General features: G+C 32.7%; 56 protein-coding genes (2 of these 56 cut by a window edge). 10 read left to right on the top strand and 46 right to left on the bottom strand.

The features are described 5' to 3' along the window. The 22 genes from BUC23_RS11225 to BUC23_RS11120 form a co-directional block, all read right to left on the bottom strand. Positions 1-945, bottom strand: partial view of a tetratricopeptide repeat protein gene (locus BUC23_RS11225; protein ID WP_073209450.1) — the 5' portion only. The gene continues 408 nt to the left of window position 1, outside the view; only the first 945 of its 1,353 coding nucleotides appear in the window; its start codon is at positions 943-945; the stop codon falls past the left edge of the window. Positions 946-987: 42 nt separating this feature from the next. Then, the gene (locus BUC23_RS11220) at positions 988-1,998 is read right to left on the bottom strand and encodes a sugar phosphate nucleotidyltransferase (protein WP_073209448.1); all 1,011 of its coding nucleotides are present in this window, start codon (positions 1,996-1,998) and stop codon (positions 988-990) included. Positions 1,999-2,082: 84 nt separating this feature from the next. Beyond that, the gene (gene dut, locus BUC23_RS11215; RefSeq protein ID WP_073209446.1) at positions 2,083-2,517 is read right to left on the bottom strand and encodes a dUTP diphosphatase; all 435 of its coding nucleotides are present in this window, start codon (positions 2,515-2,517) and stop codon (positions 2,083-2,085) included. A gap of 177 nt (positions 2,518-2,694) precedes the next feature. Further along, positions 2,695-4,161: a lipopolysaccharide biosynthesis protein gene (locus BUC23_RS11210; RefSeq protein WP_073209444.1), complete on the bottom strand. Its 1,467-nt coding sequence runs from the start codon at positions 4,159-4,161 to the stop codon at positions 2,695-2,697. Between the two features lie 37 nt (positions 4,162-4,198). After that, positions 4,199-4,696, bottom strand: a complete 498-nt coding sequence (locus BUC23_RS11205) for a hypothetical protein (protein ID WP_073209442.1) — start codon at positions 4,694-4,696, stop codon at positions 4,199-4,201. 11 nt (positions 4,697-4,707) lie between these two features. Next, a complete protein-coding gene (locus BUC23_RS11200) occupies positions 4,708-5,151 on the bottom strand; it encodes a GNAT family N-acetyltransferase (protein ID WP_073209441.1) in 444 nt (147 codons plus the stop codon). Positions 5,152-5,238: 87 nt separating this feature from the next. Next, a complete protein-coding gene (gene atpG, locus BUC23_RS11195; RefSeq protein ID WP_073209439.1) occupies positions 5,239-6,099 on the bottom strand; it encodes an ATP synthase F1 subunit gamma in 861 nt (286 codons plus the stop codon). A gap of 94 nt (positions 6,100-6,193) precedes the next feature. After that, positions 6,194-7,771: a F0F1 ATP synthase subunit alpha gene (gene atpA / locus BUC23_RS11190; RefSeq protein ID WP_073209437.1), complete on the bottom strand. Its 1,578-nt coding sequence runs from the start codon at positions 7,769-7,771 to the stop codon at positions 6,194-6,196. A 38-nt stretch (positions 7,772-7,809) separates the two neighbouring features. Next, positions 7,810-8,343, bottom strand: coding sequence for an ATP synthase F1 subunit delta (gene atpH / locus BUC23_RS11185; RefSeq protein ID WP_073209435.1), 534 nt, complete (start codon positions 8,341-8,343; stop codon positions 7,810-7,812). A 2-nt stretch (positions 8,344-8,345) separates the two neighbouring features. After that, entirely contained in the window at positions 8,346-8,846 is a 501-nt protein-coding gene (locus BUC23_RS11180) for a F0F1 ATP synthase subunit B (protein ID WP_073209433.1), read from the bottom strand. A 125-nt stretch (positions 8,847-8,971) separates the two neighbouring features. Next, positions 8,972-9,163 (bottom strand): ATP synthase F0 subunit C, encoded by a 192-nt coding sequence (gene atpE / locus BUC23_RS11175; RefSeq protein WP_007136870.1) that lies wholly within the window; start codon positions 9,161-9,163, stop codon positions 8,972-8,974. 33 nt (positions 9,164-9,196) lie between these two features. Further along, positions 9,197-10,351, bottom strand: a complete 1,155-nt coding sequence (atpB, locus tag BUC23_RS11170; RefSeq protein WP_073209431.1) for a F0F1 ATP synthase subunit A — start codon at positions 10,349-10,351, stop codon at positions 9,197-9,199. Positions 10,352-10,473: 122 nt separating this feature from the next. Continuing rightward, a complete protein-coding gene (locus tag BUC23_RS11165; RefSeq protein ID WP_073209428.1) occupies positions 10,474-10,866 on the bottom strand; it encodes a hypothetical protein in 393 nt (130 codons plus the stop codon). Between the two features lie 73 nt (positions 10,867-10,939). After that, on the bottom strand, positions 10,940-11,167 hold the full coding sequence (locus BUC23_RS11160) for an AtpZ/AtpI family protein (protein WP_073209427.1): 228 nt from the start codon (positions 11,165-11,167) through the stop codon (positions 10,940-10,942). Next, on the bottom strand, positions 11,136-11,543 hold the full coding sequence (locus BUC23_RS11155; protein WP_073209425.1) for a bactofilin family protein: 408 nt from the start codon (positions 11,541-11,543) through the stop codon (positions 11,136-11,138). Before BUC23_RS11155 ends, BUC23_RS11160 begins: the two co-directional genes overlap by 32 nt. A gap of 2 nt (positions 11,544-11,545) precedes the next feature. Then, positions 11,546-14,164 carry a type IX secretion system periplasmic lipoprotein PorW/SprE gene (porW, locus tag BUC23_RS11150; protein ID WP_073209424.1) on the bottom strand — a complete coding sequence of 873 codons (2,619 nt, stop codon included), beginning with the start codon at positions 14,162-14,164 and terminating at the stop codon, positions 11,546-11,548. A 231-nt stretch (positions 14,165-14,395) separates the two neighbouring features. Beyond that, entirely contained in the window at positions 14,396-15,091 is a 696-nt protein-coding gene (locus BUC23_RS11145) for an ABC transporter ATP-binding protein (protein ID WP_073209421.1), read from the bottom strand. A 59-nt stretch (positions 15,092-15,150) separates the two neighbouring features. Then, positions 15,151-16,620, bottom strand: coding sequence for a DUF5687 family protein (locus BUC23_RS11140; protein WP_073209419.1), 1,470 nt, complete (start codon positions 16,618-16,620; stop codon positions 15,151-15,153). Positions 16,621-16,667: 47 nt separating this feature from the next. After that, complete coding sequence (locus BUC23_RS11135; protein WP_073209418.1) at positions 16,668-17,375, bottom strand: hypothetical protein; 708 nt, start codon at positions 17,373-17,375, stop codon at positions 16,668-16,670. Next, a complete protein-coding gene (locus BUC23_RS11130) occupies positions 17,372-18,052 on the bottom strand; it encodes a hypothetical protein (RefSeq protein WP_073209416.1) in 681 nt (226 codons plus the stop codon). Before BUC23_RS11130 ends, BUC23_RS11135 begins: the two co-directional genes overlap by 4 nt. Positions 18,053-18,062: 10 nt before the next feature. Beyond that, positions 18,063-18,734 carry a hypothetical protein gene (locus tag BUC23_RS11125; protein ID WP_073209414.1) on the bottom strand — a complete coding sequence of 224 codons (672 nt, stop codon included), beginning with the start codon at positions 18,732-18,734 and terminating at the stop codon, positions 18,063-18,065. A gap of 3 nt (positions 18,735-18,737) precedes the next feature. Continuing rightward, positions 18,738-19,073: a PadR family transcriptional regulator gene (locus BUC23_RS11120; protein ID WP_073209413.1), complete on the bottom strand. Its 336-nt coding sequence runs from the start codon at positions 19,071-19,073 to the stop codon at positions 18,738-18,740. 152 nt (positions 19,074-19,225) lie between these two features. Between BUC23_RS11120 and BUC23_RS11115 the strand changes: the two genes are divergently transcribed. Beyond that, positions 19,226-20,278: a ferredoxin--NADP reductase gene (locus tag BUC23_RS11115; protein WP_073209411.1), complete on the top strand. Its 1,053-nt coding sequence runs from the start codon at positions 19,226-19,228 to the stop codon at positions 20,276-20,278. Positions 20,279-20,833: 555 nt separating this feature from the next. Further along, positions 20,834-22,291, top strand: coding sequence for an FAD-dependent oxidoreductase (locus tag BUC23_RS11110; RefSeq protein WP_073209409.1), 1,458 nt, complete (start codon positions 20,834-20,836; stop codon positions 22,289-22,291). A gap of 197 nt (positions 22,292-22,488) precedes the next feature. Here the strand turns inward: BUC23_RS11110 and BUC23_RS11105 are convergent, their stop codons facing one another. The 4 genes from BUC23_RS11105 to BUC23_RS11090 all read right to left on the bottom strand — a co-directional run bounded on the left by BUC23_RS11105 (position 22,489) and on the right by BUC23_RS11090 (position 28,087). After that, positions 22,489-23,250: a GLPGLI family protein gene (locus tag BUC23_RS11105; protein ID WP_073209407.1), complete on the bottom strand. Its 762-nt coding sequence runs from the start codon at positions 23,248-23,250 to the stop codon at positions 22,489-22,491. Between the two features lie 138 nt (positions 23,251-23,388). Continuing rightward, positions 23,389-26,172, bottom strand: a complete 2,784-nt coding sequence (locus BUC23_RS11100; RefSeq protein ID WP_073209405.1) for an outer membrane beta-barrel protein — start codon at positions 26,170-26,172, stop codon at positions 23,389-23,391. A gap of 243 nt (positions 26,173-26,415) precedes the next feature. Further along, positions 26,416-27,426 (bottom strand): glycosyltransferase family 9 protein, encoded by a 1,011-nt coding sequence (locus tag BUC23_RS11095; RefSeq protein ID WP_084538333.1) that lies wholly within the window; start codon positions 27,424-27,426, stop codon positions 26,416-26,418. A 55-nt stretch (positions 27,427-27,481) separates the two neighbouring features. After that, a complete protein-coding gene (locus tag BUC23_RS11090) occupies positions 27,482-28,087 on the bottom strand; it encodes a DUF4254 domain-containing protein (protein ID WP_073209540.1) in 606 nt (201 codons plus the stop codon). Positions 28,088-28,174: 87 nt separating this feature from the next. Between BUC23_RS11090 and upp the strand changes: the two genes are divergently transcribed. Next, a complete protein-coding gene (gene upp, locus BUC23_RS11085) occupies positions 28,175-28,828 on the top strand; it encodes a uracil phosphoribosyltransferase (RefSeq protein ID WP_073209402.1) in 654 nt (217 codons plus the stop codon). Here upp and BUC23_RS11080 read toward each other — a convergent pair. Then, complete coding sequence (locus tag BUC23_RS11080) at positions 28,823-29,752, bottom strand: DUF6427 family protein (protein WP_073209400.1); 930 nt, start codon at positions 29,750-29,752, stop codon at positions 28,823-28,825. The two genes, upp and BUC23_RS11080, sit on opposite strands and share 6 nt — an antisense overlap. A gap of 141 nt (positions 29,753-29,893) precedes the next feature. On the opposite strand from BUC23_RS11080, the gene BUC23_RS11075 reads away from it, so the two are divergent. Next, a complete protein-coding gene (locus BUC23_RS11075) occupies positions 29,894-30,124 on the top strand; it encodes a DUF6341 family protein (protein ID WP_073209398.1) in 231 nt (76 codons plus the stop codon). Positions 30,125-30,157: 33 nt separating this feature from the next. Here the strand turns inward: BUC23_RS11075 and purD are convergent, their stop codons facing one another. Then, positions 30,158-31,432, bottom strand: a complete 1,275-nt coding sequence (gene purD / locus BUC23_RS11070; protein ID WP_073209397.1) for a phosphoribosylamine--glycine ligase — start codon at positions 31,430-31,432, stop codon at positions 30,158-30,160. Between the two features lie 134 nt (positions 31,433-31,566). Between purD and BUC23_RS11065 the strand changes: the two genes are divergently transcribed. Then, positions 31,567-32,889 (top strand): phenylacetate--CoA ligase family protein, encoded by a 1,323-nt coding sequence (locus tag BUC23_RS11065; RefSeq protein WP_073209395.1) that lies wholly within the window; start codon positions 31,567-31,569, stop codon positions 32,887-32,889. On the opposite strand, the gene BUC23_RS11060 is transcribed toward BUC23_RS11065, so the two are convergent. The 14 genes from BUC23_RS11060 to BUC23_RS10995 all read right to left on the bottom strand — a co-directional run bounded on the left by BUC23_RS11060 (position 32,873) and on the right by BUC23_RS10995 (position 48,612). Continuing rightward, a complete protein-coding gene (locus BUC23_RS11060) occupies positions 32,873-33,649 on the bottom strand; it encodes a glycosyltransferase family 2 protein (protein WP_073209393.1) in 777 nt (258 codons plus the stop codon). The two genes, BUC23_RS11065 and BUC23_RS11060, sit on opposite strands and share 17 nt — an antisense overlap. Before the next feature lies 1 nt (position 33,650). After that, positions 33,651-35,018, bottom strand: coding sequence for an undecaprenyl-phosphate glucose phosphotransferase (locus tag BUC23_RS11055; protein WP_073209538.1), 1,368 nt, complete (start codon positions 35,016-35,018; stop codon positions 33,651-33,653). 473 nt (positions 35,019-35,491) lie between these two features. Continuing rightward, the gene (locus tag BUC23_RS11050) at positions 35,492-36,475 is read right to left on the bottom strand and encodes a UDP-glucuronic acid decarboxylase family protein (RefSeq protein ID WP_073209391.1); all 984 of its coding nucleotides are present in this window, start codon (positions 36,473-36,475) and stop codon (positions 35,492-35,494) included. Between the two features lie 117 nt (positions 36,476-36,592). Next, a complete protein-coding gene (locus BUC23_RS11045; protein WP_073209389.1) occupies positions 36,593-37,795 on the bottom strand; it encodes a glycosyltransferase in 1,203 nt (400 codons plus the stop codon). Between the two features lie 9 nt (positions 37,796-37,804). Next, entirely contained in the window at positions 37,805-38,341 is a 537-nt protein-coding gene (locus tag BUC23_RS11040; RefSeq protein ID WP_073209387.1) for a WcaF family extracellular polysaccharide biosynthesis acetyltransferase, read from the bottom strand. Beyond that, the gene (locus BUC23_RS11035; RefSeq protein ID WP_073209386.1) at positions 38,329-39,417 is read right to left on the bottom strand and encodes a glycosyltransferase family 4 protein; all 1,089 of its coding nucleotides are present in this window, start codon (positions 39,415-39,417) and stop codon (positions 38,329-38,331) included. Before BUC23_RS11035 ends, BUC23_RS11040 begins: the two co-directional genes overlap by 13 nt. Before the next feature lie 6 nt (positions 39,418-39,423). Continuing rightward, complete coding sequence (locus BUC23_RS11030) at positions 39,424-40,623, bottom strand: O-antigen ligase family protein (protein ID WP_073209384.1); 1,200 nt, start codon at positions 40,621-40,623, stop codon at positions 39,424-39,426. Next, the gene (locus BUC23_RS17350; RefSeq protein ID WP_139259839.1) at positions 40,598-41,494 is read right to left on the bottom strand and encodes a hypothetical protein; all 897 of its coding nucleotides are present in this window, start codon (positions 41,492-41,494) and stop codon (positions 40,598-40,600) included. The genes BUC23_RS11030 and BUC23_RS17350 overlap by 26 nt, the downstream gene beginning before the upstream one ends. 403 nt (positions 41,495-41,897) lie before the next feature. After that, positions 41,898-42,518, bottom strand: coding sequence for a DNRLRE domain-containing protein (locus BUC23_RS11020; protein WP_073209380.1), 621 nt, complete (start codon positions 42,516-42,518; stop codon positions 41,898-41,900). A 52-nt stretch (positions 42,519-42,570) separates the two neighbouring features. Further along, positions 42,571-43,803, bottom strand: coding sequence for an oligosaccharide flippase family protein (locus BUC23_RS11015; RefSeq protein ID WP_167365577.1), 1,233 nt, complete (start codon positions 43,801-43,803; stop codon positions 42,571-42,573). Positions 43,804-43,871: 68 nt separating this feature from the next. Beyond that, positions 43,872-44,864, bottom strand: a complete 993-nt coding sequence (locus BUC23_RS11010) for a hypothetical protein (RefSeq protein WP_073209376.1) — start codon at positions 44,862-44,864, stop codon at positions 43,872-43,874. 9 nt (positions 44,865-44,873) lie between these two features. Beyond that, positions 44,874-46,553 (bottom strand): DUF6909 family protein, encoded by a 1,680-nt coding sequence (locus BUC23_RS11005; RefSeq protein ID WP_073209374.1) that lies wholly within the window; start codon positions 46,551-46,553, stop codon positions 44,874-44,876. 39 nt (positions 46,554-46,592) lie between these two features. Further along, complete coding sequence (locus BUC23_RS11000; RefSeq protein WP_073209372.1) at positions 46,593-48,077, bottom strand: GH3 family acyl-acid amido synthetase; 1,485 nt, start codon at positions 48,075-48,077, stop codon at positions 46,593-46,595. Positions 48,078-48,114: 37 nt separating this feature from the next. Next, positions 48,115-48,612 carry a peptidase gene (locus BUC23_RS10995; RefSeq protein ID WP_073209370.1) on the bottom strand — a complete coding sequence of 166 codons (498 nt, stop codon included), beginning with the start codon at positions 48,610-48,612 and terminating at the stop codon, positions 48,115-48,117. Between the two features lie 214 nt (positions 48,613-48,826). Between BUC23_RS10995 and tatA the strand changes: the two genes are divergently transcribed. Next, a complete protein-coding gene (tatA, locus tag BUC23_RS10990) occupies positions 48,827-49,000 on the top strand; it encodes a twin-arginine translocase TatA/TatE family subunit (RefSeq protein ID WP_073209368.1) in 174 nt (57 codons plus the stop codon). Positions 49,001-49,042: 42 nt separating this feature from the next. Here tatA and BUC23_RS10985 read toward each other — a convergent pair whose 3' ends face one another. Then, entirely contained in the window at positions 49,043-51,166 is a 2,124-nt protein-coding gene (locus BUC23_RS10985; protein WP_073209366.1) for a Tex family protein, read from the bottom strand. 118 nt (positions 51,167-51,284) lie between these two features. On the opposite strand from BUC23_RS10985, the gene BUC23_RS10980 reads away from it, so the two are divergent. Next, positions 51,285-51,584 (top strand): DUF1294 domain-containing protein, encoded by a 300-nt coding sequence (locus BUC23_RS10980; RefSeq protein ID WP_073209364.1) that lies wholly within the window; start codon positions 51,285-51,287, stop codon positions 51,582-51,584. Here the strand turns inward: BUC23_RS10980 and BUC23_RS10975 are convergent. The 3 genes from BUC23_RS10975 to BUC23_RS10965 all read right to left on the bottom strand — a co-directional run bounded on the left by BUC23_RS10975 (position 51,563) and on the right by BUC23_RS10965 (position 54,217). Further along, a complete protein-coding gene (locus tag BUC23_RS10975) occupies positions 51,563-52,705 on the bottom strand; it encodes an ATP-binding protein (RefSeq protein ID WP_073209363.1) in 1,143 nt (380 codons plus the stop codon). The two genes, BUC23_RS10980 and BUC23_RS10975, sit on opposite strands and share 22 nt — an antisense overlap. Positions 52,706-52,803: 98 nt before the next feature. After that, positions 52,804-53,232, bottom strand: coding sequence for a ribose 5-phosphate isomerase B (gene rpiB / locus BUC23_RS10970; protein WP_073209361.1), 429 nt, complete (start codon positions 53,230-53,232; stop codon positions 52,804-52,806). 751 nt (positions 53,233-53,983) lie between these two features. Next, positions 53,984-54,217 carry a hypothetical protein gene (locus BUC23_RS10965; RefSeq protein WP_073209536.1) on the bottom strand — a complete coding sequence of 78 codons (234 nt, stop codon included), beginning with the start codon at positions 54,215-54,217 and terminating at the stop codon, positions 53,984-53,986. A gap of 119 nt (positions 54,218-54,336) precedes the next feature. On the opposite strand from BUC23_RS10965, the gene rnr reads away from it, so the two are divergent. The 3 genes in view from rnr to BUC23_RS10950 are tightly spaced (at most 37 nt apart) and all read left to right on the top strand, a layout consistent with a single transcriptional unit that may run on beyond the window. Further along, the gene (gene rnr, locus BUC23_RS10960) at positions 54,337-56,529 is read left to right on the top strand and encodes a ribonuclease R (protein ID WP_073209359.1); all 2,193 of its coding nucleotides are present in this window, start codon (positions 54,337-54,339) and stop codon (positions 56,527-56,529) included. 5 nt (positions 56,530-56,534) lie between these two features. Then, the gene (locus BUC23_RS10955; protein ID WP_073209357.1) at positions 56,535-57,200 is read left to right on the top strand and encodes a head GIN domain-containing protein; all 666 of its coding nucleotides are present in this window, start codon (positions 56,535-56,537) and stop codon (positions 57,198-57,200) included. Positions 57,201-57,237: 37 nt separating this feature from the next. Then, on the top strand, positions 57,238-57,671 hold the 5' portion of the coding sequence (locus tag BUC23_RS10950) for a LysE family translocator (RefSeq protein ID WP_073209356.1). Its footprint extends 247 nt past the window's final position; the window shows 434 of its 681 coding nt (coding positions 1-434); it begins with the start codon at positions 57,238-57,240; its stop codon lies beyond the right edge, outside the window.

Below are 57,671 nucleotides of genomic sequence, written 5' to 3'. Positions count from 1 at the left end.
CCCTACTTCCTTGGCTACGTTAACTTCCTTGTCCGAATCAAAATAAGCGATTGCTTTTTCTAAATCAGGGGAATATTGAGGGTTTTTATCTGTAAAAATCAAAAACTCATTCAGCATTCTGTGCTTTATTTTCGAATCGATTTTGGCACTGGCCAAAGTAATATTCATAGCGTTTATTGCTTTTTGAGCCTCGTTATTCTCCAAATAATTTTTGAATAAACTCACCTGTGCCCATTCCGATGTTGGAATTGCTTCCGCTAATTTTTTGGCGGTTTCAAATGCTTTTTCCTCTTCGTTATTTCTCGAATATAAATTTATCAACGCGATATAATTAGACTCTTCTTTTGGGTCTTTCTCAATTTGGCTTATCAAATTTGATATTTCCGTGTTTTGATATTTTCCCTCCGACAAAATCTGTATTTTGTATAACTCCCTTCTTTCCGTTTTTCCAGAGGTCTCATTCAATTCGTTGATGAGATCCAACGCTTTGTCAAATTGACTTGTGGCCATATAAAGTGACGTCAAATCCTCTTTGTACTTGCTGTCGAACGTTATCAGTTTATTGGTTATCACGATTGCCTGACTGAAATTCCTGGTTTCATAACTCACATCATACATGCCAACCCAGAACCATTCATTAGTTGGGTCAATTTGGGTGGCGCGTTCAAATGAACTGTAGGCATTTTTATAATCTTTTGACGCTAAATAATTTTTCCCCAATTCAAAATAAACCGTCGCATTGTTCGGTTGTAACTTCAAACATTTGTCTAAAGAAACAATCGCTTTATCATAATTTTCAATTCCTTTTTGAAGCAAAGACTCATAAAAAGAGTCTTCAAACTGATCCGCATCCTGTTTGATTTCCTCGGGCTCTGTTTGTGCCCATAACAAAGTAGAATTGCATTGCAAAACGAAAAGTAAAAATAAAAATGAAATTTTTTTCATTAGTTTTTATTTTTCCTCCACTTTAGGAAGATTGAGCGAAATCTATTCCAACACAGAATAATCTCCTATACTGATGCTAGTGAAATTACCATCAAAACTGGCGTGATTTCCTATCATAGCGTTATCCAGATTAGCATTTTTTATATGCGAATGGGTTTGCACCAAACTGTTTTTTATGGTACTGTTTGACACATGACACCCATTTCCTAAAGAAACATTCGGTCCAACTGTTGTATTAATCAGCACCACATCTTCTCCAATATAACAAGGTGGAATAATAATAGAATTTTCTAACCTAACATCAAAGTCCACTAAATGTGCTCCGTCATTATGTAAAAACCCCAGCATTCTGGAATTTGTTTCTACCGTTACATTCTTATTTCCGCAATCCATCCACTCGTCGACTTTACCGGGAACAAATACCATGCCTTTTGCCATCATTTGTTTTATTCCATCGTTTATTTGATATTCTCCACCGTGAATAATATTGTTATCCAATACTAATTGAAGTTCGTTTTTTAAGACGGCTACATCTTTAAAATAGTAAATTCCGATAACGGCAAGATCCGAAACAAATTCGGCAGGTTTCTCCACCAGTTCAACTATTTCATTCGCTTCATTCAGTTTTACAACACCAAAAGCTTCTGGTTCGTCTACTTGTTTTACCCAAATCACGCTATCCGCATTTTGGTCTAAATCGAAATCGGCACGAATTAAAGTATCGGCGTAAGCAATAACAGCTGGTCCGCTCAAAGAATCTTTAGCACACATAATAGCGTGACCTGTTCCTAAAGCTTCGTTTTGGTAATAAATCGTTCCTTTGGCGCCTAATTTTTGTGCGATCGCAATTAATTCCTCTTCTACTTTTTTGCCAAAACTTTCGTGAATAATAAAGGCAACTTCTTCGATATCTTGATTCAATACGCCTGCAATATCTTCTACCAGACGATGAACAATTGGTTTTCCAGCGATAGGAATTAACGGTTTAGGAATGGTTAATGTATGTGGGCGAAGGCGTGATCCACGACCAGCCATAGGGACAATTATTTTCATGTTATTTTATTGAAAAATTGAAATTAAATGATTGAAAAATTAGAATCAAAAATCTTTCAATCATTTAATCTTTAAATTATTAATTTATTTTACTCCAGTACTTCCAAAACCACCTTCACCTCTGGAAGTTTCGGTTAATTCCTGAACTTCTATCCATTCAGCGCGTTCGTGTTTGGCGATGATGAGTTGTGCTATGCGTTCTCCGTTTTCGACTACAAATGGTTGGTTGGATAAATTTACTAAAATTACTCCTATTTCACCACGATAGTCGGCATCAATAGTTCCCGGAGAATTGAGTACGGTGATCCCATTCTTGGCAGACAATCCGCTTCTTGGGCGCACTTGTGCTTCGTAGCCAATAGGCAATTCTATGAAAAGACCTGTTTTCACGATGGCTCTTTCCAGTGGTTTCAGTACAATAGAATCGGTTAAATTGGCTCTTAAGTCCATCCCTGCCGAAGCTTTGGTTTCATAATTTGGTAAACTATGAATTGATTTATTGATGATGTTTATTGTCATATTTTTATTTTTTAGACCTCATAGCAGTGAAAATCCTTTTATTACCCTGTCAGGGTTTTGAACCCTGACAGGGTAATAAAAGATTACTTCACTTTGTTTATATTTTTATTGGAGTTCAGTGAACTTCGTTTGTAACGAATAGCAGGAAATAGCTCCTAAAAATTCAATAGGATAAATTTAATTCTTTTTGGCGTTTAAAATTCGGGATAATGTTTCTTTTTCGTTGTAATATATGAAATACATGAATGCAAGTAATAATGAAATCCCAACATAATAATTTTCTCTGAAACCATAAAATGAAATCGCTGAAAACCCAATTGATAAGCTGAGATATCCCCCAATTTTCTTAGCATCATACGGAATTGGATAGTATTTGTTTCCTAAATAATACGATATAACCATCATACTTCCGTAAGCGGCAATAGTTGCGATTGCAGATCCATAATAACTCATTGTGGGAATTAAAAGATAATTCAGCCCCAATGTTACTATAGCGCCGACAATAGAGATATAAGCCCCGATATACGTTTTGTCGATGAGTTTGTACCAAACGGAAAGATTAGTGTAAATTCCGAGGAAAAAGTTAGCCAAAATAATCAGCGGAACGACTTTCATGGCTTCCCAATAAGAAGGGTCGCGAATCATCAGATATTTGAAAACATCTGCAAAAACAATTACCGACAATAAAATAAACGAACCAAATATCACGAAATATTTGGTGACCGTGGCATAGGTTTGCGGCGCATTGGGTTCAGAAGAATGACTAAAGAAGAACGGTTCGATTCCTAGCGTATAAGCGGTTCTATACAATACCATGAACAATCCTAATTTATAACAAGCGGAATATACTCCAACTTCAGTTTCGGCAATATTTGCAGGCAGCCATCTTCCTAAAAGGATTTTGTCGAATTGTTCATTGATGGCAAATGCAATTCCAGCTACCATTATGGGCAAGCCATAACGCATCATTCGTTTCCAGAGCTCCAAATCAAATCTCCATTTTAATAATAAATAGTCCGGTGAAAGAACAACAAATGTTAATAAACTAGCAATGATATTGGCTAGGAAAATATAACCTATCTGAAAATTATGTATAAACAGCGACCCTAAAAAACTGTCCGGATGCGCTTGAGCAATCTCAGGTAAATAGACTAGAAAGAAAACGCTTAAGCTAAGATTAACAACAACATTTCCAATTTTTATAGCGGAGTAAACCATTGGTTTTTGATACGCTCGTAATTTTGAAAATGGAACGATCACCAAGGCATCCAATACTAATATCCAAATGGTATAGGTTATATACTGCGAGTCTATTCCAGACCATTGCGATAAGGTGTTACGGTATAAAAGTCCTAGGAATAAGAAACAAATTGACGTCCAAAAAATAGAAACCATAGTGGTTTCGACGACCACTTTTTTATCGATTTCTTTATTATAGAACCTAAAAAAAGCAGTTTCCATTCCGTAAGTCAGAATGACATTGAAGAAAATCATGTACGCAAAAATGATGGAAACTTTTCCATATTCTGCAGTTGGTAATAAATCAGTATATAAAGGAACCAATAGAAAACTGAACATTCGCGGAATGACTGTCGCTAATCCATAAATAACAGTCTGTTTAAAAAGATTTTTATATAGTCCCAAAATGGTGCATTAATTAATATTATAAAAACAAAAATAACTATTTCTTTGGTTTAATCACACTTGGAGGAGCAATCATTGGCTTTTCTTTAGCGTTATTTAATTTGAAAAAATAGCTTTTGCCGTTCCTTTTATATTCCAGTAGCGCTTCGATTGGTTTCAAATCAAATTTAGGCTTCATAATAATTGGCGCTTGGTTGCCATATTCCTTTTGACTGTCCTTGTGTAAAATTAAATCTGGATTGGTAGGTTTTGAAGCTAAATAAGCCACAAAAATATTTTTTGTTATCGGTTCAAAATTAGCTTCCTGACTTTGAAAATAGATTTTTACTAGTTGAATTTCTTTAGAAAGTGGAGCTTCAAATTCAATATAAAAATCTGTTCCGCTGTTTTTAGCTTCTTTTATGTCAACCCTTTTCTGAAAATAAACTGATTTTATCTTTTGCGGGAATTTGGTTTTTTGGTTTTCTTTTGGAGCACAGTAAACCAGACTGACTGCAATTACTAAAAAGAATGCAATTTGTAAATAGGTTTTCATTTTTCAGCAATTTAACTTAATCCCTCTTCGTTTAAAATTTTCAAGAAATGAAATCCTTTAGGAACATATCCTTGATTGTAATAAAAACGGTGTGCAGTGAAATTTCCTGTGAATGCATCTAAAACAATCATCGTACAGCCGGTTTCTTTGGCCAAAGCATCCACATAATCCGTCATCATCTTACCCAAACCTTTCGAACGATGATCCGGATGAACAATAAAGTTGTCTATCTCAATGTATTTTCCCGACCAAAGTTTTGTCCCAGACCAAAATCCTGAAACAGCAACGCAAATCTCATTTTCAAATACGGCAACCTGTTTGTAATTATGCGGAATCATCTCAACCAGGTACGATTCATATTTTTCTACGGTAAATGTTGGATATAGGAATCGCATTACTTCAATATTAGCAAGCATTTCGTCTATTGTGGTCAGTTCTTTGATTAGTAAAGACATTATTTCTTTTGTTTTAAAAGTATAAAATTAATAAAAAAAAGAGCCACGCAATAGCGTGGCTCTTTAAAATATATAGAATATATATTATTATCCGTTCAAAGCTTCAGCTCCACCAACAATCTCAAGGATTTCATTAGTAATAGACGCCTGACGTGCTTTATTGTATGTCAATTTCAATTGATTTCTCAATTCGGTTGCATTATCAGTTGCTTTGTGCATAGCGGTCATACGAGCTCCATGTTCAGATGCAAACGAATCACGAATACCTTTGTACAATTGTGTTTTCAATGATTTTGGAATCAAAGTCAATACAATTTCTTCTTTTGAAGGTTCAAAAATATAATCTCCTGTAGAAACTGGTTTATCCGATTTAATAGGTGCAAGTGGCAAAAACTGTTCTGTTTGAACGATTTGTGTCGCTGCATTTTTAAACTGATTGTAAATCAACTCGATTTTGTCATATTCACCTGAAATAAATTTCTGAGTCAATAGGTCCGAAATTAAAGCCACATTGTCAAAAGTCAAATTATCAAAAATAGCGCTTTGATTATCCACTACTGAAAGCGTTTTGCTTAAAACATCGTTTCCTTTTTTTCCTATAGCAAAAACATCCACTTGTTTGTCTGCATAAAATGCAGCACGGTTTTTAGCTTCTTTAATTGCATTCGTATTAAAAGCACCAGCTAAACCTCTGTTTGAAGTTACAACAACAAGTAGTACTTTCTTTACTTCACGTTGTGTGGTAAATTCTCCTCCAACATCACCATCAAGTGTAGCAGAAAGATTTTGCAATAATTCCGTTAATTTTTCGGCATAAGGGCGCATCGCAGTGATTGCATCTTGTGCTTTCTTTAGCTTTGCTGCAGAAACCATTTTCATTGCCGATGTAATTTGCATCGTAGATGAAACGGAAGTAATTCTATTACGGATTTCCTTTAAATTTGCCATTGTTTTCTAATTAGAAAATGTGACAATTAGATAATTAGACAATTAAAAAGCATCCTGAGACATTTTCTAATTATCTAATTAACCAATTATCTAATTAATTATATTTTGCTGATAATTCTTTTGCTACAGTTTCGATTACGTCTGTAATTTCGTCTGTTAACTTTCCTGCTTTCAACGCATCAAGAGTTGCTCTGTGTTTGTTGTTCAAGAATTCCAAGAAATCTTTCTCAAATTCTCTTACTTTATTCACAGGAACATTTCTCAATAAGTTTTTAGAACCAGCATAGATAATCGCAACTTGATCTTCAACAGTATAAGGATCGTTCAAACCTTGTTTCAAGATCTCAACGTTTCTTTTTCCTTTTTCAATTACGTTTAAAGTAACAGCATCTAAATCAGAACCAAATTTAGCAAACGCTTCCAATTCACGGAATTGTGCTTGATCTAGTTTTAATGTACCAGCTACTTTTTTCATTGATTTAATTTGTGCATTTCCTCCAACACGAGATACCGAAATACCTACGTTAATTGCCGGACGAACCCCAGAGTTAAACAAATCTCCATCAAGGAAAATTTGACCATCTGTAATCGAAATTACGTTTGTTGGGATATAAGCAGAAACGTCGCCAGCTTGAGTTTCAATAATTGGTAAAGCAGTCAATGAACCACCACCTTTTACAATTGATTTCAAAGAATCTGGTAAGTCGTTCATGTTTTTAGCAATTCCATCATCTGCAATTACTTTACAAGCACGCTCTAATAATCTACTGTGAAGGTAGAAAACGTCTCCAGGATATGCCTCACGTCCCGGTGGTCTTCTCAATAAAAGAGAAACCTCACGGTAAGCAACCGCTTGTTTAGATAAATCATCATAAACAATTAAAGCCGGACGACCTGAATCTCTAAAATATTCTCCAATTGCAGCACCTGCGAAAGGAGCGTAAACTTGCATCGGAGCTGGATCAGAAGCATTAGCTGCAACAATAATGGTATAAGCCATTGCACCTTTTTCTTCTAACATTTTAGCAATTCCTGCTACAGTTGACGCTTTTTGTCCAATTGCAACATATATACAAAATACAGGTTTTCCTGCATCGTAAAATTCTTTTTGATTTAAGATAGTATCGATACACACAGTTGATTTACCTGTTTGACGGTCACCAATAACTAGCTCACGTTGTCCACGACCAACTGGAATCATAGCATCTACTGCTTTAATACCTGTTTGTAATGGCTCAGTAACTGGTTGACGGAAGATAACTCCAGGAGCTTTTCTTTCCAAAGGCATTTCGTATAAATCTCCACCAATTGGTCCTTTTCCATCAATTGGAAAACCAAGAGTGTTTACTACACGACCTACCATTTGTTCTCCTACTTTAAGAGAAGCAATACGTTGTGTTCTTTTAGCAGTTGAACCTTCTTTGATTCCTGTAGATGGTCCTAAAAGTACCACACCTACATTGTCTTCTTCAAGATTCAAAACAATAGCTTCTAATCCATTGTCAAATTCAACTAATTCTCCGTACTGAACATTAGAAAGCCCGTAAACACGAGCAATACCATCTCCAACTTGAAGTACTGTTCCTACTTCTTCTAGTGTAGCACCAGATTCAAAACCTTCTACTTGCTTTCTTAATATTGCTGAAATTTCAGCAGGTTTGATTTCCGCCATCTTAATTTATAATTTAGACACTTAAATGTGTAATAAAACTAATTACTTAACTCTCTTTTTAATACTTGTAACCTGTTGGCAATTGAAGCGTTGTATTGCTTGTCACCTATTCTTAGAATAAATCCTCCAATGATTGAAGCATCTACTATATTTTCAATTGTAATTTTCTTATCTGAAAGCGTTGCAATTTTAGCTAAAACTTTAGCTTCAAGTGCCGCATCCATTGGAATAGCTGTAGTAACTTTCGCTACTTCAACACCATTCATAACATCAGATAATTTACTGTATTCTTCGGCAATTGCTTCAAGAATTTCGAATCTTTTGTTTTCAAATAACAAATGAAATAATCCTTGAGTAACTGCATCAATACCTGCAAAAACTTCTAAAAGCGCTTTTTCTTTAACCTCAACTTTTAAAGTTGGATTTTGAATAAAAGTACTTAATTCCAAGTTTCCGTTGATTGTTGAAGCAATCAATTTCATATCGTTATTCACAACTTCGGCAACACCTTTTGAGGTTGCTAAATCTAAAATTGCTGTTGCATAACGAATTGCTGCTCTTGTACTTGCCATAATTAGTTCAGTTTTACGTCACCTAACATTTTCTCGACTAATTTAGTCTGAGCTTCTTTGTTAGACAATTCGTCTTTCAATAATTTTTCTGCAATACTCAATGACAAAGTAGAAACTTGTAATTTCAATTCAGCCATAGCTGCATTTTTCTCACCTTCGATTGCTGCTTTTGCTTGTTCGATCATTTTCAGACCTTGAACTTGCGCCTCGTTTTTAGCATCAGCAACCATTTTCTCTTTCATTTCACGAGCATCTTTAAGCATGTTGTCACGCTCTAATCTTGCTTCTTGTAAAATACGTTGATTGTCAGCTTGAAGATTTTGCATTTCTTTTCTAGCATTTTCAGCAGAAAGCAATGCGTTTTTGATTCCTTCCTCTCTATCATTAACTGCATCAAGAATTGGTTTCCAAGCGAATTTTTTCAATAAGAATATTAATCCAACAAATATTAAAACTTGCCAAACGAACAAACCTAACTCAAACTGATTTATTAACTTATCCATTATATATAATTATAAATTTTAAATTATGATTTTTTTATTGCTCATAAAAAAGCAATTTGTAATGTTTTAATTTTAAAAACAATAGTTACAACCAACCGTTGCAACTATTGTTTTTTGAGTTTTAATTAAGATGCGAATAACGCAGCGAAACCAATACCTTCAATAAGTGCAGCTGCGATAAGCATAGCTGTTTGGATTTTTCCTGAAGCTTCTGGTTGACGAGCAATAGCGTCCATTGCTGAACCACCAATTCTACCAATACCTAAACCTGCTCCGATTACAATTAACCCTGCTCCTACAATAGTTGGAATTTGCATAATATATATATTAAAAATTAAACATTCAATTTATTAATGAGCTTCCTCATGATGATGTTCCTCTACCGCTGAACCAAAGTACAATGCAGATAACATGGTAAAAATATACGCTTGTAAAAAAGCTACTAATATTTCAAGAATAGAAAGTACAAATGACAATCCAAATGATAAAGTGCTTCCTAACCAGCTTTTAAAGATAAACATTAAACCAATAATACTCATCAATACAATATGTCCTGCAAAAATATTTGCATACAAACGTATCATCAATGAAAAAGGTTTAATAAAAATACCTAACAATTCAATAGGCGCTAAAACGATTCGCATTGCTTTAGGCACACCAGGCATCCAAAAAATGTGCCCCCAGTAATTTTTATTTGCCGTAAGGTTCGTGATTAAAAATGTCAGGATAGCCAATGAAAATGTAATGGTTAAATTTCCTGTTACATTGATTCCAAATGGCATTAAACCAAATATGTTTAAGAATAATACGAAGAAAAATATAGTCAATAAATAACTCATGTATTTCTTGTAGTGCTTTTCGCCAATGTTTGGAATAGCGATTTCGTCACGGATATATAATACAACCGGCTCAAAAATTCTTCCAACTCCAGAAGCAATTCCTTTGTTTTTAGCGTATGATTTTGCCAATCCAGCAAATATTAAAAACATCAATAATGAAGCAATCATTATAGACAAAACTGTTTTTGTTATAGAAAAATCTATCGGACGAACATTAGTTGGGAAACCTGTTTTTTCGTCTTCAGTTATTGTACCTGAAGCGTCAGTTTTGTATATTTTACCGTCGTGGTGGTTTATTTTGTAGTAATTTCCATTTGATTCTGCTACAGCTTCACCGTGTTCGAATTTAGCCGAAGAAAAAACGTGCAGACCATTATCCCAAATAATTACAGGTAAAGAAAAACCGTAATGTTTTCCTTCTACTTCATCTGAAAAAAATGTAAAGTCATGGGAATCTAAAACGTGATGACCAATAAATGCTTTAATTTTAGATTTTACATCTGTTGGTTCAGCATGAGCTCCTTCATGACCTTCTTCGGTTGCCTGATGAGCAACTTCAGTTTGTACTTTTACAGTATCCTGTTCAGGATTTGCAAAACTAATTAAAGGAAGACACGCTACTAATGTCGCTATTATAAATCTAAGTGGTTTGTTTGAAATCACCATAACAGTTAAATATCTTAATTTATTACGTTTCTAAAATTTGGTGCAAAGGTACATTTTTTATTAATATTCAAAAGCATATAAAAAATTTATTTTTCGCGCATTCTGCTTATAAAACTCCTTGTTTATTGATTTTTGTTTAATATTCGTATAGTAAGGATGGTTTCCATTGCTAAAAAGAGAATAAACATTGCAAAAAAATTCCTTTTCTCAATGATACTATTCTCACCTGACGCTTGCAATACAGGCCTTAAAATCAAATAACAAACAACCATTTTAACGCTTGTACTCAATAGAAATGACATTCCAATATTATCAAAACTTTGTTCTTTTACTTTCAACAAAACAACAAAAACTATTACAGACAAAACTGAAAATATCAAATATAATTTTTCTATCGAATAATGAAAAGCGCTGTCATCTATATTAAAACTGTAAAAAATAACTTTGTGTAGAATATACGCTACTATTATCAGCAATGCTAAACTTAAAAGCGGTTTGTAATTTTTTAAATTCATGAGATTGTATTTTACCATAAGTCAAAAAAACTCAAGGCAATTTATAGGTTTTAACGTTGTTTTTATTGGTAATTTATTGTGATTTATTGATTTCGTTAACTTGTCTTATCACATTATATAAGGCTAATGCGACTCCAACCATCACTAAAATCTTGTTGTAATATACTTTGGGACTGGGATGATTTTCGTCTAACCAGTTTCCAAGGAAGGAAAACAGAAAGATAATCGCCCCCATTTGAATTGGGATATTTATCAAAGCGAGCCATTTACTAGCTTGTTTTTTGTTGGGCTTGTTGTCCATCATCAGGCATTAGATTCTTTATATTGGTTTTCATAGTGCACGAAGCGCTAAAATCAGCACCTGGTTCTACAGCTAATTTGCCACAGACCACTTCTCCATGAATACTTGATTTTGATTTTACATTCAGGACTTCTGCAACTTGAATCTTACCATCAAATTTCCCTTCTATATCTGCATTTTTGCATATAATATCGCCGGTAACACTTCCTGCAGGTCCAATCACTATTTTCCCGCTGGATTGGAAATTACCAATTAATTCTCCATCCAATCTAAAATCAGCCTGAGAAATAATATCTCCTTTTATAATAGTCCCTTCAACAATTCTGTTGGTTTTACCGAGAAGGTCTGTATACGATTTTGGCTTTTTATCAAACATGGTTATTGATTTTTTGGTGCTAAATACGCATCAAGATTCTTCTTAATCTGAATCACTTTGTAATTTTCATTAGAAATCACAATAGCAGGTTCATCGATTTTATATTTTTTATCTTCTTTTAATGCTTTAACAATTGTGTTTGCATAAACTTCTGAATTAATGCCGTGAATCGTGATGAAATTTTCCTTTTCGGTGTAAACATCATAGGAAAAAGTTAGATTTTGAAAGTTTTCAACAGTATTGAATTTCTTGATTTTATCTTCAATTGCTTTTGTATTTTTATCTTCTCGAGTACCCACTTTATAAAGAATTTTCCAGTTTTTAGTATCGGTTGTATTAAAATTCATTTGTTCTAAAAACGGAATCTGAGTCGTAACAATTTCTTGTGCATTTTTCCCTTCTTCACTATTTGGATAATTATCCGCAACATATTGCAATGCATTTTTATAAGCTGCTACTCCTCTTAATTTTCCAATTGCATTCGCTTTAAGCAGTTCAAATTTAGACACAATTTCATCGCCTGAAAACTGACTAATCAATGCATCCGCTTTTTCTAATACAGTCAAAAATTGTTCTTCTCGATATAATTTATACCATTTATTATATTCACTTTCAGTTTCATTGACTAAAGCCTCACTGGCATTATTTATCATTTGGACGTAACGAGAATTTGGGTATTCGTTCAAAACTCTTTTTTTCATTGGCTCCGCTTTGGAGATATCTATAATTTGATATATTTTATATAAATTGTACATAACCGAAGGAATTAGTTTTTTTTCTGGATTATATCTCAACAGCTGTTCAAACTTAATGCTGGCTAATTGATATTCTTTGAATTTTTCTTTATAGATAATACCAAGCTGATAATAGGCATTGTTACGCTCTTTTACGATGCTATCTATTCTAATTTGTTCCAATGGAAGCAATTTGAGATAATAATCCACAGTGTATCTTTCTTGTATTTCTTCCGAAACTGATTTTATCTTCAGTATTGTTGAATTATTGTTTAGGGTGTCTCTCCAAACTATGATACTGTTTTTGTCAGACAATCTCCAATTTCGGTTTAATAATCTTTCTCCCCAGACTTTTTTGAATTCTAGATTTCCAAAAGCAACCAATACTGGATTATAGAAATAAAAGACCTCTGCAACTCCCTTAATGAAGTTCTCGGATATTGAAGGTGGTTCCAAGGTTTTTTTCTTAGTTAATGTTCGCATTTCTTTATATGCTACGAATGATCCTTCTGACATTCCACTAGTGTTTCTTCCAATATTACCACTCTTTACTTTCTGCTTCTCTTCTAAAATGCTCTTAGCTTTATCAGCCCTTTTCAACTTAACGATGTAGTTTTCAAAATACGATATCCTGTCACTTTTTGATAAAGAAATAATGTTAATAATACTATCATTTTTTTTTGCAATGAGATCGTATGCAATAACTTCATCGAGATTCTTTCTAATTTTTTTTTGAAGAAATCCTCTCGATTTTGAATCCAGTTTTACTAATGTACTGTCATAATACTTTGCCGCGATTGGATATTCGGCATTTTTGAAATACATGTTTCCTAAATTTCGATAATTAGAGGCAATTAAATATTGGTCTGTTGTTGCTTTTTTAAGAGAAGAGTTGTAATACTTTAAGGCTTGTTTCTGGTTGTTATTTTTATCGTGAAACACTCCCATCTGATAGTAAATCACATCTAAAAAAGGTCGGTTTTCTCGATCGGCAACAAGCGTTTTAAATGTTTTTGAAAAGACAGTCGTATCTCCTTTTTCATAATCAAACAGTTGCGCTTTTTTGGCTTGAGCTTGAATCACATATTCTCTTGCCGCTTTTCTTTTCATGTCAATAACCGACTGATAACTGTACATTGCACTGTCTTTTTTTCCTAGTTCTTCATACAATTGTCCCAGTATAAAACGATATCTGGCTTTTTCAGCCTTGATTTTAGTGTATTCTTCGGCAATTTTTAATTTTGCCACAGCACTGTCTTTTTCCTCCAGATTCAGAAAAGCTTCTGATAAAAGTGCATTGGCATTAGCCACAACCTGATTGCTAAGTTTTTGTTCGTCTAGAAGTTTGGATATATTTTTAACCACCAAAGCATCGTTACCTAAACGCATATTGGTTTTTTCGCGCCAAATTTTGGCTTCATAAATATTACTGCTGTTGGGATATTTGTATAAAATATAATTAAACGCGTCTAGTGCAGGAACAAATCTTTGATCGTAATATCGGGATTTACCAAGCAATAAATAAGCTTCGTCAATCTGGCTGTTTTTCTCTCTTCCATCAATATTCATGGAATGTTTCTGAATTGCCTTTGTAGCTTTGGTTTCCGCTAATTCAAAATCAGCATTTTTGGGTTTTTCTCCTGCAATGAAATCCTCTTTAATTTGCATTTTTTCAATAGGCAAACGCTTCCAAAAATCGTCCTTGCTATTTGCTTTTATGCCAACCACACCTTTATCTAATCCTATTTGACCATTGTAGAGAATATTGTATTTAGTGCTTAAAGCATGTGATTTTCTAGCCAAAAAAGTATCCTTCTTGGTAGAACATGCTATCAAAAATAACAAAAATCCTATAGAAATTAGTTGCCTAAATGTGTTGGTTTTCAATGGTAAACGTTTTTTATCAATTAACTTTTAAAAATACCTTTTAGTATAATGACTTGTAAAAATACGTTTCTTTTTGATATAGTGGAAATTATTAGGTTTCTTTTTGATTCCCGGTTCTGCGTGAGGGAGTGCAGCGGAAATCCTTTTTTATTCTTTTTTAAGAATAAAAAAGATTGAGAGCGAAAAGCCCGACCCGGAATTTTTCTTTCCGGGTCACGCCCAAATTAAATTTTAAACCGCAAAAAACAGTTCTAACTCCTGCAGCGTCTCTCTTGATGTTTGAATATCTTTTACAATTTCGCCTTTGTTTAATGCGACGATTCTATCACAAACCTCAACAGTATGCATTAAATCATGACTGGAAACTAACACGGTAACATTTGGATTTTCGGCTAGTTCTTTAATGATTTTTTTTAATCTGTTAACCGTTGTCGGGTCTAGATTAGCAAATGGTTCGTCAAGAATCACTACTTCCGGATTTCCAATTAGTGTGGCAATAATTCCAACTTTCTTTTGGTTTCCTTTGGATAAATCGCGCAAATATTTTTTGTTTTTAAGGATTTCTCCATTAAAGAATTCTTCGTGTTTCGCTAACAAAGCATCAATATCGGCTTTGTTTTGACCACGTAAATCACCTATGAAATAAAAGTATTCTTCGGGTGTTAAGTAGCCAATTAAAAAGCTTTCGTCCAGAAAAGAGGCGGTGAAAGGTTTCCAGTTTTCGCTGGTGTTTACCTGAACGTCATTGTTGATAATATTTCCAGTTGAAGGCTGGATTAAATCCAATAAAAGACTGAAAAAAGTAGTTTTTCCGGCTCCGTTATTGCCTACTAATCCAAAACTTTGTCCTTTTGGAATCTCAAGCGTTTCAATGTTTAGAACTGTGGTTCCGTTATATGTTTTTGAAAGGTTGTTTACTTGTATCATTTTAAAAAAGTTTAATCGGTTATTGGTTGATTTGGTTAATCGCTTATGAAAATTGACTGTTAACCCTTTTGCTTGTAAGCATCAATGGTTTTATATTTTTCGGTTTTATAGACCTTTTCGATTAAAGAAAAAACTTTGTCTCTCAAAGCAAAACCTATTAGTCCGGCAATAGCGACCATGGCTAATCCTAAATTGGGATTCATTACCTTAGAACCTATCCAATAAAGAGCCACAGGCAATAACAATTTTGGCAATGAAATCAACATGGTGTTTATATTGAAAGCTTTTTTATCTCCAAAAGCTCCTTTGCTGGAATCTAAATCTATTGGCGTTTTTGTGTAAGCACCGGCAAGAAGTACCAAATGCGAATTGACTCCAATGTTGTAAATTGCGCCCACAACAATTGTAAGATATACGTGCCATCCAAAATACAAATAAAATGAAGCTAATAATGTAGAAACAACCGTGGCGATAACAATCAGCCACCATTTTGAACTCAAATATCCTTTGTAAGGAATGTTTTGTGTCATCATTAATTGATAATAGGAGCTGTCCCAACTCGGCACAAATTGACCGAAAGTGAATAAAAATCCTCCCGAAACAAAAATTCCTGCAAAAATGTGCATGATGGGATTATTATAAGCCTCAATTTTATTGGTAAAAAATAGAAAACCGTAAAATAAAAACACCACACTCATGATTACCGTGGTTTTTGAACGTTTATTTCTTTTGATTAATTTGATGTCATTTTTTAAAAACGTTCCTAAAGTTCCAAATTGGTTTAACCAAGTCAAATCCTCGGTTTTAGCAATTTTGTTTTTGGTCGAAAGTCCCGCATCCAAGTATAAATTGTTTTTGAAAAAATGAAACGTAACATAATACAATCCCATTAAAATCAAAACTGGAAGTAGAAACATCCATTTTGTATGAAACAATCCATCAAAAAATACAGAAGTATAATTGGTAATATCAAAAAACTTATAATATTGAAAACCTCCCAGAACTAACACAATTCCAACGAAAATGGCAAACAAGTTGTCTTTGTTGTTCAATAAAATATTCAGGAAATTATTGATGTAAATCAATGAAACCATTGCCAAATACCAAAGTATCACACTCACCACATCATATCCTTCGATAATCAAAACAACCGTAAACGGAATAAAGAAAAAAGCATGGACAAAATTAAAGAAAGACAAAATCGTTTTTCCTAAAGAGAAATGTACAATTGTTGGTTTTTTTATTGGTAAAGTCAGTAGCGGTCTGATGTTCATCACTGGTATAGCCTGCAACAAAAGACGAATTATCAGATCCATTAACAGGTAGTAAATCAGAAATTTATTTACGGTTACCAATGGATCAAGGTTCATTTTTTTAAGAATATAAAATGCTCCAATTCCTAATGCCAGGAAAACAATTGAAAAATAAGCAATAAGGAAGAAAATTAAAATCTTTAATCCCAAATTAGTTGCGAAAGAAGCTGATCGTGTAAAAGCCTTCCATTCGAGATAAATAAAACGTTTAAACATAATAAAGTGGTTTGGTTTTCGAATAAGTAGAAGAAACAGGAAAAAAGTTACATTGTTTTTAATTTATATTCCGGATAAGTGGCTATTAAATATTCTTCTGCTTTGGATGGGATAATTTTGAAAATAATGAAAATCACGAGGACAAGAAGAACGAAAAAGAAACTTAAACTCAATGTCCAATAGTCATTCCCAATATACTTTTCGCTATGATAAAACATTCGAGAAAACAGGTGAAGCGGAAAAATAATGGCTCCTGCAAAACCTCCATATTGATTTATGATTTCTTCAAACAACCATCTTTTTTGTTTTGTTTGCTTTTTTTCTTTTTTGATTTTATTGTTTTTGAAAATTTCGTAAAATGTAAACAAAATCAAAAAGATGTAAAGCCACATAACAATCCATTCGCTGTACTGACTTATTTTGAGAATGCTAAATAATATAAGCGTCATCGCAATTGTCAATACAATCTTAGGGACTCCAAAAAAATCTTTGAAATGGTACCAAACCAAACCGTTGTATTTTTTACCCAAAACCGCTTGTCGTTTTTCTACCACATCCATAAAACCAAAAACACCAAATTTCTTAAATTCCTTGCTTAAGACTTCGTCAAAAGAAAGCTTGGGATTTTCTTGCCATTCGGTTTCGATGGAATTCGCCAAATGATCCACTAATTCCGATTGCAAGTCATACCATTCTACATAATGCTGGCGGGTGAAGGTGAAAAGTTGGTCTATTTGTTCCTTGGAAAGTTTCATGAGTTAGAAATCAATAGTTTTTTCTCGAATTGAAAGTGTTTGTAAAAAAGCTTTAGATTTACGTAAATTAAGAACAAATAAGTCAAAGTTACAATCAACGAAATAGCTTTTATTTCTATATTTTTACTCGAAGGTAAAATAGGAAAAAGACCAATCCCAATAAGAACACCGTAAAACAGTATCAAATAAAAACTTTTGTTAAATCGGAATAAATAGGTGCTTTTTATTTTAGATTTTAAAAGAAATAATTTACCGCTTAACATTAACAATGCACCCACTAAGGATACGGTTTTTATAAAAAACACAATGCCCAACAAAACCAATGGACTCTGTAATTTATTATTAATCGATAAAATTGCAACAGTAAATAAACAGATAATAATTGCTCCGGCAAAGAGTTCCCTTTTCTTGTCATTAGCTAATTTATCTAAAATAATCTTTGGAGCCGAAAACCCGCTACCAAGCCATAAATTATGTGAAGCTGGCCTTAATTGTAACTTCCATTTTTCGAATACTTCTTTTAAAATAATCTCAAAAGGTTTCGCGTTATTACTGGTTTCCGCCTCAATTTCTGAAGCAATATGATCAATCAATTCTAATTTAATATCATCATAAACAACTCCATTCAAAACAAGAGTTTCTGTAATAATCGTTAGTTGTTGGTTAGTTAGTTTCATTTGCTGAAATTTATGTTAATTGGTATTGTTTTTTTATGTTGGAAGCGACTTTGTTGGTTAAGTGTCTTCCGGTAATTACAAGCAAAACACCCAAAACCCAGAAACAACAAAAAGGAAGAAAAATCAAATGATTTTTGCGTAGGTTTTCTATAAAGTTTTTTGCTAAAAATATACCCCAGTAAGAAAACCATATTGAACCAATATTGACGCTGAATAATGTTTCAAGTGCCAAGAATCTTTTGCCATTTATTTTTCTGTATAGAAACCAATTAAAGATCGGTATAATAGATGCACCAAGCAAAATTCCAAATAGAATTTTGATGTAAATTGAAATGTCCTCAAAATAAAAGGATATTCTATAAACAAAAACGACTAACAAAACACTCATTGCAATTTTAGGAAATTTCAAATACTCGACTACCATTTTCCATTGGCTTCGGTTAAATTCCTTATGTAAAATTATTCTTCGTTCTTTTTCAACTTCCTTAAATCCATTTCGACCAAAACGATTTTCAGCATACTGTTTTACTTGATGAAAAGTAAGTTCAGGTTCTTTTTCCCAAATTTCCTCCATACTCGTTATCATATGATCCGTAAGCTCCACTTGTAATTCATACCATTTGATGTCAAAGGATTTGACATAATTGGATACATATTCTATTTGTTCTGCTGTTAGTTTCATTTATTAAAATTCTAATTTAGGATTTACTAAACTCTGCATATTACGGATAAAGTCTTCCAATTCTGAAAGTCTATTTACCGTTTCTGTAGTTCCTTTTTCAGTCAGTTTATAATATTTTCGCATTCGGTTATCCACTTTTTCTATCTCCACATCAAGCAAACCTTCGGCTTCCAGTTTATGCAAGGCAGGATACAAAGCGCCTTCAGTGATATTTAATTCGCCTTGAGTTATCGCCTTTACTTTCTGGGTAATTTCATAACCGTACATCTTGCCGTTTTCCTCCAGCAATTTCATGATTATGGTATTCAAACTTCCTTTATATAATTGTGAATTTTTCATTTTTTTGTCGTTGCGAGGCACGAAGCAATCTCATGTTTAAGAAACAAATATACATAAGATTCTTATACATAACTTCATTAGGTATTAAAATTTCAAAATTTATCACTTTTAGAAAACATATCGGTTTACTATCTTTGTAAAAAAATAATCCCATGTCTTCATTCCTGAAACTCATTATAAAAGAAGTAAAACGTGAAACTGCAACAGCGGTTTCAATACTTTTCAATGTCCCAGCAGAATTAAAACCCAACTATGCATTTATTGCAGGTCAATACGTAAATTTGAGATTAACACTTGACGGAAAAGAAATTCGTCGTGCCTATTCTATTTGTTCTTCTCCAGAAAGCGGAGAATTACGAATTGCTGTTAAAGCGGTAAAAAATGGAGCCTTTTCTCAATTTGCTAATACAAAACTAAAAGCGGGTGACGTATTGGAAGTAGGAAAACCAGAAGGGAAATTCACCTTTGATCCTCAAGCGGACCGTCAAAAAAATTATGTTGCTTTTGTAGCCGGAAGCGGAATTACTCCAGTAATGTCAATTCTAAAATCGGTTTTGAAAAATGAACCAAAAAGCTCTTTTGTACTTGTCTACGGAAATAAATCTCCCGAAGAAACTATATTTTATCAAGAATTACACGATTTACAATTACAATTTGTGGGACGCTTTTTTGTGCATTATGTTTTCAGTCAAGCTAAAGCAGAAAACGTATTATTTGGTCGCATCGAAAAATCGGCAGTGAATTTTGTGTTGAATAACAAACATAAAGAACTGGAATTTGACAAGTTCTATTTGTGTGGTCCGGAAGAAATGATCAATACCGTTTCTGGTGTTTTAAAAGAAAAAAACATAAAAGAATCAGCGATAAAATTCGAATTGTTCACGACTTCTTCCCATGAAAATGTGATAAAAGAAAATCTGGAAGGGCATTCAAAAATCACCGTTATGGTCGATGACGAAGAAACGACTTTCGAAATGTCGCAAAAACAAACTATCCTTGAAGCCGCTTTAAAACAAGGTCTTGATGCTCCCTATTCTTGTCAAGGCGGAATATGCAGCAGCTGTCTGGCTCGCGTTACATCAGGAACTGCCGAAATGACTAAAAACTCTATTCTTACTGATAAAGAAATCGCTGATGGATTGATTCTTACCTGTCAAGCACATCCAACTTCTGCGACTGTTTATGTAGATTATGATGATGTTTAAGAAAGTGTTCAGTTTGCACTGGCAGTATTCAGTTTGACTTATACTATAAATGAACTTTTATTTTCTTTTATAACTTATATGGTTAAAAGAACACTTACAATTGTTCAATTAAACTACAAAAAAAAGAGTTTGCGATATGCAAACTCTTTTTTGTAACTAAAAGATAACAAACTCCCAACTGGAAATCGTCTCTTAACGTTCTCTGGTGCTTGTCTTACCTTCTGAACAGGTGTACGTCTGTTTTTATAGTAGAGTTTCTTAAAATCAATATATTTGAAAAAATGTCTGAGAAATATAAAGTTATCAATAATACAGTACCTACTTTTACTACCATAACGGTTGTAGACTTTGTAAACTCGTTATAACTGTTCAACTTATCACTATTTATCTATTAAACGATAAACTGCGACTGAAAACTGAAAAATATTCTCGTGTTAAATTATATAACAGTAATGAAAGTTACAATCATTACTTTACTATTAAGACCAGCATCAATTGTATCGGCTAAGTTTTTTTTGGAAAGGATAGTCAAGATCAAGTAAAATAAATAAGGAAGTGAAAAAGGTTAATAATGCAGAAGCAAGCTGGACTTTTTGTCCCGAATGTCAGGGACGAGGCAAAAAAAGTCGGGGGCTCAGCATGAAAGCGCGTCGCCAATACAAGATAGCACTCGATCAATTTGAAAAAACGAAAGGCGAAGGAACAGCACCAGTTCATCCTAAAGGTCACCTATACACCTGCTTGAATTGTAACGGATCAGGATTGCTTCCTTCTGCTAGTCATCCAATAGCAGATAAAGAAAACTTCCCACATGTTGCTATTATTGGTGGTGGTATAGGCGGTGTGGCATTAGCTGTGGCTTGTTTGCACCGCGGAATTCCTTTTACACTTTATGAGCGCGATATCAACTTTGAAGCTCGATCTCAGGGCTACGGACTCACTTTGCAGCAAGCCAGTAAAGCAATCGAGGGATTGGGAATTTTCTCGTTAGAAAAAGGCGTGATTTCAACCAGACATATGGTGCATACTACAGACGGAAAAGTGATTGGTGAATGGGGAATTAGAAAATGGATGCAGACTGATGAAAAAACGTATACGAAACGTACAAATGTGCATATCGCGCGGCAATCTTTGCGTTTAGCTTTACTTGAGCAACTCGGTGGACATGATGCAGTACAGTGGGGACACCAATTAATAAATTTTGCGGCATCTGACGGCGAAGGCGTTGATATGACCTTTGAAGTAAACGGGGCAATTCAGCGTTCCAATGCGGATCTTGTAGTTGGAGCCGATGGGATTCGTAGTTCGGTTAGAAGGTTACTGATTGGTGATGATAGTACCCCATTGCGTTACCTAGGTTGCATTGTGATATTGGGCATCTGTCCTTTGAGCGCTCTCGAAGGGATGAATAGTTCTTTGCTTGACTCGGCAACTGTTTTTCAAACCGCCAATGGCAATGAACGGATTTACATAATGCCTTATACGTCAGACTCCGTGATGTGGCAACTTAGCTTCCCAATGACAGAAAAAGAGGCTAAGGCGTTAAGTGCTCAAGGACCTCAAGCGCTCAAGGAAGAAGCGTGTCGTAGAACTCAGTGGCACGATCCCATTCCTCAAATTTTAGCTGCGACTCTGGAAGCGAAAATTTCTGGCTATCCTGTGTATGACCGAGAATTACTCCAATCAGAATTGTTAGAAAAAGGGGGTAAAGTGACCTTGCTTGGGGATGCGGCTCACCCAATGAGTCCATTCAAAGGACAGGGGGCAAATCAAGCATTGCTGGATGCGCTCATGTTAGCTCGGGGAATCTCAAAAGGATGTAACTCTTCATCTCAATGGCGGAAAGCTGGAATAAGAGAAAGTGTATTAACTGTGTTTGAGTCAGAAATGTTAGAACGCTCGGCTTCTAAAGTGAAAGATTCAGCAGCCGCCGCACAGTTCCTACATTCGGAAATTGTACTTCACGAGGGTGATGAGCCGAGAGGACGGTGTCTAAACAAAAAAGACCAATAAACATAAATTAAATAGTTGGTTTCAACCTGCTACTGCTTATCTACTAAACGATAAGCTTCGACTCAATAGTAGAAACCACTTTCTTTGGTGAAATCGTTCGCATGGCATCCTCATAACCCTCTGCTTTTTTATTTCGGTAATACTATCTGTTGTAGAACCAAATTTAAAAAAATTATCAAAATCAAGTTGTTAACCAATTATAAAAAAGCATTCCACAAAAAAATGTTTTTTTGTCTTTTGTTTTCTTCTTTATCCTCGCCGTAGGTATACCAATCTTTTGTTTTTTCTTCTATCAACGATTTTAGCCCCATTAAGTCATAGGCTTTTTTGGCTGCAATGGGTTTTATGTCCGATGCGTTACTGCTATTTAAATCTATTTTGGTAGCTATAAATGAGGTGTATAATCTTGGTATTGAAAGTCCCAAAATCATACCCGGTAAACCGCTTATAGAACATGGACCGCCAGAAATGGTGATATCGTCTGTGTAAAAAGCGAATACATACACGTCATCCATTATTTTGCCAACGGCTTTTCGGCAATTATAACCCGCTATTTCTCTATGTTCATTTGTGATTTTCCATTGTATGTTTGGTATGCTATCTGCTATTACAAAATTAGTTCCTACAATTTGCTTTTGCATATTCATTTTTCTTGCTGAAAAATCAAAATACCAAATATTTTCTTCATCTGCATCTTTTTGGTTTTTTGGTATTCTTGTTTTTGGGCTCCATCTATCAAATTTATATACGCTTTTGTTATCTGCGAAAGTATAAGTGAAATAGGATATTTTTAGATCAGACAGGTTATCTTTCATCATCTCACCCCAACTATCATTACTCATCGTTTTTTTGAGATTGGTATTTACTTCATATTCAATTACAGCTTTATCTACAAATTGCTGAGCTTTTGATGGAGTTGTAAAAATTAGTGCTGCAATAAAAAAAAGTATTGATTTCATAGATAGTTAGACTTTTAGATAATTAGATTTCGGGGTTTTTTAAACTTCGTTTAAACTCGTTCTTTTGTTTTTTTGGGTTAAATAAAGCAAAAGAATGTTGCCAAATTTGTATGTTTTATTTTTAAAATAGTTATTAATTTATTTTTTTGCGGTTTCGCCTTTGTTTTTAAAATTCCAGGTAAAGCCTATCATAGCATATCTTTTGAGCCTATCGTTTTGTTCCTCACTTACTGTGTTTTCATAAACATACCTTTTTATGCCTATGTTTTGATTCAAAATATCTCGTACCATGATATAAGCAGTAAACTCATCGCTTTTGAAAGTCCGTTGTAGCCTTGCATTCCATAATTGATTGGTAAGATTAGTTTGAAAATCGACCGTTTTTTGACGAGAAAATAAATTGTAGTCCGTGGACAGTTTCCATTTCTCTCTGAAATAAACCCCTACATCCAAACTAAAATTATTGGTGTTAAATGATTTAATTTCATCATTTAGTGAAGTGGTGTTTCTGTTATTTGAAAAATTATTACTTAAACTAATATCATATTTCTTTTCTTTGGATTTATTTAAATACATTGAAAAACCTGAAATTAAAGTTTTAGAATCATTGATTATGTTATTAATACTAAGTACCGATTTGTTATAACTAACAGATGGATTAAGATTAATATTTAAATCTAATTTTTTTATTTTAAATCCATATCCAAAATAAAAATTTCCGGAAAAATTTCCGTTTGTGTTTATGGGTTTGGTAATTGTTTTAGCACTTTCCGGATCTATATCTTTGTTGTAAGAAATTAAATTGGAGGTGGTTCTAAGAGAAATACTTTGGTAAAAATGTGATTCTGTCAAAATACTATAACTACTGCTAAATATACTTACACTATTGGTAAAGGATTGCTTTAAATCTGGATTACCTATAATTTGATTAAAAAAATCTTGATTGTTTCTCAAAGGCTGTAATTGATCGATAGTAGGCTGTTTTGTTGCCCCTTGATAATTGATACGCAAATTACTATTGCTTTTGTATTTATAGGAGAAATTTGCAGCTGGAAAAAAGTTGGTGTAGTTGCGCTTGTATTCTTTGTTTAAAGTTTGATCTTGCAAATCAAACGAAGTAAAACCAAAACCACTTCCAAAACTATAATTTATTTTTTTGGAATTATAACTCAATTTTATATTGGGCTTGTTTGTTGTTATTGTCTGTTTAAACTCGTTTGATAAAGAATTTACAACCAAATCATACTTGCCTGTAACATCTGAATAATCATAGGTTAAATAATTGCTTTCACCACTGTTATAAGTAATTTGATGCGCAAATTGCAAAGCAAATTTCTTACCAATAGGCTCTGTATAAGCAACGTTTAAAGCAAGATTTTGATTTGTTTTCTCTCCTATTTTGTTTTGATCCACATCATCCTTAGAGGAAAAAACACCTCCATCATAACTTTCATTGGAAGACTTTAAAAAATTATTTGCATTCGTATTTAAAGTGTTCCAACTGCTGTTTACAGAAAATGTACGACGGGCTTTAGCGAATTTATGTTTATACAAAATACTTGCAAACAACGATTCCTTATCTGATTTTGTAGTAAATGTTTTTTGTTGTTTATTTTTTAATAATCCATTATCTCCCGTAGTCTGTCCGTTTGTAAATTCATCGCTATCGGTACTGTAGAAATTGGTTTTGGCCGTAAATTTTATGGAATTTACAGAATCTAATTTTACGTCGTAAGTAGCATTTAGTTTAAAATTACTTCTGTTCACATTGCTTATCGTGGATTTGTTTTCGTTTAATTGGGTCTCTCCTACTTGTGTTTGGGTAATCCTGCTATTATTGTTTGTATAAATTTGTTTATTATATTTTGGCGCTAGATTCAATGTTTGTTTATCATTCCACTTGTTGCTGTACTGCAATCCTGCGTTGGTGTTTTTTATAAACCCATTTTGAGTGTCAACATAAGGTTCATCATCAGTATTGCCGCCTGTCCATTCATAATTTACATTTCCATCATCATCCATACTCATGCTTACATTATCTTCTCGTCCACCAAATTTTTCGCTGTCTTGCCAGCCAAGCCCATCTTGACCTGTATTACCATTTAATAAAAAAGCGGATAGTTTTCTTTTGCCTTTAAAAGAGCTAAGCATCGAATTGATATTGTATCTGGAATCAATACTTGTTAATGGTCCGTTTGCAGCGTCTATTTTGCCAAAATACCCTTTCTTTTTATCCTCTTTTAATTTTAGGTTAATTGTTTTTTTTCTATCACCATCATCTATTCCTGTAAACTCGGCCTGATCACTTTTCTTATCAAAAACTTGTACTTCTTTAACCGCATCTGCTCGCAAGTTTTTTACCGCCATCCCTGGGTCATCACCAAAAAATTCTTCGCCATCTACTAATACTTTTTCTACCGTTTCACCCATGGCTTTTATTACACCATTTTTATCCACTTGTATTCCTGGCAGTTTTTTCAATAATTCTTCTACATTGGCATTGGCATCTACTTTAAAATCACTTGCTCTGTAACTGGTAGTATCTCCTTTAATTCTAATAGAACCCGTCTTTATAATTACTTCTCTAAGCGCATTAATTTTGCTCATCAAAGCAATTGTCCCCATTTTTTTTTCGCCTTCTTCAACAGTTATGGCATCTACATAATCAGCATATTGGCTATGAGCCGTCATCAATATATAGTTTCCTGCTATTACATTTTTGAGATTAAATTTTCCCTCTTTATCAGATCGGGTAAACTTATATAAAATAGAGTCTTTGGGGGTTAATAAAGCAACAACCGAATTGTAAATGGGTTTTTTTTCGCTACCATCGGTTAAAACACCCGAAAGGTTCGTTTTTTGAGAAAACGCTGAAAAAGAGAAAAGGAACAAAATTGCAATTGTTACAGTAATTTTTGGCATAAATAGTTCTATTTTTATTGAATTAGCATTTTAGGATTTCTAAAGGAAACTTAACAGAAAAAGTGAATATCTTTCACCTTAAGTTAACTCTGAGTGCAAAACCTAACATAGCTGAACCAAAAATAGTATTATTCTCACTAAAAATTTACCGTCTTTTTGTTATTAAAATGTTAAAAATATTCTTACATAAAAACCACAAAAAATAGAAGAAATTAAAATTCTATACTATGTATAAATCTTAATTTATTGTTTGCTGGCATTTAAAACCTTTATAATAGAGTCAACAGGAATTGTTCGCATCGCCTCTTCATAACCTTCTACTTTTTTATTTCCATAAACCGAAGTGGGTAATTTAGGAAACTGATTTCTATCGGAAACCAAAGTGTTTTCCAATGGTTGATTGAAAGGCGAAAATCCCGCAAACGGATGCGTCGCACCCCAAAGCGTAATGACTTTTACACCAAGCATAGCCGCAATATGCGCATTCCCGGAATCCATGGAAAGCATCACATCAAGATTACTGATGAGTTGCAGTTCCTGCTGAAATTTGAGTTGCCCCGCCATATTAATGACGTTTTCTTTGTTAGAAGAAAGAGAATTCAAAATTTCGATTTCTTTTTTTCCTCCGCCAAAAAGTAAAATAGTATTGTTTGCATCCAAAGCCAGTTTATCAATAACTTCCTGCATTAAATCCAACGGATAGACTTTAGAATCATATTGTGCAAAAGGAGCAATCCCAATTAATTTTTTGTTATTTTCTCCAAGAATACTTGAAATTTCTTTGTCTAAAACCGCTTTTTTAGGAAATACGGGATGAGATAAATCAACTGAAAACCCAAGATTTTTAAACACTTTTATGTGTCTCTCGAACATGGTGGGTAGTTGCTTGAAAATTTTATTTTCCGGTTGGGTTAACGTTTTTTTCTCCGCTCTTCCTTTATCCACTGAAGCTGTTTTTTTTCCGCCTAAAGCAAAAAGTTTTCTAACGATTTTAGAACGCAAAACATTATGCAAATCGGCGAAAGCGTCAATATCTAAATGCTTTAAATCTTGGTACAAACGCAACAATCCTGCAACTCCTTTGTGTCGTTCTTTTTCATCGAAAGCAAAAAAAGAAAGATTAGGAATTCCTTCAAAAAAAGGTTTAAAAAAAGGTCTGGAGATCATGGTGATTTTAACCTGGGGATGCTGGCTTACAAAAGCCCGTAAAACAGGAACCGTCATGGCGACATCTCCCATTGCGGAAAGTCTCATGACGGCTATATGCTGGATTTTTTTGGACAATTGATTAATGGTTCAAAATATCTTTTTATTTCTTTCCTTGATACAAAACTGGATTCAATTCATCATCATTGTACATTTTCATTTGTTTGTACACTTTCATGAATTTGTCACCGTTTTCGATGTCATTTATCAAGTCATCAATTGCAGTTGATAAATCTGATCTTTGTTCTAATAAAACGTTCAATTTTTCCTGACATTTGTCTCTATGCTCTTGGGAAGCTTCGGCACGAGTGGCTTCTTCATTCATGTGGTAAATTTTCAAAGCTAAAATCGACAATCTGTCAAATGCCCAAGCAGGACTTTCAGAATTAATTTTAGCGTTTTCTTTTACCGCTACATGACTGTATTTTTGAAGAAAATAACTGTCAATATATTCCACCATATCAGTACGAACCTGATTAGAAGCATCTATTTTACGTTTTAATGTCAACGCTTCAACCGGGTCAATATTTGGATCACGAATAATATCTTCGTAATGCCATTGCACGGTATCAACCCAATTTTTAGAATATAATAAATGCTCGAATTTATCCTTTGGAAAAGGATTATTTATAGGTTGATCAACATTATCAAATTGGTGATAATCTTTAATACTTTGTTCGAAAACAGAATAAGCTAATTTTGAAAACATATCTTTATATTTTATAACGCAAAGATACTTTTTTATACTTTTATAGATTAAAAAAACTTTTAGAAGTTTAATTCCAAAATTCAAATCATGCAAATTCATATTTTATCAGAAAACAATAGCGTCCTGAATCATTTTTTAGGACAAATCAGAAACGTCAATGTTCATAATGACAGCATGCGTTTTCGCAGAAATATTGAGCGTATTGGTGAAATAATGGCCTATGAATTGAGCAAGGAATTACATTATTCCGATGTTGAAATCCAAACTCCTCTTGGTATTAAAAAAACGACAGAAATTAAAGATCAACTAGTTTTATGTTCCATTTTACGAGCAGGAATACCTTTGCATATGGGCTTCTTGAATTATTTTGACAGTGCCGAAAATGGTTTTGTTTCCGCCTACAGATACCATCCAAACAATGATGCTTATTTCGAGATTAAAGTTGAATACCAAGCCATAGCTGATATCAATAATAAAAATTTATTGCTGATCGATCCTATGCTTGCCACCGGACAATCCATAGTTGCAGTTTTCAACAGATTAATGGAAAGGGGAACCCCAAAAGAGATTCACATTGCCGTAACTATTGCTGCTCCTGAAGGAATTGCTTACCTGGAAAAACATTTACCTCATAATTGTCATCTGTGGATAGCCGCTTTAGACGAGAAATTGGATGACAAAAGTTACATTGTCCCTGGCCTTGGAGATGCGGGAGATTTAGCTTTTGGAGAAAAATTATAATTGGGAGAAAAAAGCAAAAAGACTACATGCTATAAGTACAAATAACACCATTTCCTGTTTCAATTTTAATTGGGCAACTTCAATGTGACTCGTAGCCATAATTGCCATTGGGGCAAAAGTGAATACTAATAAATCATTGCTTTTATTTGGCGAAACCACAAAAATTAGTACTCCAATAAAAAAGGAGGCAATTATTTTTTTAAATGATGCATGTAATAGCAGGGGCCTATGCGATATAGTTGCAAACATAGATATTACAAAAAACAAAGCTACCGTTGCATAAATAGATAAAGCCCCATTCTGATAATTATTAGTGAAATAATTAATTTCAAAATTAGTTGTTGCATTTTTATTCAAAAATTCAATGATACTCAAATTGAAAATCATCGATAAAAGGATCGAGATAATCCCAACAATAAAAAGGGCGATGAACGGCAGCACCCAATTTTTTAACTCTCTGGAAACATGAAAAAGTATTGATATAAATACCAATACAATAAAAAGAATACTCCAAAAATGAAATAAACTAGCTACAAAAATCCATAATGAGGCATCAAATATTTTTTCATTAGAAGCTTTTAGTGATTGCAGAGAAATCAGTCGACGAAGTGCTAATAAAATAAAGAAATTCGACACAACCAAGTTAATATTATCCAGTAACGAAGGAAAAAAAAGCAGAAACAAAAAATAGAAAAAAATGGTGTAGCTGCTGTCTTTACTCAATCCATTTTTCTTTGCAACGAAATTTGTAATTAGAACAGACGCTAAAAGAACACTTAATATTATTGTATTTTTTAAAATTAAAATACCTGAATTCATCCACGAAAAATCCTGAAACTGGTACATTAAAAAGAAAACCAGTATTAATATAACAACTAGAGAAAAATTTAATGGCGTAGATTTCTTAAAAACACTTGTTATCATAAGGATATTTTATACTTTTGTGACTGTAAATATAATACTTGTTTAAAAGGAACGGTTGTAAGTTCAAAATATTCTTTACAAATAAGAAGTTTTGGCGCCACTGACCATTTAAAACAATTAATAAAATTAATTTTATACATTATGAAAGCATTTTTCGAAGGAATACAATACTTATTTGTAAATATTTTATTTGCTCCCCTAGACTTTTTACGCTCACTAGAGCTAAAATCTTGGTTTGTTGCTAACACGATCAACTGGATTTTCATGATTGTTTGTGCGGCGGCAATGGTATATTGGATTATACAATTGAAACTTCACCAAGATAATGGTGAGGAAAACCAAGATACAACAGCTCACTCTTTCTTAAAATAATAATTTTTAAAAAAAGTGAACGGTTATTGGAACCTATTTTAAATCGTTTCCGATATCTTTTCTAAAATACATCTTATCAAAATTTAGCTTGTCTATGTTTTGGTAAGATTTTTTTATGGCCTCTTCAAAATCATTTCCATATGAAGTTACGGTTAAAACCCTTCCTCCATTAGACACCACATTTCCGTTGTCTAATTTTGTTCCTGCATGAAAAACAATCGAATCGGTAATATTTTCTAATCCTGAAATTACTTTTCCTTTTTCGAAATCCTCAGGATATCCGCCAGAAACGACCATAATTGTAGTAGCGCTTCTTTCGTCAACTTCCAACGTAATTTCATCTAGTTTTTCATTGGCTACAGCCAAAAACAATTCGACTAAATCCGTTTTTAATCTTGGAATAACCACTTCTGTTTCCGGATCACCCATTCTCACATTGTATTCAATTACGATTGGTTCGTTATTCACATTTATCAATCCAATAAAAACGAACCCTTTATACGGAATACCATCTTTCTGGAAACCATCAATAGTTGGTTTTACAATGCGTGTTTCGATTTTTTCCATCAAAACAGCGTCAACATAAGGAACTGGAGAAACTGCTCCCATTCCGCCTGTATTCAACCCCGTATCCCCTTCGCCAATACGTTTGTAATCTTTGGCAGTTGGTAAAATCTTATAGCTTTTTCCATCAGTAAGAACAAAACAGCTTAATTCTATACCGTCCAGAAATTCTTCGATAACTACTTTTGAACTGGCTGCGCCAAATTTTTGATGCACCAACATATTTCTTAATTCTTCTTTGGCTTCCGCCAAATCCTGGATAATCAACACCCCTTTTCCAGCTGCTAATCCGTCTGCTTTTAAAACATAAGGCGGTTGTAGTGTCTCCAAAAATTCACATCCTTTTTCAACCGTTTCAGCAGTAAAACTATCGTAAGCGGCGGTTGGAATATTATGTTTAATCAAAAATTCTTTAGCAAATTCTTTACTTCCTTCTAATTGAGCACCAATTTTTGATGGCCCAATAACTGGAATATGTTTTAATTCGGTATCATTTAAAAAGAAATCATAAATCCCTTTTACTAATGGATCTTCCGGCCCCACAACAACCATTTCTACTTTTTCCTGAAGAACGAAAGCTTTGATAGCGTCAAAATCAGTTGGACTCATATCAATGTTAGTCGCTATTGCGGCTGTCCCTGCGTTTCCTGGAGCTACAAAAAGTGTATCACAAAGCGGACTTTGAATCATTTTCCATGCGAATGCATGCTCTCTTCCGCCTGAACCTAGTAGTAAAATTGTCATGGTGTAGTTTTCTTTAGTTGTGGTGCAAAAATAATTGCTTTTGAACTTAAAAAATAATTAATTTCCAAAAAGTTACGGCTTATCGGTCATTACTTGATTAGTAAACATTATTTTTGAGAAAATATACCGTTAAAATGATTTCTATTTTCGACTTAACGCTCCAAATAAATGGTTTCCCGATGAAGGAAGCCAAATCCGAATTGCGAAAGATTGTCGCTTTTTCAGAAAAAGAACATCAAGTTTTCATTGAAAATAAAAAAGAAGAAATTGTTGCGTTTCATTTGCAAAACAATCCTTTTTACAGACAATTAGTTGGTTCAAAAAATTCTAAAAACTGGAATGATTTACCCGTTTTAAATAAACAAAACCTACAAAAACCATTATCGGAACGACTTTCAAAAGGATATTCTATTAAAAACAGTTACATCAATAAAACCTCCGGTTCCAGCGGTGATCCATTTATTTTTGCCAAAGACAAATACAGCCATGCCATGACTTGGGCTTCTAATATCTATCGTTTTGGTTGGTATGGAATTGATTTCAACAGTTCCTATCAAGCCCGGTTTTATGGGATTCCAATGGATTTTATTGGAAATAAAAAAGAACGCTTTAAGGATTTATTGAGCAATCGATTTCGGTTTTCGATTTTTGATTTGTCCGATGATGTGTTGGAAGGTTTTTTGAAACATTTTCGAACCAAAAAATTCGATTATATCAATGGTTATACGAGTTCGATTGTTTTGTTTGCCAAATTTTTACAAAAGAGAAATATTATATTATCAGCAATTTGCCCAACTTTAAAAGTCTGCATGGTGACTTCCGAAATGCTTTTTGAGGATGATAAAATACTGTTAGAAAAACAATTTGGCATACCAATTGTCAACGAATACGGCGCTTCGGAATTGGATTTAATAGCTTTTCAATCCCGAAGCTTCGGGACAGATGTAGAGTGGCTGGTAAATTCAGAAACCTTATTTGTCGAGATTTTGGATGACAATAATCAAGTTGTGCCAAATGGAACTTCCGGCCGCATCGTGATCACTTCCTTATTCAACAAAGCACATCCGTTTATACGCTATGACATTGGCGATATTGGAATTCTGGACGAAAAAAGCACCTTAAAAAAACCCATACTCCAGAAATTAATTGGGAGAACAAACGATGTTGCTATTTTACCAAGCGGGAAAAAATCACCTGGACTGACGTTTTATTATGTAACCAAAAGCTTTATTGAAGACGATGGAAACGTAAAGGAATTTATTATTAAACAAACAAAAATTGATTCTTTTGAAATTGAATATGTAAGTGAAACCAACTTAAATTTGGCACAAATTCAAAAAATTAAAAAAGCGATTGAATTATATCTGGAACCTGGTTTGAACTTTAAATTTACAAGAAAAGAAACCTTAGAAAGAAGCAATCGTGGAAAATTAAAACAGTTTAAATCGATGCTTTAGTGTTTTTTATATAGCGTGGTTTAATTAGCAATTGAGTAAATAAAAAACCCGTCATACAAAGTAATGAATGCGCTAAATTAAACCCGTGAAATCTTCTGTAAACCCCGAAATTGTGTTTCAATAAATCAAGCTTAGAAGCCGATATGGAGTTTTCTCTAATTCTGTAAAAAGCCAGACTCTCAGGAATAGGTTGCGCGCTTTTCACCTTTTTTAGAATCGTAAGCCATAACATCCAGTCCTGGCGTTTCCTTATTGAAGAGATCGCTATTTTTCCAAAATAATTCACATCATAAATACCCGTAAGATTCCCCACATAATTGCAAAAAAACAACTGCATATAGGAAAGATTTCTGGGGGCTTCCACTCTTTTATTCAATTCCGTTCCTTGTTCATTGATGCAATCGTAAAAGGAAAAAGTAAATGGTAAATTGTTATTTCTTAGAAAATTAACTTGAATTTCCAATTTATTAGGTTTCCATAAATCGTCTGCGTCCAAGAACGCAATATACTTCCCTAAAGCTTTTTCTAAACCAGTATTTCTCGCAATTCCGGTTCCTGAATTTTTGTCTAGTTTATAAACCTTAATTCTGTTGTCATTATCGGCAATATATTCAGCTATAGAAACCGTTTTGTCAGTAGAGCAATCGTCTACAATAATCATTTCCCAGTTATGATAGGTTTGATTTTGCACCGATTGAATGGTTTCTGCAATAAATTTTTCAGAATTGAAAGAAGGCGTTATAATAGATACCAATTCCATTTTAATATGCTTTTTCTTCGCCTTTTAAAACGTTTACAACCGTTTGTAGAATTATTTTTAAATCTAAGATAAGCGACCAGTTTTCGATGTAAAAAATATCGAATTTTATGCGGTTAATCATATCCGTTTCGGTTTCTATTTCGCCTCGACACCCGCTAACTTGTGCTAAACCTGTAATGCCGGGTTTCACACAGTGACGCACCATGTATTTTTTGATTTTTTTTCCGTAGGATTTATTTTGTGCCCAAAGATGCGGACGAGGCCCAACGACGGACATATCCCCAAGTAAAACATTCAAAAATTGAGGCATTTCATCTATACTTGTTTTTCTCATAAATTTCCCGATTCTAGTAACGCGCGGATCATTTTTGGAAGCCTCATTTTCGGTTGTTCCATTGATTCTCATCGAGCGAAATTTATAACAAAAAAATTCATTTTCATCAATTCCGGGTCTTCCCTGTTTGAAAAAAATAGGCCCTTTTGATTCTAATTTTATTAAAATTGCTAATATTGGCATTAGCCAAGACAAAAGAAATACCACCACTAATAATGAAAAAACAATATCAAATGATCTTTTGAGGACTTTAATCACAGGCTCATGTAAAATGGTTTTCTTTAATGACAGCACTGGAAAAAAATCGTAATAATCGATTTTTAAATTCTTTGAAAAAATTTCTTTTGTATCCGGTATGAATTTAATAGTTCTATTATTTTCATCGGCAAAATCAATTAAATCTTTCAAATGCTCATTGGAAATTTCATTCAATGAACAATAAATTTCATCAATACTATTTTCAAGCACAAAAGGTTTCAAGTCAGCCAATTTTCCTTTAATGTTTTGATTTGATTTCTTGTCTGAAAAATATCCAAAAAAACGATAACCGTAATCATTTCTTGTTTCGAAAAGTTCTTTCAGTCGAATCGCCTCCGGTGTATACCCGATAATTACAGCACTTCTATAATTACTCCCTGTTATTATTCGATATTCTTTTAAATAATAAAACAATAAAAATTTAGATAAAGAGACAAGTACTATACTAGAAATCATAAAAAAAGCGATAGCAGTTCCGCTAAAAATAACTTGTTTTTCGAAGGGGAAATAAGCGATAACAATTAATAGAAACAACACAGATTGCTTTAGTATCTTGGAAATAATTTCTATTGGGATAGTGAAGCGATAAACTTCATAAAATTGAATAAAAACAGCCGCACTGATCCATCCTATAATTTGATAAACAAGATAAAGTTCCGAATTTAAATTAAGTCCTTTAAAGAAAGACATACTCATAACAGAAATGATCAATAGGTCTATTGTAACACTTATTGGTCTAATATATTTTGAATATCTTCCTGTTTGAGATGCAGTCATAATGAGCGATGATAACCTATTGGGTTTTCGTTCTTTTCTTTTCGTAAAATTTCCATTGACAATGCTTTGAAATTGTCTTAGGTAATAATCATTATTTATAATCGGTTCACTTTGACTTTCCAACATAATATTTAATTTGTTTTGCAGGCGAACAGCAATGTTAAATAACAACTTACAGAATTAAAAATAATAAAATGTTCTTATTATTGAAATCAAAAATTTGGTACTTAACTACTTTGAAGGAACCACAAAAAATTATAGTACGTAAATATGTTGCTATTTTTCTATTTAATGAAAGATTCAATGTATATTAAAACTATACAATCTCTTATAAATCCCCAAATTAATTTATAATCCAATGCATATTATTCTTTTTATCAGATAAATCTATAATTTATTCTATTTACAAATGGGAATCCCGCAATACGATTACAAAACAATGAAAGCGAGATCTCTTCTAAAAGCAAATATATTTACTTTATATAACCCGAAAAATCTTTATGTTCTTCTTTAGAAAGTTCTTCTTTAGACAATGATTTAAAATAGTCGTAAGTGATTTTCATTCCCTCGGCTCGATCTACCTTTGCTTCCCAACCCAACAATTTTCTTGCTTTTGTAATATCCGGCTGACGTTGCAACGGATCATTTATTGGCAAAGGAAAATAAACCACTTTCTGATTGGTTCCTGTCAGTTTTATAATTTCTTCAGCAAAATCTTTTATGGTAATTTCGTCTGGATTACCAATATTGACTGGCAAAACATAATCAGAATGCAATAATCTAAAAATACCTTCGACCTGATCATCAACATAACAAAAAGAGCGCGTTTGCATTCCGTCCCCAAAAATAGTTAAGTCTTCACCACGAAGCGCCTGACCTATAAAAGCAGGAATAACTCTACCGTCATTGAGTCTCATTCTTGGACCGTACGTATTAAAAATTCTAACGATTCGGGTTTCTACTCCGTGAAAAGTATGGTACGCCATTGTTATGGATTCCTGAAAACGTTTGGCTTCATCGTAAACACCTCTTGGTCCTATGGTGTTTACATTTCCGTAATATTCTTCTGTTTGCGGATGAACCAATGGATCTCCATAAACCTCCGAGGTGGATGCAATAAGGATTCTCGCCTTTTTGACACGTGCCAATCCTAAAAGATTATGCGTCCCAAGTGAACCCACTTTTAAGGTTTGTATCGGAATTTTTAAATAATCAATAGGACTGGCTGGTGATGCAAAATGTAATATATAATCTAAATCTCCGGGAATATGCACAAATTTTGTAATATCATGGTGATAAAATTCGAAATGTTCTAATTTGAATAAATGTTCTATGTTTTTTAAATCACCTGTAATAAGATTATCCATGCCAATAACAAAATAACCATCTTTTATAAAACGGTCACAAAGATGTGATCCTAAAAATCCTGCGGCTCCGGTAATAAGTATTCTTTTCATAAGTCAATTTTACGATGGCAAGGTATAATAAACCGTTAATATTTGTATTATAAAAACAAGCTTTTTAAATCATATTTAAAATCACAACAAATGGTCTTAATTTTGAAAATAGTACGTTCAACTGTTTTCAATATCCTTTTGAAATTGACTCAATACACTTTCAATCGAATATTTTTCAATTACAAATTTTCTTGCTTTATCCCCCATAATCGTAGACTGCTCTGGGTTTTCAATTAAATTCTTAAGAACTCCCATTATTTCATGAAGTTTTGTATCTTGATGAAAATAAAATCCCCCTTCTGAAATTTCAAGATTGTGTCGCACCTCCGAATATTCATTCCCAGTAACAATTGATGGTTTAGCACTAGCCATCATTCCTAATATTTTTGATGGCATTACGGTATCAACAACTGCGTTTTTCTGAAAAAGCACATGCAAATCTGCATTGCACAACAAATCATTTAATTCTTCGTAACGAACGGGCGGATAATATTTACAATTTTGAAATTGTTTCAAACTCTCCACCACTTCTTTTCGTTTTGCACCTTCGCCAATCAAATAAATCTGAACGTGATTCATTTCTTGACAAGCACTCACAAAGTCAACGAAAAAATCCCAATCCTGCTTGGCGCCAATGTTTCCAGAATACAAAACATTAAATTTAGAAGAATCGAATAAAGGACTTGGCTTTGCCCGATCAGTATTTATCATCGAATGGTCGATCCAATTTGGGAAAAAGTATTTTTTTGTATTTGTTTTAGATTCTAATTTGTTTAGCATCCCGTTGCTGATTGTGCTAGTAAAATCAGCTCGATTAAACATAAATAGCTCAATTTTAAAAACAACGCTAGGTAAGATCCCTATTTTTTTCGAAATTCCAGTTTCAAAAGCAGCATCAAATTCAAAATCCTGAACGTGAATCCAAAGTTTGCCTCCACGAAATGTTTTTACCAACCAACCTAAAATTGCGGATATTGTAAAAGGCATTACAACAATGACAATATCATTTTTTTTTATTTTAAAAATATTAATGAACGAACCAATAAAAAAATGAATCATTTGAAATATTCTTCCTTTAAATGTTGGGATAGCAGGCGTGAATTGTTTGAACCTAAAGATTTCCACGTCATTGACAATTTCTGTGCTAAAGAGTCCTTTTTTGTCGTATTCTGGGTAGATTTTCCATTGTGGATAATAGGGAGTTGCAGCAATCACTTTAACAATATGTTTTTTGGCCAAAAATTCAGCCATTCCTGTAGAATATAGTCCAATTCCACTATCCTCAGGGTAATAATGGTTGCTTATTATTGTTATATTCATTTGCTACATTTATTCATGTTTATTCTTTTTTAAAGGATTGCCTTTATAAACTCCTTTTTCTAAAATACTTTTAAAAACCGAAGATCTGGCTCCTATAATAACATCATCAACGATTTCTACGCCAGGAGAAACAAAAACATCTGCCGCTAACCAGCAGGAATCATGAATATGTATTGGTTTTACAAAAATTGGGAAATCCGTTTTCCTGTAATCATGAGAACCTGTACATAAATAACTTCTTTGTGAAATAACGGTATTGCTTCCTATTTTTATTTCACCTAGCGTATATAAAACAACTTCATCTCCAATCCAAGAATAGTCTCCAATTTCCAATTTCCAAGGATACGTTATTTGACAAGATGGTCTCAAAATTACCTTTTTCCCAATTTTTGACCCAAAAATCCTTAATAAAAATCGTCTCCAGCTATACATAATCTGGGGTGACGGTTTAAATAAAAAATAGTAAACCAGCCACCAAAGTTGTACTGTAAATGCATTTCTTCCCCTAAATCCTTTAGGAAGTTTAAACTTTTTTAGTTGATACATTGTAATAAAATTTTATTTGCGTTTTCAATAAACAATTCCTCTGTAAAACTAGAATTTGCATATTGCATGTTTAGCAGTCCTTTTTTTCGAATCTGATTTTGGTCATCAACTAATTCTTCTAACTTATTTGCCAAATCTTCTATACTTTCTTTTTCACAGAAGACAGCATTTTGTTCTTTACAAACATCTGTGATTCCTGCATGGTTTGTTGTGAGTATTAAATTTCCCATCGCCATTGCCTCTAATATGCTAATGGGTTGACCTTCCATTTTGTAATAGGTGGGTAAACAAAAAACAGTACTCCAAAGCAATAATTCCTGTTTTTCCTTGCCGTGAACAACGCCCACATAATCAACACCATCTAAGGTATTAAAATAACGAGATAAATCATTTTCTTTAATGGTGTTTCCCGCCACCTTCAATTGAATATTTATTCCTTTGGACTTTAATTTTATTACTGCTTCCAATAAAACATTAATTCCTTTCTCTTTTATTAAATTACTCAAAAATACAACTCTTAACTCCGAGTAATTTTTTTGTGGAATTAATTTTTCTGGAGGGAGAATTAATGACGCTTCAAAAAAATTATGCAACTCAAAAACAGCTTCTTTTTTTAAGAATGGTTCGAAGTTTTTACGCAGTGATTCCGATAAAACAATCCCGTAATCAAACATTGAAATAATCTTGTGAAAAATGATTCTTTTAAGACCTTTTAACGCATTATACTCCTTAAGCAGGTGATTTCCGTGTAAGTGTACTACTAGTTTTTTTCTTGCCAGCTTCGCTACTAGTATAAAAGGAAGATATTTTAAAACTCCAAAATAGGATTGGCCTATGGTAATATAAATAATTTTTGAAAACAAGACTTTACCAACAAGCAAATACGTTTTAATGAAGTAAAATTTTCTAAAACTAATTTGACCATGTTCATGAGTAATGTTTACTGAATATTCAGAGTTTATTTTATCAACTTTCCAGTTTTTCTTCTGCAATCCTTTGGACATAACTTGATTCGCGATGCTAACGCCAGATATTGGTGGCGGGAACGGACCGATAATTAAAATTTTATTTTGCATCAAGAATTAAACAATTTCAACAGGTTTATTTGCTGGTTTGGTAAATATATTAAAAACGAAAAACAAGAAAAACAGCATTAATAAAACCCCGTATTTTCGCTCTAATACATTCTCAAAATTAAAAATATAGAGATAAAATAAAATAAGTACTAGCAGGAATTTATTTTTATTTTTCAGAGCACAACTGAAAAGGGAAACAAAAAAAAGCATGAAACTGAAAAGGCCAATTAAACCCGTTCCTAAAATAATACTAAAATACTGATTATGAGAATTGTAATACTTACCCAACTCAGGGTATTGCGTATCATAACATTCCTGCAAAATAGAGGGAACATCACCAACCCCATTCCCTATTAAATGATTTGAACTTTTAATTTTCTGAAGAGCACAATCCCAAACTGCAAATCGAATACTTGTAGAATTATTTGGATTTACAACAGCATAGGAAACTGGAATAATCATTTCTCGGAATCTCTTCTTGAAATCACTATTGAATCCAAAAAGAACATATATTATCAAACATGAAATGATTCCTAGCATAAATTTTATTTTTAAAGATAATCTTCCAAAGAATAGAACCATAAAAAAAATTATAAAAAAACCAATAAAAGTAGACCTTGCTCCGGTAAGATATAGCAAAACAACATTTACTATAATCAAAAATGCGACCATTTTCTGGTTCTTCGTGAAAATATAAATACAAGACATTAAACCCAAAACTGATGTAATAGATAGGTAAATCGGGTGCATATTAATCATCGGTATTTCATCAAATACAGTCCGGATTGAATTGTACGATATGGGAATGCTTTGGTAATAAAAATAGAAACCGACAATTATTAAAAAAACAAAGTTAGATCCGTTAAAAATTAATATCCACTTCTCTACAAATTTTCTGTCAAATCTCAATTCCATTTTTGAGAATACACAATACGAAAAAGCAAGATACAGCAATGGAAGAAATCCTTCTATTCGCTTTAGTCCATAGGGTAAATCTTTGGAGTATAGCAAACTGATTAGATTTACAACAAAAAAAAGTGCCAATATTATAAACGCTTTCGTATCAATCTGTCTTTCTTTAATAAAAACAATTATAGAAAACAATCCTAATGCAACAAATGGCAATTCCTTTATACTATTAGGCAACAGTATAAAAAAAGCTATAGCGTATAAAATACTGTTAAGAAAAGTTGATTCTTTTTTCATTTGAGACATAAGCTAATGTTATCCAAAATAATGGGCAGGTCCATAAATACGAAGCAGCCGGAAAGGAATATAATATCCAACAAAATTGAAACACAATCAATGTTTTAAACAAAGATGATTCCCATAAAATGATTCTAAATAAATATTTAAATAAATTATAAACCAGCATAAAAAATAGACCAATCCCTATCACTCCATACCTAAAAATTAAGGAAAATGGCAATAAATGAATATTGTGAATAGCTGTTTTTCCTAATAAGGCAGAATCAGCGATTCCACTATCTTTAAAAGAAAAACCTTCAATTGTAGCTCCCATTCCCCCTCCGAATAAAAAATTAAAGGGATTTAAGCACCAATATATTATCACCGCTTTTGCTTCAACAATGCGTTGGCTGAGTGACAGTAATGCGGGAGAATTCCAATCTGCATTGCCTTTTAGTAATAAATATATCTGAACCAATCGGCCTTTTAGAGTAGAATTCTCTGGGAAATAATTAATGATGACCTTTAATATATCATCCAAAAAGAAAAAACAAAGCAGCAGAAAAACTACTAGTAGTAGCAGAAAATCATTGATATTTTTTTTTGAAAATCTTTTTTGTACAAAGGCAAAAAACAACACCAAAATAAAAACAAGTAACAAGGCTCTATTTGATTTAAGTATTTGAAAAAAGAAAGGAAGTACATACAAAAACATCAAGCCATAATTTTTTTTATTGTAATGATATAATGCATAAACTAGCGTAAAAACTATTGTAAAAGAAGGTAAATCAATACTTAAAAAAACTGCTATTACTGAAAAAAATAAGATAGCGATAACAAAATAATGTTCCTGCCTTAGCGTTAATTCAACCGTAATTTCATCTAGCAATTTTTGATTATTGTAAAAAATCCGGTACAAAAAATAGCCAAAAAGGATATAAATCATATCTGTAAAAAGATATAAAATGGAATTTCGGTGCAGTATGCCGACCAAAAAACCTAGAATAGTAAAGCTTACCCATCCTAAAACCAAAAGGTTTTCTGAGTTTGCTTTTAAACTGATCTTAAAAAAATTCTTGTGATAAAATTTACTTTTGAGAAAGAATAAAAGGGTGAAAAATAATGACACCAACCTTAGGTATGGTATCATTTGAAATTGCCGATAGCCCAGTAATTTAAAAAAATAAAAAAAACTAGTCTCCACTAAACTTATAAATAATATAAATTCAAAAAGGACTGGCAAAGATGTTTTTCTAAAATATAGTTTCATCAAATAAAAATAAAATGTTTTATTATTTATCTGAATAGTATATTTTTAATTTAGGCCTTAAACTTGCATCACTATTATTACTTGATGCTAAAAGAACTAAAGAACTACTATTTTCATCTATCAACTTTAATAAAAATCCATAACTATTGTCTTTGTCATCAGAAAAATCTTGAACTAATCTAGTGACATTAATTCTCTTTGGGTCTTCGTTAAGTTCCGTTTTATTCGTAAAAACCTGGTTATTATCAGTTGTAATTGGTGCATTTGCCCAATTCACTTCGGTCTCGTCCCAAGGAGAGATTATACGTTTAATAATAAAACCATTTTCACCATAACTTTCTTTACCTATTGCAGATTTTGCATTGAATTTTAATTGTAAAAAAGCACTATCTACTTTTATATTAGCCGGTATTTCCTTGAAATTAATAACCACCCTATTAACATTTATAGAATCTCCTTGTTTTGATGAATATAAATGGATGTTTTCTTCTTCATAAAAATTTTGATGCGGTAAAAATTTACAGATTAAAGCATCTTCTATGCTGCCATTTTTTGCTTCCAATACTAATTTCTTTGAGCTCTTAGAACAAGAAGCCAACAACAAAGTAAAAAGCCCCAAAGCCACTACGTTAGTTATTCTCATTTTTATACTTTTTTTTCAAAATTAACTTTTTTAATCACTTCTATTGTACTATTTAAATTATTTTAAATTTAAAATTGTAGTAAAATCTAATTAGTAATTGGATAAAATCTACCAAAACCCGAATCATAATTACATTTAAAAAATTCAATTGATTGCTGGTTTTTAAAACAACCAACAAGAAAATAAATACTATTGCTGATATTATCAAAGACCAATTGTACTGCTTATAATATCCGTTTGCCACAAGAATACAATTTCCTATGACTATTGTTAAGCTTACTATAGGAATTAAAATCAAAAGTAAATTTAGTACATAACTGTATTTATACATTTCAATTCCTCCAAAAATTACAATTACATTTTCAGAAAAAACATACAACAAAAGGGAGGTTATTGTACTAATAATAAAAGTTGCAATTGTAATCTTTTGAAGTAAGTTTTTACTTACGCCTCTGATTATAACAGGGAAAAGTGCTTGATGCAAAATTTCAAATGGAATGATAAAAACAAAAACGATTTTAATAGCGATATCAAAGCCGGCAACTTGTCCTTTAGTAAACAAATAACCTATTAAAAATATCGTACCCAGATTAAATAAAAAAGTAGAAAACTTGCCTATAAAAAAGAGGTATCCTTCTTTTAAATAGCTTTTTATTAAATCAAAAGTAACCGCAACAAATTTAAAGTTGGCTTCTTTTTTCATCATTAAAAAACCTAAAAAGCCCCAAATGATATTGGTGATCACTAAAAACAAAATATATAACTGAATATCTGCATTGTTTTTGATAAAGAAAAAAGTAAGTAAAACTAGGATTAGTTTAGAGAAAAAAGTAATAACGGTAATGGTTTTCATTTTCTCAATACCTTGAAAAAACCAAATGGGAGTCAATACTTCCCCAATTCCCATAATCATCATTAAGAAAATTAAATTAATAATGTTGTTGATTTCGATATTAAAAGTGAGTGGAACCAATAAAATAAAGGAAATGAGAAATAAAATTCCTTTGATATAATAAATGCAGGAAATTGCTTTGTTTAGCTCTTTATGATTGTTTTTGTTTTCAACTACATATTTAGCTGCATATAAATCAAACCCAAAATTCATTAACATTATAAAATACTGAACAATTGAGTCGACCCATGTTAATGTTCCGTATCCATTCTCACCCAAAACTCTAATCAAGTAACCCACCAGAATATACTTAGACCCAATATTCAAAAACTTCATTACACCAATGTAAAAAAAGTTAGATATCAAGTTTAATCTCGTTCTACTTAAATTCATCGACATCCTATATTTTGATCATATTTGCCCTATTTAAATGTAATTAACACTATTTTAAACCCAAATTATTAATTGTTTAAATTTGCTTTTACAGACTGTTTTCGATAAAAAGCAATAAAAAAATGTATTAGAATAAAAATCAAAAGGAACAAAATTGGCAAAACTAATTTTAATTTTCCGTTAATTGTGTTTTTGCTCTCCACATTCAATATAAAACTATTATCCTTAACAATTTTATCAAAACCTGCCAAACTAATTCGACGAATCCCTTGTTCATTTATTAAATTATCCTTCGTCTTAATAACATCATTTAGCTGGGTGTTTTCATTATAATAAACCAGTTTATCACTTTTTTGAGCACCGTTTACCATATTGGAAAATCCATTTAAGACTTTATTAATTTGTGAAATAATAGTATCATTTTGACTCATCTTTATTTCAACATTTTTAATCGATATCTTTTGAATTTTAGTAAAATAATCAGATTTATTTAAATAATTTAATAACGGTTGAATAGTTGTTTTATCATTTGTCAATCCATTTGTTTTTAAAGCGATAGTATGAAAAGTATAATTTTTACTGGTCAACTTGTCTTCAAGAATTTTATTAATATCGCCGTCTGCAGAAAGCAACTTTATTAATTCAAAATTTTCTGTTTTGTTTTCAATAAATTTATAAACATCCGTGATGGGTTTTATCTCTATTTTTTTTAATTCCTTTGGTTTATCGATACCTACCATTTCTTTTAAAAAAACCGTGTCTCCTTCATTGATTTTTGATTGTATCAAATCAATTTTTGAATACAAATAATCAGTGCTGCCAAAATTTGGTGTTACAATAATTTGACTATCATAGCTTTTTTGAGTATGGTCTAAAAATAATCCGATACCAACTCCAACTACGACCAAAAATAAAATTACAATCGCATTTTTTATAAAAAACTGAATGCTATCGAATATAAGAGCATTAATTTTATCAAAAAAACTTCTTATCTTTTTGGAAATTTGCGTTAAATCAATTTCTTGATCTTCAGTATTATGTTGGGGTAGGTTTGCACTCATGTTATGTTTTTATTTTGCGTTGAAAATTTGTTCCAATATCTTAATAGTAATCAAATAGGTTGGCTTTACTCCTGTAGTTCCCAGTCCGCCCGAAGCTAGTGTGCTACCGGTTTCCAGTGGATTATCTGAAGCATAATAAGCATATCTCACTTTGACATCTAATGGAACACTTTTTCTTATTTTGGATGCGGATTGAATGGCTTTTTGATAATAAGAACCTTCCATTTCCAATCCAATAACACCCCAAGTCGATTCATGGAAAAACTTCAATAAATCCCTGTTTTGTAATGAAGTCCCCAGTACAGTAACCATTGGTCCTGCAAAAACTGAAATCCCATTTCCTTCAAACATGTCTGGCGTTAGTTCATTTTGGAAAAAATAATTGTCTGCCGTTCCTTCATTGATATGCGCATTCGGGATCATGATATCTCCTTTTCCGCCTTCCAGAATTCCCGCTTTTCCCATTATAGAAACCGATTCTACATTCAATAAAGTCTCCTTTTTATAAGGTTTCAATAATTCATCAATAGTTTCATACGCTTGCTCGCCAAAAGCATAATCCATAACTATTAATACCGGTTGTTTATCGCCTGTATTTGCTTTTGGAAACGACGTTTTAGCCCAGTCCATTTTGGCTGTATCAAAAATTTGAACATCGATATTCGTTCCTGATGTATCCGGCAAGGAAATCATTCCGCATTTCAAAGCGACTTCTTCCACCTGATTGCGAACTTCGTTTGCGCCCGACTTGCTTAATTCTTCATAAATAAAGAAATCTGTTTTGCCTTTAAATTTGGTTTTTAAAACCTCTGTTGCAAAAATAGAGTTCATTACACTGTGCATATTGGCACTGATTACATGAATTGGACGGCCTAAAAGATTGTTTTCTTTCAGAACTTCCTTGATGTTGGTCGCCCATATTTCGCCATGAATATGATGACCTAAACGTTCTCTCAAAATAGGGCTGAAAGTAATGGTTCTTTTGTTATCATCAACAACTTCTTCTATTGCCAATTTTCCTAACCAGAAAATCACGTGCAAAAAGCGATCCGGCGAAGCAGCCGAACCAAAGGCATCGTAAATATCTAAAACTTCTTCAAATGTCCGTCCAAGGATATTTGCTGCGTGCGAAATTGCCTTCTCTTTTTCTATGAGAGTCAGTTTTTTATTTTGCGAAACGGCTTGTTCCAGTTTAAACCAGTCGCGTGATACTTCACCGGCGTCATCCAGCAAAACTCTGTTTCTGATTTTATGAGATTCGATGAAAATAAAAGTCAAATGCGTCAAAATATCATAGATATCCGAACGTCCACGCGTAATCTCCACGTTCATTTGTTCCTCATCAATTCTATAGCAATTACGCCGTCTTTTAGGTGGAACAATCGCTTGGAAATGGGATTTAGAATATCCTTCTTCCGAAGTTAAATTGATAAAACGACATTCTTCAATTCCTAATGGAAGGCGTTCAATAACATATAAAAGTCCGTTTAATTCTACTTTTTCTTCACCAATATTTCCATATATTTCTGGACGTAGCGCCAATAAAGCTTCTCTTAAAGTATCTCCAGAAATACCCATTGGTTTATAAAAACCTCTATTGAATAAATGGCGCATCGTGATGTACATTTTTTCAATAGCTGCCGATGATTCTTGTGCTCTGGATCTTGATATATTTTTAGTTTCTTTCATTCTTTTTTATTTTCTAACCCGTAAATGTAATTCTTTTATTTATTGTTTTAATAAATCTACAATACTCCTATCATTAGAAAGTCTTGGTATTTTATTCTGTCCTCCTAATTTTCCTATTGATTTCATATAGTCCTGAAACCCGTTTTTTGCCACTTTGGTAAGCACCACTTTTCGCAATACGTTCCCCACAATCAAATCGTCATAATACATATTTTGCTTTCTCATGGCATTGTCTAACGCTTCCGCAAAAGCTGCGATGTCTTCCGGCTCGTTCTCGAATTCGATGAACCATTCATGATAAGGCAGTCCTTCTGCCGGCGTGATTTGAGGCGCAACCGTAAATTCATTGATTCGAACAGCGGTTCCAATTATCGCTTCCTGCAAGGCACTTTCGACTTCCTTGCCAATCACGTGTTCCCCAAAAGCCGAAATATAATGTTTGATTCTTCCCGAAAAAATAATTCGATACGGTTTCAACGAAGTAAACTGCACGATATCGCCAATATTATAGCCCCAAAGTCCCGCATTAGTAGAAATAATCAAAACATAGTTTACATTCAATTCTACTTCGCCAATGGTATAACGTCTTGGCTTATCCGTATAAAATTCGTCACTTTTTATAAATTCATAAAAAATTCCCGAATTCAACAACAATAGCATTCCCTTTTCTTTTTGGGAATCTTGGTAGGCAAAAAATCCTTCCGAAGCTGGGAAAAGTTCAATGCTGTCCACTTTCCGACCTATCAAATTTTCGAATTTAGCGCGATACGGTTCATAGTTGACACCACCGTAAATAAATAAATTGAAGTTCTTGAAGATTTCACCAACTGGCTTCCCACCTTTTTGTTGCAATTTTTCAAAATACATTTGTACCCAAGAAGGAATTCCGGAAATCACCGTCATATTTTCGTTGAATGTTTCTTCGACAATCGCATTTACTTTGGTTTCCCAATCTTCTATGCAATTCGTTTCCCAAGAAGGCATTCGGTTTTTTTGCAGATATTTTGGAACAAAATGAGCAACAATTCCGGATAATCTGCCCAGTTTTATACCGTACTTTTCTTCCAGAATAGGACTTCCCTGCAGGAAAATCATTTTTCCATCAATAAAATCCATTTTTCCAGTTTCATGGATATAATGCAAAATAGCGTTTCGAGCCGCTTCAATATGATACGGCATCGATTCCTTGGTCAACGGAATGTATTTTGCCCCGGAAGTTGTTCCAGATGTTTTAGCAAAATACAATGGTTTTCCTTTCCAAAGTACATTCTCTTCTCCTTTTACAACCTTGTCAACATAAGTTTTCAAACCTTCATAATCCCGAACTGGAACATTTTTTGCAAAATCAGCACTTGAATTTATAGTATCAAAATGATGGTCAATGCCAAATTGAGTTCCTTTAGCTTCTTTGATTAATTTTTGTAAAACTTTGTTTTGGGTTGCAACAGGATTTTTGGCCCAAGCTTGTGTTTCTTTATATATTTTGTTTGCAAAAAGTTTTGCAGCGACTGATTTTATTGACATTTTTAAATTTGTTCTTGATAAAAATAAATATTATTTTTTACTTAGATTTTGTTTTTTTAGAAATGGCTTCCTTTTCTTCTTTAGCCACTTGCTCTCTTAATTCCATTTCCTTTTTTGAAGCGGATAAATTAACTGGAGAAGGAGCTTCTTCAGTTGTGGCAAGTATTGAATCTTTATTGAATTTGGCATATTCCAATTCTCCGGTTAATACTTTCTGAATGGATTTGATGTAGGCTTCGTTTTTCTTTAAAGCAAAAGTCAAAGAATCTGCTTTTAAAGCCAATTGCGTGGCATCTTTTTTTAGTTTAGAAGAGGAATATCCCGGAATAAATTCACGCAAAGGCGTAAAAGCAATGATAAAAGTGGTAACCGTAATAATAATAATCGTACTCAAAGTGACAAATACAAAAACATTCATCAATGTGAGTTTTAAAGAAAATGTCTCTTCAAAAGTATCCTCGTTTAGAATTATTAAACGTCTTTTATTGAACAGATTTTCCTTAATTATTTTACGTTTTTGTCTTTTCTTGGACATCTAATTTGATTATTGAACAAATATAAACAATTAATGCTATCGATAGTATTTGTATGCTTTCAACCCTTTTTGCAAAACTGTATTTTTTTTTAATAAACTTTTAACGTTGGCCAAACCAAATAATTGCCTTAAAATGAGTTCCCATTAATTAATTTATAATTATCTTTGTCGATAGTTTTTATTACAAATTTGCTTCGGCATAAATTATTCAATCATGGGAAGATTAGGTGTTACAGAAATCCTTGTTATATTGGCCGTTGTTTTATTACTTTTCGGAGGTAAAAAAATTCCAGAATTAATGAAAGGTCTAGGAAGCGGAATTAAAGAATTCAAAAACGCTGCTAAAGATGACCAATCAGCAGACAAAAAAGAAGAAGAAACAAAATAAAAAAAAGGCTTTTCATAATTTGAAAAGCCTTTTTTTTATGGTTTAAATTATCATCGTCAGCTGAATTCGTTTTCTGTCTTCATCGACTTCCGTTACTTTTACCTGAACGTGCTGGTGAAGTTTTACCACTTCATTTACATCGCTCACAAAACCCGCTTTGAGTTGAGAAATGTGAACCAAGCCACTTTCCTTGACTCCAATATCCACAAAACAACCAAAATTGGTAATGTTATTGACAATTCCAGGCAAGATCATTCCGGTTTTTACGTCTTTTATGGTTTTTACATTCGGGTCAAATTCAAATACTTTAGCCGATTTTCTTGGATCTAATCCTGGCTTTTCCAATTCTTTGATGATGTCTTTCAATCCCAATAAACCTATTTCTGGCGTGATGTAATTTTCTGGCTTTATTAAAGTCGTTTTTTCTGTATTGGCAATCAAATCATTCACCGTCAATTTCAAATCCTTGGCCATTTTCTCCACAATTCCGTAGGCTTCCGGATGCACGGCTGAATTATCCAAAGGATTTTTTGCATTCGAAATTCGTATAAAAGCCACACCTTGTTGGTACGCTTTTTCACCCAATCGCGGCACTTTTTTGAGTTGTTTTCTATCGGTGAAAGGACCATTTTCAGAACGATATTGAACAATATTTTCGGCCAGCTTCTCTCCTATTCCACTCACATAACTCAATAAATGTTTACTCGCCGTGTTGATGTTTATCCCCACGGAATTCACACAACGAATCACCGTGTTATCCAGTTCTTCTTTTAATTTATTTTGATCCACGTCATGCTGATATTGGCCTACGCCAATGGCTTTCGGGTCAATTTTTACCAATTCGGCCAAAGGATCCGAAAGTCTTCTCCCAATAGAAATCGAGCCACGAACCGTTACATCATAATTAGGAAATTCTTCTCGAGCAATTTTAGACGCGGAATAAACGGATGCACCAGCTTCGGAAACGATGAAAACCTGAACCGGTTTATCAAAAGCTATCTTCTTGATAAAGAATTCAGTTTCACGTGAAGCGGTTCCGTTTCCTATAGAAATGGCATCAATTTTATACGAATTCACCATCGAACGAATTTTTTTCATCGCCATGGCTTCCTCTTTTTGAGGTGCGTGCGGATAAATCGTTTCATTGTATAATAAATCCCCCTTTTCATCCAGACAAACGATTTTACAACCGCTTCTAAATCCTGGATCAATCGCTAGAATTCTTTTTTCACCCAAAGGCGGTGCTAATAATAATTGTCCAAGATTATTCGCAAAAACCTGAATCGAATTGGCATCAGCCTTAACTTTAGCTTCCTGCAAAGCTTCATTTGAAATTGCCGGATTCAACAATCGTTTGTAACTGTCCTCAATCGCTAATTGTACGTGTGGCGTGGTTTTATTTTGACTTTTTAAAACTAACGCGTCAATAATATCATACGCTTCATCAATATCGACTTCTACTTTAAACTTAATAAAACCCTCATTTTCCGCACGAAGCATTGCCAATAATCTGTGCGACGGTGCTTTAGTCAACGGTTCTGACCAATCGAAATATTGACTGAATTTCTGCGCTGCTTCGTCGTCTTTCTTTGTTTTAACTACTTTGGTGGTGATAGTTGCTTTACGTTCGTACAATCTTCTCAACTGTTTACGAACATAAATATTTTCATTAATCCATTCGGCAATAATATCGCGCGCACCTTGCAGCGCAGCATCTTCACTAATGACATTTTCATTCAAGTATTTGGTAGAAATAAAATCAACATCGTCATTATTTTGTGCCATAATGATTTTGGCCAACGGTTCTAATCCGTTTTCTCGGGCAACATCAGCTTTGGTTTTTTTCTTCTTTTTATAAGGCAAATAAAAATCTTCCAATTCCTGTAAGTCGAAACTGTTTTGGATTTTTTTCTCTAATTCCGTGCTAAGCGCATTTTGCTCCTGAATAGATTTTAAAATTGCCTCTTTCCTTTTTACAATAACTTCGTAATCCTTTTGGAATTTGGCAATTTGCTCAATAAAAACTTCATCCAGATTTCCGGTTGTATCTTTTCGATAACGGGAAATAAACGGAATCGTACAATCCTCTTTTAATAATTGAACCGTGTTTTGAATATTAATTGCTTCCGTCGAAACATATTTCGCTATAAATTGTATATTGGTCATCCTGTAATTAGATAATTTTAAATGTATTAATCTGAAAAAGTTTTAATTAGAAAAAATGAAATTGTCTAATTAATTTTTAGCTAAAATAATAGCTTTTCACTTCAAATTTATATCAATTATGACTTTATTATTATATTGTTTTTTGACCTTAAATATTTTAGCTTTTATAATTACAGCTTATGATAAACGATTGGCGATTGCCAATAAAAAAAGGATTTCCGAAGAAACCCTTTTATCTTTTGCTGCTTTTGGCGGTACAATTGGTTCGGTATTAGCCATGTATATTTTTAGACATAAAACTTCTAAAAAATACTATCTTTTTAAGTTTTACAGAATTGTATTTATCCAAATTTTAATTATTGGAGTCCTATTTTATTTTGGCATTTTAAATGAAAATCACATTATAAAATCTAAATAATTACTTTTATTAATTACTTCAAAAGTAGCTTCCGGATACGCTTTTGCGAAAGCGGTTGGAATTTTTGTCTTTTTATTTTCATTCCATTTAAACTCGTAACCAGCCAAAGTAGTCGCTTTTTCTTCTAACCAATCTAATTCTTGCTGATCATAAGTACGCCAGAAGTAATTATTTGTTTTCGTTTTTTGATAATTTTGCTTTTTTATTCGCTCTGAAGCGAGATAGTTTTCCCATAAATCGCCTACATCTGTTCTGGAATCCAATCGATTAAAATTATTTATAATGCCGTTTCTAATTCCATTATCATAAAAATACCAACGACTGGATTTTACAATTTCCTTTCGGAGATTTCGACTGAATCCTTCCACTTTAAAGATAATAAACACTTTTGAAAGTAAATCTAAATAATTTGCAACTGTATTTTTGGACATTTGCAACTGATTTGCTAATTCCTGCAACGAAACTTCTTTCCCTAATTGATAGGCTATCAAACGCAGTAAATCATAAATTTTATCGGCATGTTTTATTCCTTCAAAAACTAAAATATCTTTGAGTAAATATGAATTGATGATTTCAAATAAATACTCTTTTTTATCTTCCCAATCTGAATATTGAATCAGCTCCGGATAACCGCCAAACAACAATCGTTGCTCTAAATTTTCTGTAGTTTGTTTGTAATTTTCTTGCGTCGAAAATTCTATTTGTGCCAGTGGAAAAAGATATAAAGTATTTTTTCGTCCTACTAAGGGTTCGCCAAGATGATTGTTTAAATCAAATACAGAAGAACCTGTGGCAATTATTTTGATTCCCTCAATAGAATCCACAATAAGCTTTAAAATCAAACCAATATCAGGAATAGTTTGGGCTTCGTCTATAACCAGTAAATTAATATTGTGTAATAATCGCTTGTAATTAATTACAGAACGCTCTTTGAGTAAATTAGCGTCATTGATGTCTTCTCCGTTTAGTTGCAAATAACTTTCGGTTAGAATGGTTTGAAGGTAATTTTTTATTAGTTCGGTTTTCCCTACGCGACGAGCACCCAATAAAATCAATACTTTGTTAGGAAGTACTTTTTTTCCAAAATCTTGAAATAGTGCTCTTTTAAAATAATTTTCCATTCTACTTGATTTAAAAATCTAAACCAAATATAATCAAAAAATAGTAATTCAGTCAGCACGTTGACTGAATTAATGTTAATTCAGTCAGTAAAAAAATTCTAGCAAGAAATTTTATCCACTCTATTTTGGTGTCTTCCACCTTCAAATTCAGTATTTAAAAAAGTATCCACCATTTCAACCGCTTGTGGTATAGAAGTATAACGAGCAGGAATACTGATGATGTTAGCATTATTGTGCTGGCGAGCCAAAGTTGCGATTTCTTTCATCCAACATAAAGCGGCACGAACTTTAGCATGTTTATTGGCTGCCATAGCGATTCCGTTTCCGCTTCCGCAAATAATGATACCAAAATCAGCTTTTGCTTCCGATATGTCATTTGCAACAGCATGTGCAAAATCAGGATAATCTACACTATCTGCAGAATCAGTTCCGTAATTAGTTACTTCATGTCCTTTTGCTTTAAGCATTTCAACAATTGCTTTTTTGTATTCTGGTCCGGCGTGATCGTTTCCTATGGAGATTTTCATTTGTAATGAGTTAAGTTGTGTGCTGCAAATTTATATAAAGAAATTAAGTTTTGTTGAATTTAATTCTAGCGTTCTTTAATACAGTAATCCAGTCCAAATTAACCATTAAAACTATAGTATATTATTGCTTCTATAACTACCAGACTGTTACCAAATTAGCACTTATTAACAATTCTTTTAAATGCATAAACGACTGGAAATCAATGTGGATTATATAATAAATTTGTTAATTTTTTACATTGTTAATAGCAAAACTTAATTGCTTGATATTCAGTTAACTTTAAATTAACATAGATTGTTTATAACTTTAGATATAATATTAGAAGTTTTTTTGGGTTGTAACCAAAAAATAAGTAATCCAAAACCCACATTAGAAATCCAAATTTTGTTTGGTGAATTTTTAGAATAGTTATTAATATTAAAAAGTAGTTTATTAACAAAATATTTAAAAATACTTATTTACAAAAGTGATTCGTTTTACTTTATTAACCATTGTTAATTAAAAATTAAAACCTCTTTAAAACTAAACCTTTACTAAAAAATAAGTATGTTGATAACTCTATATAACATCCTAAAACTTTATTTCAATACATTTTAAAATAAATTTATTGCCATTATTAACAAGCTATAATAACAACCAAAAAATAATTTAAATTTAATTTTTCTTTTTTATTATATTAATATATGTTGATAACATTTAAGTTTTAAAAAATTTAAATTCAAGTTTTAGAAATGTAAACGGTATGATTAATCAAACAATTCTAAGATTGTTATTCAGATCGTCTAAAATATCTTGTACCGCTTGAAAATCGTTTGGATGTACTTTTAGTTTAATTCCGCCCAAAGCTGCAGAATAAAAAGGAGCAACGGATAATGTGGTTTCGTTTTCGAAAAAATAATGAATTCCGTCCTGATCTAAAATATGTTTTAGAACAACAATTTCATGCGAATAATTGAAAATAGCAATGGTTTGAAAGTCTTCCATTTTAATTGTTTTTATAAAGATACAACTATTCTGTAAAGTTATATTTTCTTTAATTCTGTTAACCATTTATTGATAACCATCAACTATTTCGTAATTTTATAGCTTATAAGAAAAGATGTATGAGTAAAAGATTAAGAAAGCCGATCAAAAAAGAGAAAGATTTCTCTGATAAAATATTAAAAATATTATCGCAAAGTGCTAATAAAGCATTCAATTATAAACAAATAGGAGCAAAGCTGGAGCTTGACGATACCCAAAGCAGAAATCAAATTATTAAAGATTTGAAGATTCTGGCTTCCCAAAATAAAATCATAGAATCAGAGCCAGGAAAATATTTAGTTAAAGCAGTTAGTAAAGATTATTACGAAGGTAAAATTGATATGACTGGTCGTAAGACAGCTTATTTTGTTTGTTCTGAACTGGAAGAGGATGTTTTTATCCCAACAAATAATTTGAATCACGCTTTAGACAAAGACATTGTAAAGGTTTACGTTTACAATAAAAGAAAAGGTAAAAAAGCAGAAGGTGAAGTAATTGAAGTTATCGAAAGAAATAAAACCGACTTTGTTGGTGTAATTGATATTCAACCAAATTTTGCTTTCGTTTCTACTGCTAATCCAAAAATGTACACGGATATTTTTATTCCAAAAGATAACATAGGAGAAGCGGAGCAAGGCGATGTGGTGTTAGTTCATATTGAAGATTGGCCAGCCAGAGCAGATAGTCCTTTTGGAAAAGTAATAAAAGTTTTAGGGAAACCAGGAGAACACGATACAGAGATTCATGCCATTCTTGCTGAATACGGATTGCCGTCTGAATTTCCTATAGAAGTAGAAACGTTTGCACAAAAAATAGACACATCGATAGAAGCAAGTGAAATTGCCAAACGTCGTGACATGCGCCATACGTTGACTTTTACCATAGATCCAAAAGATGCCAAAGATTTTGATGATGCTTTATCATTCAAAAAATTAGAAAATGGAAATTACGAAATTGGTATTCATATTGCCGATGTTTCCCATTATCTTCAAGAAGGAACAATCCTGGATGATGAAGCGTATCAGAGAGCAACTTCGGTTTATTTAGTGGATAGAGTAGTGCCAATGTTACCAGAAGTCTTATCAAATTTTGCTTGTTCGTTACGACCAAATGAAGAAAAATATACATTCTCCGCTATTTTCGAAATAACCGAAACAACGCAAGTGGTCAACCAATGGTTTGGTAGAACTGTAATTTATTCGGATCAGCGTTTTGCTTACGAAGAAGCACAATATATCATAGAGACGAAAGACGATGTTATTCCGGAAGAAATTTCTATAACTGGTAGTTCATATAAAGTTTCTCCAGAAATTGTTGCTGCGACGCTAAAAATGGATGAATTAGCTAAAATTTTCAGAAAAAGAAGAATGGCTGATGGAGCTATTTCTTTTGATAAAGTGGAAGTAAAATTCAATTTAGATGCTGACGGTGAACCTCAAGGTGTTTATTTTAAAGTTTCTAAAGATGCCAATCATCTAATTGAAGAATTCATGCTTTTGGCAAACAGAAAAGTGGCAGAATACATTGGAAAACAAAAGAAAACGTTCATTTACAGGATTCACGATGAACCAAATGAAGATAAATTGATTGCCATGCAAACTTTGATTGCAAAGTTTGGTTATAAAATTGATTTTAGAAACAAAGGTGATATTTCAAAATCACTGAATGCGTTGATGGAAGAAGTGAATGGTAAAAAAGAACAAAATTTAATTGATACTCTTGCGATTAGGAGTATGAGTAAAGCGAAATATTCTACAGATAACATTGGGCATTACGGTTTAGCTTTTGAATATTATTCTCATTTTACATCACCAATTCGTCGTTATCCCGATGTAATGGTGCATCGATTGTTGCAGCATTATCTGGATGGTGGAAAATCAGCCGATGAAGAAACGTATGAAACTAAATGTGTGCATTCCTCAACAATGGAAGGTTTAGCAACAAATGCAGAACGTGATTCTATCAAATATATGCAGGTAAAATACATGCAAGATCATCAGGATCAAGAATTTTTGGGTGTTATTTCTGGTGTGACGGAATGGGGAATTTATGTAGAAATTATAGAAAATAAATGCGAAGGAATGTGTAGAATTCGTGATATAAAAGACGATTATTACACCTTTGACGAAAAACAATATGCATTAACTGGCGCAACTTCTGGAAAATTATTACAATTAGGTGATGAAATTTACGTTAAAGTAAAAAATGCCGATTTAGTTAAAAAACAACTGGATTTTAATTTTTTAAGAAGAATTGAAGAACCGTTAAAGTAAAAAAAATGAAAAAATTAGTGATTATTGCTTTTGTATTATTAAGCCAATTAACAAACGCTCAAGTAAGTAGAAACTTAGGAGATTTTGATGAAGTCAAAGTTTTCGATAAAATCAATGTCAAATTAATTTCCTCCTCAGAAAATAAAGTTGTTATAACTGGAGACAGAGCTGACGAAGTGGAAACTGTTAATAAAAATGGAGAATTAAAAATCAGAATGCCATTTCCACAATTATTATCAGGAAATAACATCGTCGTTAAATTGTATTTTAAAAATATTGAAAGCATCTCTGCAAGTGAAGGAAGTTATGTTTCAAGTGAAACGGAGTTCAAACAAACGATATTAAATCTGAATGCGAAATCAGGTGCGGAGATCAATATTGACATAAATGTTGATAAAGTGAATGTAAAAGCAAATGCTGGAGGGATAATTGAATTATCAGGAAAAGCGACTAATCAAGATGTTGTTATTACTTCCGGAGGTATTCTAAAAGCAAAAGATTTACATACGACACAAACCTCAATAAGCGTTTCTGCTGGAGGAAATGCAGAAATACAGGCAACAACATTGGTTGATGCAAAAGTTAAAGCCGGAGGGTCGATTTTTATATACGGAAAACCGAAGCAAATTAATAAAGAAGTTTTCATTGGTGGAACTATCACAGAAAAATAATAGTTTTGCAATTCTATTTGATAAATTTTAAATTTTAATGGTAAACGATATTTTATCCGGTATTCCGTGGGGAATTTTTTTAAGTTTTATGATAGGTCCTGTTTTTTTTATTTTACTGGAAACCAGTATTATAAAAGGATTTAGAGCAGCATTAGTTTTTGACTTAGGTGTAATTTGTGGTGATATTGTTTTTATAGGAATTGCTTATTTAGGCAGTTACAGACTGATTCAAAGTTTAAAAGATAAGCCGGCTCTTTTTATTTTTGGTGGAATATTGATGCTGGCATATGGTATTATTTCTTTTTTGCAATTAAAAAAAGAAGAAAAAGTAAATACCGATATAATTGACAAGGAGATTATAAAGAAGAATTATGCAAGTCTTTTTGTAAAAGGATTTTTTTTAAATATCATTAACATTGGTGTACTTGGTTTTTGGCTGGCAATTATTATTTCTGTTGGTCCAAAACTGGA

Source organism: Flavobacterium xinjiangense (assembly GCF_900142885.1).
Classification (GTDB): Bacteria; Bacteroidota; Bacteroidia; order Flavobacteriales; family Flavobacteriaceae; genus Flavobacterium; species Flavobacterium xinjiangense.
Note: the sequence above shows the minus strand (reverse complement) of the source record. Positions and strands in the feature narration are given on the sequence as shown.

Bases quoted from the DNA above. Each gene is read 5' to 3' on its own strand.
- BUC23_RS11220 (WP_073209448.1), bottom strand. From the start codon at position 1,998: ATGAAAATAATTGTCCCTATGGCTGGTCGTGGATCACGCCTTCGCCCA.
- dut (WP_073209446.1), bottom strand. From the start codon at position 2,517: ATGACAATAAACATCATCAATAAATCAATTCATAGTTTACCAAATTAT.
- BUC23_RS11205 (WP_073209442.1), bottom strand. From the start codon at position 4,696: ATGAAAACCTATTTACAAATTGCATTCTTTTTAGTAATTGCAGTCAGT.
- BUC23_RS11200 (WP_073209441.1), bottom strand. From the start codon at position 5,151: ATGTCTTTACTAATCAAAGAACTGACCACAATAGACGAAATGCTTGCT.
- atpG (WP_073209439.1), bottom strand. From the start codon at position 6,099: ATGGCAAATTTAAAGGAAATCCGTAATAGAATTACTTCCGTTTCATCT.
- atpA (WP_073209437.1), bottom strand. From the start codon at position 7,771: ATGGCGGAAATCAAACCTGCTGAAATTTCAGCAATATTAAGAAAGCAA.
- atpH (WP_073209435.1), bottom strand. From the start codon at position 8,343: ATGGCAAGTACAAGAGCAGCAATTCGTTATGCAACAGCAATTTTAGAT.
- BUC23_RS11180 (WP_073209433.1), bottom strand. From the start codon at position 8,846: ATGGATAAGTTAATAAATCAGTTTGAGTTAGGTTTGTTCGTTTGGCAA.
- atpE (WP_007136870.1), bottom strand. From the start codon at position 9,163: ATGCAAATTCCAACTATTGTAGGAGCAGGGTTAATTGTAATCGGAGCA.
- atpB (WP_073209431.1), bottom strand. From the start codon at position 10,351: ATGGTGATTTCAAACAAACCACTTAGATTTATAATAGCGACATTAGTA.
- BUC23_RS11165 (WP_073209428.1), bottom strand. From the start codon at position 10,866: ATGAATTTAAAAAATTACAAACCGCTTTTAAGTTTAGCATTGCTGATA.
- BUC23_RS11160 (WP_073209427.1), bottom strand. From the start codon at position 11,167: ATGGACAACAAGCCCAACAAAAAACAAGCTAGTAAATGGCTCGCTTTG.
- BUC23_RS11155 (WP_073209425.1), bottom strand. From the start codon at position 11,543: ATGTTTGATAAAAAGCCAAAATCGTATACAGACCTTCTCGGTAAAACC.
- BUC23_RS11145 (WP_073209421.1), bottom strand. From the start codon at position 15,091: ATGATACAAGTAAACAACCTTTCAAAAACATATAACGGAACCACAGTT.
- BUC23_RS11140 (WP_073209419.1), bottom strand. From the start codon at position 16,620: ATGTTTAAACGTTTTATTTATCTCGAATGGAAGGCTTTTACACGATCA.
- BUC23_RS11135 (WP_073209418.1), bottom strand. From the start codon at position 17,375: ATGAAACTTTCCAAGGAACAAATAGACCAACTTTTCACCTTCACCCGC.
- BUC23_RS11130 (WP_073209416.1), bottom strand. From the start codon at position 18,052: ATGAAACTAACTAACCAACAACTAACGATTATTACAGAAACTCTTGTT.
- BUC23_RS11125 (WP_073209414.1), bottom strand. From the start codon at position 18,734: ATGAAACTAACAGCAGAACAAATAGAATATGTATCCAATTATGTCAAA.
- BUC23_RS11120 (WP_073209413.1), bottom strand. From the start codon at position 19,073: ATGAAAAATTCACAATTATATAAAGGAAGTTTGAATACCATAATCATG.
- BUC23_RS11115 (WP_073209411.1), top strand. From the start codon at position 19,226: ATGTCTTCATTCCTGAAACTCATTATAAAAGAAGTAAAACGTGAAACT.
- BUC23_RS11105 (WP_073209407.1), bottom strand. From the start codon at position 23,250: ATGAAATCAATACTTTTTTTTATTGCAGCACTAATTTTTACAACTCCA.
- BUC23_RS11100 (WP_073209405.1), bottom strand. From the start codon at position 26,172: ATGCCAAAAATTACTGTAACAATTGCAATTTTGTTCCTTTTCTCTTTT.
- BUC23_RS11095 (WP_084538333.1), bottom strand. From the start codon at position 27,426: ATGAGACTTTCCGCAATGGGAGATGTCGCCATGACGGTTCCTGTTTTA.
- BUC23_RS11090 (WP_073209540.1), bottom strand. From the start codon at position 28,087: ATGTTTTCAAAATTAGCTTATTCTGTTTTCGAACAAAGTATTAAAGAT.
- upp (WP_073209402.1), top strand. From the start codon at position 28,175: ATGCAAATTCATATTTTATCAGAAAACAATAGCGTCCTGAATCATTTT.
- BUC23_RS11080 (WP_073209400.1), bottom strand. From the start codon at position 29,752: ATGATAACAAGTGTTTTTAAGAAATCTACGCCATTAAATTTTTCTCTA.
- BUC23_RS11075 (WP_073209398.1), top strand. From the start codon at position 29,894: ATGAAAGCATTTTTCGAAGGAATACAATACTTATTTGTAAATATTTTA.
- purD (WP_073209397.1), bottom strand. From the start codon at position 31,432: ATGACAATTTTACTACTAGGTTCAGGCGGAAGAGAGCATGCATTCGCA.
- BUC23_RS11065 (WP_073209395.1), top strand. From the start codon at position 31,567: ATGATTTCTATTTTCGACTTAACGCTCCAAATAAATGGTTTCCCGATG.
- BUC23_RS11060 (WP_073209393.1), bottom strand. From the start codon at position 33,649: ATGGAATTGGTATCTATTATAACGCCTTCTTTCAATTCTGAAAAATTT.
- BUC23_RS11055 (WP_073209538.1), bottom strand. From the start codon at position 35,018: ATGACTGCATCTCAAACAGGAAGATATTCAAAATATATTAGACCAATA.
- BUC23_RS11050 (WP_073209391.1), bottom strand. From the start codon at position 36,475: ATGAAAAGAATACTTATTACCGGAGCCGCAGGATTTTTAGGATCACAT.
- BUC23_RS11045 (WP_073209389.1), bottom strand. From the start codon at position 37,795: ATGAATATAACAATAATAAGCAACCATTATTACCCTGAGGATAGTGGA.
- BUC23_RS11040 (WP_073209387.1), bottom strand. From the start codon at position 38,341: ATGTATCAACTAAAAAAGTTTAAACTTCCTAAAGGATTTAGGGGAAGA.
- BUC23_RS11035 (WP_073209386.1), bottom strand. From the start codon at position 39,417: ATGCAAAATAAAATTTTAATTATCGGTCCGTTCCCGCCACCAATATCT.
- BUC23_RS11030 (WP_073209384.1), bottom strand. From the start codon at position 40,623: ATGAAAAAAGAATCAACTTTTCTTAACAGTATTTTATACGCTATAGCT.
- BUC23_RS11020 (WP_073209380.1), bottom strand. From the start codon at position 42,518: ATGAGAATAACTAACGTAGTGGCTTTGGGGCTTTTTACTTTGTTGTTG.
- BUC23_RS11015 (WP_167365577.1), bottom strand. From the start codon at position 43,803: ATGAATTTAAGTAGAACGAGATTAAACTTGATATCTAACTTTTTTTAC.
- BUC23_RS11010 (WP_073209376.1), bottom strand. From the start codon at position 44,864: ATGAGTGCAAACCTACCCCAACATAATACTGAAGATCAAGAAATTGAT.
- BUC23_RS11005 (WP_073209374.1), bottom strand. From the start codon at position 46,553: ATGAAAGAAACTAAAAATATATCAAGATCCAGAGCACAAGAATCATCG.
- BUC23_RS11000 (WP_073209372.1), bottom strand. From the start codon at position 48,077: ATGTCAATAAAATCAGTCGCTGCAAAACTTTTTGCAAACAAAATATAT.
- BUC23_RS10995 (WP_073209370.1), bottom strand. From the start codon at position 48,612: ATGTCCAAGAAAAGACAAAAACGTAAAATAATTAAGGAAAATCTGTTC.
- tatA (WP_073209368.1), top strand. From the start codon at position 48,827: ATGGGAAGATTAGGTGTTACAGAAATCCTTGTTATATTGGCCGTTGTT.
- BUC23_RS10985 (WP_073209366.1), bottom strand. From the start codon at position 51,166: ATGACCAATATACAATTTATAGCGAAATATGTTTCGACGGAAGCAATT.
- BUC23_RS10980 (WP_073209364.1), top strand. From the start codon at position 51,285: ATGACTTTATTATTATATTGTTTTTTGACCTTAAATATTTTAGCTTTT.
- BUC23_RS10975 (WP_073209363.1), bottom strand. From the start codon at position 52,705: ATGGAAAATTATTTTAAAAGAGCACTATTTCAAGATTTTGGAAAAAAA.
- rpiB (WP_073209361.1), bottom strand. From the start codon at position 53,232: ATGAAAATCTCCATAGGAAACGATCACGCCGGACCAGAATACAAAAAA.
- BUC23_RS10965 (WP_073209536.1), bottom strand. From the start codon at position 54,217: ATGGAAGACTTTCAAACCATTGCTATTTTCAATTATTCGCATGAAATT.
- rnr (WP_073209359.1), top strand. From the start codon at position 54,337: ATGAGTAAAAGATTAAGAAAGCCGATCAAAAAAGAGAAAGATTTCTCT.
- BUC23_RS10955 (WP_073209357.1), top strand. From the start codon at position 56,535: ATGAAAAAATTAGTGATTATTGCTTTTGTATTATTAAGCCAATTAACA.